The following is a 56,921-nucleotide window of genomic DNA, read 5'->3' as shown; positions in this document are numbered from 1 at the left end:
AAATCCGGCTTGGCCCACTATACCACCTTTTTACTGCGGAGGGTTCGCTCGCTACGCTCGCGAACCGCTCCTTGCAAAAATCTGGACCAAAAACACCTGCTCGCGGGCCGTTGGTCCGCTCGCAGTGAAACGCGCTCGCTTCGCTCGCGCGTATGCTCGAAACGGGTACTGATTTCTGAATCCATTATTGTCCGTCTAGCATTCGCTTTCAGGACCGGAACCGCGTCAATGCCTCACGCCCGTAGCAGGTAGCCGCCCGAGGGCCGGGAACGTCCCGATCCCCAGATAGTGGCGACGCTCGCGTTTGGTTCTCTCTTAGGAGTGTGTCTAGGGCCACTTCTTCAAAATACACCGCAGGGAATATTTGAAGTAGTGGCAAGCATTCAGTAAATTGACTCTCCTCGAAGTTCAGAGAAATTCACCTGTTCTTTCCCTAAATCAGACGACGCTGTTACTGTGGCCTCCACCGCATCTTTAAACCATGCAGGAGCGTCAGGAGAGATCCGTATCTCGTTTATCAACTCACTGGTATTGATATCTATATTGAAACCTGTTGTATCCCTTTCTCTAAGAGCATAATAAAATCCCTCCTCGTGACCATTTGATATCATGAGTGGGATTTTTCGGTTGACCCCATCTAATTCTATATTGTATTTCAGATCTTCATACTCACGTTCACTCAACAGAGTCGGATCAATGATCAACAGACGAAATTCTGGTTCATGGCGAAAACTGTTACGTTTTAACAAGAATGGCTCCGCAGGAGTTGATGCCGAGTCCGGGATTTGCTTGCTGAATTCTTCGAGCTTTCTTTCTTGTTTTCGACCCGTACTATCGAAGTCCAAATATGTAACTTCACCCATCAAAATCCGCTTGCTAGTCTGTTCTAAAGCAGATATCAGATCACCAATCGTTGATTTAATCACAATAGACTTGTCTGTATTGCTGTATATCTCCCACATACCCGCCGATTCATGTCCATTAACGTGCCAGCAATTTAAGAAAACATCTTGGCGGATCTGCTTAGTTGTTTCAGCATGGATCTCTTCCATCGTTTCCGGAGAGTCGTAATCCTCTATATATGCTTGTTTCCGGGCTTTAGCTACAATCTCTGGTAGTGTTCCTTCGAAGGGGTCGTCAAAGAGATCGCCCCTATGAAAATGTAGCTTCCCTTGGCTTAATATCCACATTAATTTAGAATAGTCCACATATCTCCAGACTGTTCGCTTCTCCCTCGGCACCAACCCCTCAAATTTTCCAGAGTATCCCATGTGTTCTAGTTTCCATTGATAGAGATAGTGATTGTGGATAATTCAGACAGAAAAGATCTGGTTATGTTACAAGCCTCGGACGCATATCCGGGCCGTTAACGTAGCGGCATTTATGAGTACGGGTCGCGAGATCCGCCTGATCGAAGAAGACAGCGGCGCGTGGTCGGCGATTGACGAAGAGACCGGCGTCGCGAGCTGTGGGGTGACGCGTCAGGCTGCGCTGACAAATCTCGACGAGGCAGTCTCCCTGCACAAGGGCGAAATCGGTGACCCCGTCACCGACGAAGACCTCCATGAGTGGGGATCGATCCCGAAACGGTTCCAGACGAGCCACGTGAACCCGACGCTCCCTGGTTCGACGGATGAGTCAGCCCCGGTTCACAGGCGACGAAGTGGCATCGGTATTGATCGAGATGTGTTACTATCCCGTCGATCGAACGGGAAGCACCTCAAACTCCGCTACCAGCATCCCGAAACGGGTGCGATCAGGGAGGGGGTGACGCAGTTTTTGATCACCGAAATCGCTCCGATTGACCGCCTTGCTCGCTCACGGTTGCACCGCTCGCCCTATGGAAGTCGCGAGGCGTCCCCGCTTGCGCTCGGCGGAAGCTCCACGGGACCAGTTCCACTTTCACTCCGCTGCAGGATTCGATCCTTTAGACTCCCATCCGTCAGTCCCGGGTGGATATGCCCGATGACGAGGCCGTCGCGACCGTCAACATCGAAGATCGGACCGACAGGTGGCGCTTCAGGTGCCCGAACGGGCACACGACGTGGGAGCCGACGAACCACCACTTCTGGTGTCGAACCTGCGCGCGAATGGACAGCACCGACGGAGTGTTCGACCAGTTGCGAGACGTGCGCGACGATCGCCTGATCGCCCGCGAACGCGTGAACCTCCACGATCGCGTCGGTCCCTACGACAAGGATCTCGACCGGAGGGGGGAGGTGTGACACTGCAGACGCTGTCTGTCACGTGTCGGGTCTGTCGGACGGATCGAACGGTGACGATCGACGACGCCTCGCCCGGTCCCCACCCTGTCCGGCATCACTGCCGGGTCTGCAACAGGGATCGACTGCACGTCGTTGATTGCCAGCAGCGAGACGACGCGCTCACCGTCGGGGAGGGATCGGCGTGACCTGTCCGGACTGCGGGAGCGAGCGCGTCCACCCCTTCGAGGGCTGTCCGTTCTGTCCCGATTGTGGCTGGAGCGAGTGCGCTGGCCGTCGAGCGTGAGCGAACGCGGGCAGACGGTCACTTCGAAACGCACGAATACTCGACGCAAGTAGCAACGCTCGATGACGACCGGCGAGACACACGCGCTCGAACGTGTTGAACCCGTGATTCTCATCGCAATCGGTGGGTTCGCGGGCGCGATTTTGCGGTACGCGCTCGCCGCCAGATTGCCCGACGCCGTCCTCGGGACGTTGGCAGCCAACGCTCTGGGTAGTTTCGCGCTCGGGATCGTCCTTTACGAGGCGCGCCTCGCCGATGTGCTGTCGACGGAGACTCGATTGATCGTCGGAACTGGCTTTCTCTCCTCGTTTACCACCTACAGTACCTTCGCCGTCCAGACAGCCTCGCTCTCGCCGGCCTGGGCAGTCGGGAACGTCCTCGCGAACTACGCGCTCGGGGTCGCCGGCATCCTCGCCGGACGGGCCGTCACCAGGGGGATGATCGCGTGAATCCCGCCGTCCTGGTTGGTATCGGCGGAACGTTCGGGGCGCTGGCCCGCCACGCGGTCGGGCAGCGACTCGAACGCGAGCATGCCGATACTTTCGCGGTCAACGTCCTCGGGAGTCTCCTTCTCGGGGCCATCGTCGCCGCGCCGGTCGGCGATCCGATCGCGCTGGCCCTGGGGACCGGGTTCTGTGGCGCGTTCACGACCTTCTCGACGTTCGCCTTCGAGACTGTCCGGCTCTACGAGACGGGTCGGCGCCGTCGGGCGCTCACCAACGCGACGGGACACCTCGTCGGCGCGTTGCTTGCTGTCGGTCTCGGGACGGTGGTTGTTTCCTTCGTGATCGCTTGACTCTGCGGGCTGTCGCCAGCCTCCGGTCGCCTGTCTCCACGGGACGCTGACTCCCCCCGTGTCGTCCCCTTCGCCGGGTTCACGTACCTTCCGCTCTTTCGTTCGACCATGGACCCGACGGAACTCCGCGCAGCCATGCCTGTCACGGACGAGGTGGCCTATCTCAACACCGGCGCGAGCAGTCCCGCCCCGCGGCCGGTCGTCGAGGCGGTGACTGACTGGCTGGAGCATCACAACTTCGAAGCACCAGTTTCCGAGGGGATGTACCCCCACTCCTGGGACACCTATGAAGCCGTCCGCGAAACGGTCTCTGGCTTTCTCTCCGTCCCGCCGGAGACGATCGCACTCACGGGGAGCACGGTCGACGGGATCAACCTGATCGCTGCTTCGATCGATTGGGAACCGGGGGACGTGATCGTCCGGACGGATCTCGAACACTCGGCAGGTGTCTTGCCCTTCGAGCGTATGGCCGACCTGCACGGCGTCGAGGTACGCACGCTTGAGACGACCGACGGTCGAGTGGACCTCGACGAACTCCGCTCGGCGATTGCGGACGCCCGTCTGCTCGTGATGAGTTCCGTCACCTGGAGTCATGGCACCCGCCTGCCGGTCGAGGAGGCGGTCGAGATCGCCCACGACGCGGGCGCGCAGGTCCTCGTTGACGCCGTGCAGTCCCCGGGCCAGCGCCCCGTCGACCTCGACGCGTGGGATGCGGACTTCGTCGCCGGGTCGGGCCACAAGTGGTTACTTGGCCCCATGGGCGCGGGCTTTCTCTACGTCGATGCCGACGCCATCGACACGCTCACGCCGCGACAGATCGGCTACCGAAGCGTCGAGGATCCGTCAGCGTCGGCCTATCAGTATAAATCTGGCTCCCCGCGATTCGAACTCGGGACGACCTCGCCAACTCCCCACGTCGGCCTGGCCGCGGCGATCGACTTGTTGGAGGCGATCGGGATGGAGACTGTCCAGGGCAGGATCGAACGGTTGACCGACCGTCTGAAAGACGGATTGGAGGACCGACTCATCAGCCCGCAGGCCTACGAGTCGGGATTGGTCACCTTCGACGCCGACGATCCCGAGGCGACGGTCGAACGCCTCGCGGAGGCAGGCGTGGTCGTTCGATCGCTTCCGTATCCCGACGCCGTTCGCGCGTCCGTCCACGTGTTCAACACCGAGGACGACGTCGATCGGTTGCTCGACGCATTGGAAACGTGAGGGCCACGTCCGCCGTCACTCACTCGTCGCCGACCGGTCGCCGCCGGAGTTCGTCGATCTGCCCTCGCAGGCGATCGAGTTCTGACTCCAGCTCTTCCCGGCGGTCGATCAGGTTGCTCAGCTCTTCGGTGTTGACCGAGAAGTCGTCGTCCATTGCGGCTTCCAGGGCGTCGGTCGTCGACCGGACGAACTGCGTGGCGACGCCCAGCACTTCTTCAGGTGACTCACATCCTTCGTAGAGGTCGACGTTGCCCGAGGTGACGGTGTAGCGGATGAGTGGGAGGGCCTCCTCGGCGTGGTAGCTCGTCGTCGTCTCCAGGCCGGTGACGGGATTGCGGCGGTCGCGGGCCTGCTCGTTGCGGACGACGCTGAAGGGCTCTGCCAATGCGGGATAGGTGTCGGCTAGGTCGCGCAGCCGGTCGGCGGCAGTCACGTCAAGCTGTGACTCGACGTCGCCGAAGAACTGTGCCGACCCGGTCAGGCTCAACGCGACAGTAAAGAAGACACTCCGGTTCTCTTCGGCGAGTCCCCGGACACGCTCACGGACGCCCTCGTGATTTCCCTCCAGCGCCTGGCGCTCGAGATCGTCCAGCAGGGCGCGCACGCCCGTCTCCCGCTCGAGGTACTCCTCGACGAGCATCCCCGGCAACTCCCCGGCATCATCCGGCTGGTCCATGTCCCTCGTTTCGGTCCCCGGCACTAAACCCTTCCCGGCTACACCCTGTCTTCCTCGCCCCGGGACGTCGATCTGTGCCCTCTCGGACGACGGTCCGAACGAAGGCGACGGCACCGGGTGCCAGCGGGAACCGTGTCGTCGCCTTCTCCCGGCGCATTCGCGACCAGATATTTCCACACAGCCTCTGGCCCGGGCATACATAATCATTCATCATAAGGAATATTAGTGGTTACGGCCCGTCGAAAGGCAATTGATGGGATAGATCGAACGCGGACGTATGATCGAGTGTCCCTACTGTGGGGCCGATTCGGACGAGGGAGCACGCTTCTGTGATCGGTGTGGGGAGCGGCTGTCGGTGGACGACGAGTCTCGGGAGGGCTTTTTCCGCCGGACATCGGTCCAGTACCTTCAGGGGGTCCGTCACGGCGCGCGTCCGCTCGACCCGTCGAGTGCCTACCACGAGGCTCTCCGTGCCGACCTGGGTGCCGCCGTTGCCGACCTCTCGTATCTCGCCGAGATCGAGGCGCTCGACCTCTCGGAACTGATAGACCTCGACGACGAGGACCTCGGCGCCCTGGATCGTGATCTTTCTCCAGATACCGATCTCCCGGAGGCCGACCAGCGCGCACTCGGACTCGTCGTCCTGGTCGGCCTGCTCGAGGACTCTTTCGAGGGACCGACGCTCGACGAACTACGTGCGCTGGGGGTCGACCAGGCGGAGTAGTTTACCGGAAGTCGGGTACCTTCGGGATGTTCGCTGTCAGTCCGCTGTGCCACGGAGGGCCACGTTTTTGCCGCTCGCAACCGTTTCGGGCCTATGGGACTGTTCGAGAACCTCGGCCGGAAGGTCGAGTCCTTCAAGCAGGACGCCACCGAGAACGCCTCGGCGCCGACTCATCGCTGTGGCGACTGCGACGCCGAGTTCTACACAGCCTACGAAACCTGTCCCGACTGCGGGGGCGAGGACGTTCACGCGATCGAGTGACCGAGCGATCGGGTCCGGGTTCAAAAGGGAAGACGGGACAAACCCCGATATGATTGCGATTGCCGGGGCGAAAGGTGGGTGTGGGAAGACGACTGTGACGCTTGGCCTGGCGAAGGCCCTCGCCGACAGTGGCAGACCGACCATCGCGGTCGACGCAGACAGACAACTCCCGGACTTGCACACGACGGCCGATGTCGATCGCGAACCGACGATCGCCGCTCTGGACGGGCAGACAGACGTAGCTTCGGTGGCCAAGGGCGTACCGGGCGTCCCAGGCGTCGGCGTTATCACCGCACAGCGATCCGGCGAGACGGTCGATCAGGCGGCGGTGCTGGAACGGCTCGACTACGAGACCGCCGACGTGCTGGTCGACTGTCCGTCGGGTGTGGGCCCAGATGTCGTCGAGCCGCTTGCCGCGGCCGATCACGCGGTAGTCGTCACGACCGGTACCGAACGAAGCCTCGAGGCGGCCCGCACGACGATCGACGCCGCCGACCGACTCGATATCTCGATCGCCGGGGTCGTATTCAATCGGTGTGAGACGGTGCCGGACGAGCTGGCGGCCGAACTCGACGCCGAGACGTTGGGGGCGGTTCCGGACCGCGACTCGCCGCTCGTCGACGACGCGATCGAGGCCTTTCAGGAGGTGGCAAAGGACTTGAGAGGCGTCACTGGATCGGCCACGGCAGACACGGGTGTTCCCCAGCGTCCCGACCGTCTCCCGACCGGGGTCGTTGGTCTCGATCGACTCCTCGGTGGTGGGGTTCCCTGCGGTGGCGTCGTGGCTCTGGAGGCCCCGCCGGCCAGCCAGGCCGAGTTGCTCCTCTATAACTTGACGGCCACGCGCGGGACACTCTACCTCACCAGCGAACGGTCCGAGGCTACCGTCCGGAACGCTCTGGCGTCGTCCCCCGTCGAGGTCGGCAACCCCACGATCCGCGAACTCGATAGCGACGCGCCACTGGGAACAGCGACGGAACTGATCGAGAACCTGCCCGAGGGCGCGAACCTCGTCGTCGACGCTGTCGACCCGCTGGAGACAATCGGTCGTCGGGACTACGTGGACTTTCTCAACGTGCTTGCGGAACGAGTTGCGGACACGGCGGGACTCGCCGTGTTGCACTGTCTCGAGACACCATCAGCGACCGACGGACGGGGTGTCACCGAACAGTTCGCGGACGTCGTCGTCGAGTTTTGCCCTGAACGGGACGGCGTCGATCCGGGCCTCGAACTTCGCAAGTTCCGGTCCGAACGCAGTCCCGACCGGTACGAATCCCTCTCACTCAGCGAAGCTGTCCCGATCGAACGGCCGACCTCCGACTCACCGACCCGAACGCAAGAGGGTGACTGACTGCCCACGGAGTGACGGACTGTCTTCAGGCACCGTCGCGTCTTCGACGGGTCCGCCGCTCGCAGGCCTTGAGTCGCGCTGCGAGCCATTCGATCCGCTCGACAGCGTCTGACTCCGCCTCGCTCTCCCGGATGGGTAGCCACTCGGCCTGTGCCGTTCTGACGGCCGGGTCCGCCCGGATCACCGTCGCCGGCGCACCGAATTCCGTTTCGATCTCTGTGACGAGGCCGGAGAAGTCCCCTTCCGGGGCCCGATTGATCGCCAGACAGGCGATCGGCGTTCCGAGTTTGCGGGCCAGGTCTCGGGTCTTCATCGCGTCGCGGATGGCCGACTTGCCCGGCGTCGTGACGAGCACTGCGACGTCTGCCCCGTCGAGAACGACGCCGACGTCCCGGGCCAGGCCGGCCGGGCAGTCGACCACGACGCGGCCGTACTGCCGCTTGAGCGTCTCGAGCGCCGCCGAGAGATCTGAGAGATCACTGGCTCGTGCGCCGGCGAGCGTCCGCCCCGAGGGCAACAACGCGACCGACGACACCTCCTCGACGGCGTCGACGGCCGTCGCTCGACCGGCGAGTACGTCGTGGAGGTCCGGATTACGACCCTGTGGCAGGTCCGCCGTCGCGAGGTCTGCGTCGACGACGACGGCCTCGAGTTCCCGGCCCAAGTTCCAAGCCATCGTCGACTTCCCGACGCCGCCTTTCCCCCCAGTAACGGCGACGATCATGGATCGCTGGCGACGATCGCCGAGGGCGGCGATGAACGCTCCAACTCCTCGAGGATGGAGTCCTCCTCGTCCGTCCATTCGTCCGCCCGTTCTTCCGAGACGATCTCGACGGGCTCTTCACTCGGTTCGGCTGGTGTGGCAAAGCCCACACCGCGTGTCGACTCCGTGGGAACGACCCCGTTCCATCGCGACCCTGACCACTCGGTGACGGCGAGCGGTCCGGATCGAGGTGCCCAGACCGGCCCGTCAAGCGTACTCCCGATTTCGACACGCTGGGGGGTGCTCCGGTCGTTCGTCACGGTCGCACGGACGCGAGTCACTCCTCTCTGTCGGGTCCAATCCACATCGAGACGGATCATATCCTGATTACCTCTTTCTCGTGTTCAAACCGCTACAGTTCTGGCCTCGCTGATGTTCAGACGTTCCGCAAAGGCCGACGGAAGTCCGACGAGGAAGACGATGTCGTCGCTCTGGAGCGTGACGCGATCGTCCGGCAGTACCAGAACCTCGTCGTCGCGTTCGATCGCGAGTGCGCTCCCCGGGAGCCAGCCGACGAACTCCCCGAGGAGGTCGTCGTCATCGGCCACCGAAACGGCGATCGTGGTCTCCTCGACATCACGGAGCAACGAGGTGAGCCGGTAGTGATCTGACGGGGTTTCCGACGGCGTCACCAGCCGGTATCGTGTGGTAGGGTCGAATCTGGCTGCATCGTCACGGTCGACGACGACGGTTGCTCGCTCCTCACTACTGGCTCGGAGACGTCCTCGGGCCACGAGTCTCGTTGCGTCCGGGCCTGTTTCCCAGATCTCTACTGCATCGCCCGGCGACGCGTCTCCGGCTGGATCGGCCCGTATCCCGACAGCCACGGTATCCGGTGGCAGGGTCGGTCCCAGGCTGGAACGGCGCCTTCCAACGGAAAGCGACGCGACGGCACCGTCATCGAACGTTACGGACGCGTGATCGACGTCGTAGTCCGCAACGATTCGCGTTTCGAGGCGATCGATCAGTTCGTCTTCGGAGAGTCGACTCGGGAGTCTGAACTGTGCTCCCGCGAGTGCGCGTTTCGTCTTGTTGCTCGCGGGGCTGTATCCCTCGGTGTCCGAAACACTATCCGATACTGTGACTACGGTGAGTACTCGCGCCGATCGCAACAGTCTCGCCACGTCCCGCTCGGCCACCAGGCGCTCGATACCGTAGACCACACACGCGATCCGGTCACCGAGCGGTCTCCCAACGGCCCCGACGACGCCTCCGAGACTTAGTCCGGCGACCCCGTAGATCGCGCTTCCATGGTGTTCGTACGGTAGTGATCCGACCAACGATCCACGCAGCACTATCTCGACGAACATCCAGGCTGCGACTGTCGACACACCGAGGAAGGCGCCCGACCCCGGCGGGAGTGGTCGGGTGGTTCGACGACGATAGAGGACCGTCCACCCCGTGGCGACGACCGCTGCCGCGAGACCGAGTCCGACGAGCTGGACGGACGCATCTCTGAGTAACCCGACGGTCCCGAGTTGAAGCAGTGGTATCGTCATGTCTCGACCACCGTCCCGCCGCTCGCAGTGGCATCTACGAGCTCCGTGAGTCCAGTCTCGTCACCGACGAGGACCACCTGCCACCCGGAGGCGAGATCCTCGGGCGACGGGTCGATCGTCCACTCTCCACTCGATCGCTTCGACGGCGAACGGGCGGCAAAGATATCGACTCTCGTCTGTGCGTTCTCGATTCTGTCTATGACATCGTCGTCGAGGGACGTCACACGAACCGCTTTCCCCGCCCGATCGAACAGCGAAATTGCCCGGAAATCCGGTCGCATATCACGGGAACGAACGGCTACTGTCACCCGATCCGCTTCGAGTACGGCGTCGATGTCATCTGTCGGAACGGCGACGGTCACGCGAGAACGCCCGCCTGCTTGTTCTGTTCCGTCACCGGCCACTGTTCCTGCTTTCCGGGGGATTCCGGTCTCGCCGCTCGAAATGCGGCGACCATCTCCGTCAGCCTTCGCCCGGACATCGATCGGATCTGTACTGAGAACGAACCCGTCGATCGTTCCCTTCTCCGTTTCGACGACGATCTCATCTCCCGGTTCGACCCCGTCGGGGACTGTCGTCTGGACCGACACGGCTCGCTGCCCCGCCGGCACTGTCCGTGCGATTCCAGATGCCGGTGGCGCCCCGGCGACGGTCGCGGTCCCCCGCGGGTTCACGGTCACCTCGGCCGCTTCCAGGTCGTGTTTTAGGAGAAGCTGTCGTTCGATCCGCCTTTCCAGCTCCGAGAGCGGTAGATCGGCGGGTAGACGCCATCGCTCCGCCGCGATCTCGCTCTGGAGATCACCGGGTAGTTCGGGATAGCCGGGGACGGTCCGGATCGCTCCCTGCGGCCGGATCGTGACCTGTCCCGAGGCGTCGATGGCGTCGACGGCCACGTCGGCCAGTGAGCGGCCCCGTTCGATCGGTTCTGATCCGTCACGTCGCAGGGTCGACCCGACGCGTCTCCCCTGTTCGAAGCCGAATACCGTCAGCAATACGACGACGCTCCCTCCGGTCACCATCCGCGGCACGTGCTTGAGTTGTACTGCGACCCCACCGATCGATGTCGCCACGACTCCTGCGATCAGTAGCGATGCAACCGCGAGGGTTCCACGGATGAATCGATACTCGGCGAGCGACGGCACGATCCCACCGGCTATCCCGGCAGCCACTGCCGGCACGACGCCGACGATTCCCCCCAGGGAAACCCCCAGAATCACTTCGACGTACACTGAGTCCATATACGTGGCACCTCACTGGAACGAAACCGCACCGAATCCCGTCCGATCGCCACCCAAGAACCGGAAGTGCATCGCTATCCGCTCCTTCGAGACGGATCGATCCCGCGCTCCCATCCCGAGGAATTCTTTCCCTTTCCTCGCTTCGCTCGTTGGGCCACTCCATCCTGTCATGGACCGTCTGATAGTCAAATCGGGATTCGACTGTCGATCGACGTATCCTTCGTCCGGGTGATCGATCTCGAAGGTGACTGTTGCTATCTGTTCGCCAACCGACCAATCGATCCCGATGTCGTCTCCTGTATTGCCGAACTCGAAGCGGACCTTCCCCTCCTCGTCGGCCGTTCGCTCCGGCGTCGAATCGAGTCGGACCGATTCGCTCGTTGGAACCACCGTCGCCCCTTCGACAGGGTCGCCGTTCTGTTCGCTGACGACGGTGACGACTACTGTCCCATCGTCGTCGAGGACCGAGTCGTCGAACTCGGTCGTTACCTCTTCGTTCACGCCGAGAGGATTCGTCGTTGCCAGCGAGACGTATACTGCGGTCCATCCCATCGTCACGAGTAGTACTAGCGTGATCGCCTGTGGGAGCGACGGCGTCCACAGCCCCCGGTCGTCGGTCCCGGACGACGTGATCCGTTCGAGTGTTTTCCGCGACACACCGACGTTCGTCCCGTCATCCTACTTAAAGTCCGAGTGACCTGTCGGCCGACTGTATTCGTGCATCGGGGTCACAGTCGTCGTCCGAGCAGCACGCCACCCCCGATAGCCACGACTATGACACCGCCGACCAGCGGGACCGGCAGTCCTCCCAACCCGCTGTCGTCGCGTGTAGCCGGGCCGCTGTTGTCGGTCTGGTCGCCATCACCGGCCTGATTCGAGTCACCATCTCCGTTCCGCTTACCGCTGTCGTCAGCTATTGACTCGGTGCTCGGCTGTGGCGAAACCTCGACCGAACCGGTGTCGATGCCGTCGATCGAGAGGGCGTACGTGCCTGCACTCTCTGGTGTCCACTCGAAGGTGTGGGTTTCGTTCGAATCGCCATCGACGGTCACGTTCTCGGTAGCCACTGCTTCGCCGTCGACGAGCAAGTCGGCGTGGTGATACGTTGTGTTCTTGTCGACGTTGCGGAACGTCCCCGTGACGGTGACGGTCTCGCCGGCCATCACGTCAGGTGAGTTAGTATGCGCGTCGATAGCGGAGATTCCTTCAGCAGCGATGACGATGATATCTGTCGAACCGGTTTCGCCGGCTGCGCTGGCGGAGATGGTTGCCTGTCCGGGACTCTCGGCGACGATTGTATTGTCGCCCGTGACGGTCGCGATGTCTGGATTCTCGCTTTGGGCGGTAACAGTGCTGGTCAATCCGACCATATCTGGGCTTACTCGTGAGGCACTGATCGTGGCTGTTGTATTGTTGCCCGCCGAGATTATCTGTCGGCTTATGTCGACGTGCACGGCTTGGACCTCCCACTGAAGGATCGGGTAGTCGTCCGTCAGCACCCACGTCTCCTCGAGGTCCAGCTCTGGCATTTCCGTCGCTGCCTGAGCACCCGTCATGTCGGCCGTCCGCAAGGCCGTCCCGGCCGCCGGCCCGTCGCCGACGCCGGCGGGTTGTCCGGTGGCCGCCTGGTCCCAGTAGACGCCGGTCAAAGTGGCGGTGTTCCTGGCCGCGAGTCCGCCGGCGTACCGCACCCCGTCGTTTTCCACGGTGGTGATGGCCCCGGCAGCGTAGCCTGCACGTGTCGTCCCGGTGTTGTACCCGACAAGTCCGCCGGCGGTGGCGCTCTCGATGGACCCGAGCGCGTAGCTGTTGGCGACTAGGCCGTCGTTCCGGCCGGCGACGCCGCCGATCAACTGCCCGGGCGACTGGATGTCGACGTCGGCCCACGACTCAAGGAGTTCCCCGTCGGCGGTCTGGCGACCTACGAGGCCGCCGACCGTCGAAGCGCTTCCGCCGACGTTCCCGCGCGTCTCGATTTGCATCTCCCCGGTCGCCGACACGCGGCGAACCGTGCCGTCGTTCGTCCCGACGACGGTGCCGGATTGGCCCTGGGCGTGGACGGACACGTCCGCAAAGTGGACGTTCCGGATCGTCCCCTTCAACCGGCTGAAGACGCCTATACCGTCCGAATTGGATCGCGTGATACTCAGCCCGGTGACTACATGTCCCTGGCCGTCGAAGCTCCCCTGGAAGGGGTCTTCGGGTCCGCCGATTGGTTCGAACTCCCCGATGGCCTCGGCTCTGGTGGCGTCGCTCGCGTCGATGTCGGCCCCGAGTATGTAGTGGGAGTCCAGGTCGTCGTCGATCCCTTGGAGGCCCGAGACGTTCGTGATTACGTACGGATCGGCCGCGGTGCCGGTGCCGTCGAGCTGGGCTGGCGGCCCACCGGCTGCACCTGCGCTGCCGGCAGCGCCGCCGAGCGCGACTAGGCCGAGTGCGGCGACGCACACTGCGAGCACGACCAGCTTCGAAGCTCGGTCCTGATTGATTTTCATTGTTTTGCGTAGAGGGGGTAGTTGGACGCTCCTAGCCGGTCCCGGAGGAGAAGCGTCAGGGGCTGCCCGACCGGATGACGGTCATCTTGTCGTTCGCCTGGTCGTCCGTGTACGGCGAGTCCGCTGGCGGAACGACTTCGAAGCGAATCTTGCCGGTCTCCTGGGTCGTGCGCCACCCCGCGGCGACGTCGCCACTGCCGTCACCGACGGTGAATGATATCTTCCCGTCGCTATTCGTGGTGGCGGTGTACGGTTCCGCGATACTAAGCGTGTCACCGCGGACGATCACGTCGGCTTCGGGGATTGGGTCGCCGGTCTTGTCGTCGACCACGGTGATCGTCTTGCTTGAGCCGTCGTCCTGGACGACTGCGTTGTTGAACTCGATGTCCACCTCCTGATCCGCCCCAAAATCGAACGTCCCCAGGATCTGCATCATGATCCCCAAGGCCGCGACGCCGACGACCAGTGCGATGACCAGCCGTATGGGTAGCCCTTCGATGGCACGTTCGTCTTCTTTGAACGATCGATCCGACCCGTTCGGGATTCTCTCGTGAGCATACTCCCATTGGCCTCGTTCTCTGATTTAAAGGTTGACTGCCGCCCCTCTTACTCAGGGACACACTGCAAAAATGAATCCGTTCGCGAAATTCTCTCTTACAGGCGTCGTCCGAGAACGATACCGCCGCCAGCAGCCACAGCGACACCGCCGAGAGCCAGTGGGACTACTGGTAGTCCACCGGAGTCATCGCCATTCGAACTGGATTGTCCTGACGGTGCGTTGTCGCCTGCTTCACCATCACCCGATCCGTCAGCATTCTCTCCAGTATTGTCGTCTGCTGGTTGTTCAGTGGTTGACTTCGGTGAAACGTCGACCGAGCCAGCATCGATTCCGTCAATCGCAAGGTCGTATGTGCCTGCACTCTCGGCCGTCCATTCGAAGGTGTGCTTGCTATCGGCGTTGCCGACTACCGTGACATTCTCTGTGACCACTGCTTCGCCGTTGACGAGTAGGTCGGAATGGAGGTAAGTCGCGTTCTCGTCGACGTTGCGGAACGTTGCTGTGATCGTGACGGTGTCGCCGGCTGTCACATCGGTTGCGTCGACTTCGGCATCAATGGCGGAGATGCCCTCGTTAGCAATGACAGTCACGTCGGTCATTCCGGTATTGCCGGCGAGCGTAGAAGATAGTTCGACTTCACCTGGTTGGTGACCAGTCACGACACCATTGCTGATCGTCGCGATTTCGGGGTTATTGCTCGCGTATTCGGCGACAGTAGTTGCGGTTTCGGTACGATCGCCGATCAGACTAAGTGAGACATTTGCGTCTGTCTCATTTCCGGCGATTACGATCTCATTATCGGTAGAAAGAGAAACTCCCTCAACTTCTCGCTGGAGAATTGGATAACCGTCCGTTGCCGTCCAGGCCTCATCGGAGACAAGTGCGTCCATCGAGGAGTACACGTCCGTCCCAGTCATCTCCTCCGTCGATAGGCCGGTTCCGGCTTCGCCACCCTCACCAACGCCGTTTCGTTGTCCCGTAGCTTCGATATTCCAGTACGAGTCGACGATAAGACCATTGTTCTTTTCAGCAAGTCCTCCTGTAGTGCTTCCGTCCACTCTTCCAGTTGCATACACGCGCTGCATCGAGTTTGCATTCCCTCCTATTATTCCCCCAGCACGATTCTCACCTACAACATCTCCGATTGCATACGAGTTACTTATTTGTCCATTATACCAGCTACGACCAACCAATCCACCAGTATAATATTCTGCACCGGATACATCAACATCTGCCCACGATTCATTGATTTTACCTCCGTTAATCCCAACGAGCCCCCCAGCTAGAGAGTCATCAGTGGTCACACTTCCTGTTGCTGAGGCCGATTCTATCACTCCTTTTTCGCTATTTTGGCTTACAAGGACAGCTGGATCATGACCCTCAATTTTCGCCCTAGATATATGGACATTCTTTACTAATCCTTCTGATTCTGCAAACATGGCCATCCCACTCCATTTTGGTCTACGAATGGTCAGCCCCTCTATGGTGTAGCCACGTCCGTTAAAGACGCCTTTGAAGGCAGGACCTCTCTCAATTGATCCATGACTGAGACCAATCGGTTCGAATCCAGCACCCGCGTTCCAATTTGATGTCTCTGTCGCGTCGATGTCGTTTCCGAGGGCATAATAGGCGTTTATATCTTCACTTATCGCTTGCAACTCTTCCGCATTCGTGATGACGTAGGGATCTTCGGCGGTTCCGGTACCATTCATATTTTGTAGATTATCTGACCCTGCAACTACTGGTGATACAACAAAAGTTGATACACACACTAAGGATAATGATATGAATATAAATATTTTTGTGGACCTTTCAAAAAAGGGTGCTACTTCTATCTTATTGTGGTTGTCTGTATTTATATACATATTTAGATGATATTATACCAAATTGTATTAGTAATCAATATCAACCATTCTATCGATGGTTGTATTCCATTTTCAATTTTGTCTTATGATTGTTGGATCTGGATTTCCTCGATCATCAACATAGTTTCCATCTTGTGGTGGTTTTACCGTCACGGTGAGCTCACCTGAATCCTGGTTCGAACGCCATTGGGGTGTGATCTCATCATCTCCACCGCCAATTGCAATCTGAACCGTGTGATCGTTTTCTCCAGTATGGGCGCTCACTACGCCTTCTGTGCTCAACGTGTCTCCTTTCACCACTACGTAGGAATTTTTCACTGCTTCCCCTTTGCTGTCTACAACACTAATGATTAAATCATCACCATTTTCACTCACTACAGGATTCTCATATTCTACAGTCACTTCTTTATCCGCCCCGAAGTCGAACGTCCCCAGCACTTGCATCATAATGCCGAGTGCGGCGACGCCGACGACCAGTGCGATGACGAGCCGTATCGGTAGGCCCTCGATGGCACGTTCGTCTTCTTTGAACGATCGATCCGACCCGTTCGGGATTGGTGGACCGCGCATACCCCCTTTGGTTGCGTTATCCCACTTAAACGTTGGACCGTTGACTCGTCGGATCGAATCCCAAACGAAATGTATCTTTCAGACTGTCTGTTTCGGCGTGACGTTCGTCATCGGACGCGGTGAGGCAGTGGAGAGGGGACCGACCGCGACGCTCGGGTCTTATCGGGCACTCGACGGCAGCAGAGGCGCGAAACTATATCTCGATCTGGACGGTCCCCATGCCGTCCTGATCGTCGGCAAGCGCGGGTACGGCAAGTCCTACACTCTGGGCGTCCTCGCCGAGGACCTCGCCCGCGCGAACGCCGTCGCGCCCGTGATCGTCGACCCGATGGGCGTCTTCGACACTATCGGCGATGGCAGCAACGACGATCCCGTCCCGACGACGGTGTTCGATCAGCCATGCGTGGTCGCGACGTCGCTAGACCCGCGATCGTGGTGTGAACTCTTGTCGCTGTCGCCCGAGAGCGGTGCCGGCGGGCTCGTTTGGCAGGCCGCCAGCGAGACCGATACGCTCGACGGCATGCGTGAGCACGTGGCCGGCACCGACGCCCCACAGACTGACAAGCGCGCCGCGAGCAACCACCTCAATCTGGCCGAATCCTGGGATGTCTTCGACCCCGACGGCCTCGATTCGGCGGCACTCGCCAGCCCGGAGATCACCGTCGTCGACGTCTCGGGGATGGATACGGCGCCGATGAACGCGGTCGTGCGTGGCGTCGGCGAGGCGCTCTATCGTGCGCGGATCGATCGCACGGTCGAACGACTCCCCTGGCTGCTGATCGACGAGGCCCACGCGTTCTTCGACGGGGTCGCCCGGCCAGCAGTAGAACGGCTTCTTACGCGCGGGCGCGCACCCGGGATTAGTCGTCGTCCTTGCCACCCAGCGCCCTGCGATCGTCCCAGAGGTGGCAGTCTCCCAGTCGGATATCTTGATCACCCACCGACTCACTTCCGAACAGGACCTCCAAGCACTGGAGGCCGCCCAGCCGACCTACATGCAGGAGTCTCTCGAAGAGCAACTGCCGACCGAAACCGGCGAAGTCGTCGTCATTGATGACGCCACCGAGACTGTCCACGCCGCACAGATACGGCAGCGTGACACCCCACATGGCGGGGACTCTCCCCGAGCCAGTGAGATGGGTTCCGGGAATGACGGGTGAGTTTAAATAGGGGAACGGGGCGAAATACGGCGTGACCGATATCGAACGGATCGAACAACGACTATCGGCAGTCGAGCGGACGGTAACGGGTGAGATCGACATCGACGCCGAGCGACTGCAGGCGGTCCTGGCGCTATCCGGGGACGTCGAGGACATCGAGGACCGTCTCGAAGCGCTCGAAAAGCGGATCGCGACGATCGAAGCCGATGTCCAGTCCATCGGGGGATACTATTCGGAAGTCGAGTCGGTCAACGAGGAGGTCGAACGACACGCGCTGTCCGCGGTCGCGGCCGTCGATCGACTTGAGGATCGCGTTGCTGACTTGGAGGGGTCAGTCAGCGATCTCGACCCGGCTACTGAACGGATACAGCGGGCTGTCGAGCAGTCCGTCGCTGCCGCCGACGCCACTGACGAGGGCGAAGTTCCCGCGAAAAACGGGAATGGAACGGACGCTACGGGAACGGGACACGACGACAATGGGACGAACGCGGCCACAACGGGGAACAGTGAGTCCTTTCCCGGCCAGTTTCGATCGGCTTCCCACAGCTCTGACGACCGTTCCAGCGAGGCCGCGGGGGGAAGCGATGGCGACGACGCTCCGGACGGGACTGGGGACGGGACAGACACGACTTCGTCGGATCGGACGCCCTCCCAACAGCGGGTCGACGAAATACTGGCCAGCACGGAATCCGGCGACAGCGATGAAAACCATGAAGGTGAGGGCGTACTGGAGCGTCTTCGCCAGCACGTCCCGTGATCCGGTACGTCGTGGCGATCGTTCTGACGGTCGCCATTCTGGGAGTGAGCTTTGCGGGGCTGGAAACCGCCAGTACAGCCGCCAGCGAACGGGAAGTGTGGGCAAGCATCACAGACTTGGAGGACGCCGCAGTCTCTTTGATCAGCAACGACGAACTGCCACCCGAAGGCCATCCAGGTGCACAACGGCTGGTCACTGTCGAGATGCCAGCGGACTCACTCACGACGAAGCCGATCAGCCATTTCGAGTTGCGCCGAGTGACGGGCGAGCGGCTTTCGGTCGTGGCCTTTCGGATCGAGGGTGGCCCGATGCATACCGAGACGATCGACGTGCCGATACGGAACGCGACCGGCGGCGATCTGGTCGAACTCTCGGGTACAGCGGATCGACGCCTCCGGCTGACGCTTACCAGAGATGCCCGGCGACGCCCCGTCGTTACGGTGGTTCGCTTCGACGAGATCGATGCTCCGTGAGGGCGTCCGTTTATCTACCATACCGGGACCAGATGGGGCATGTCGAAGGAGGCGACGGATACGTCACTCTCGGATGCGGTACTCTCACTGACTCCCCAGTCCGTCCTGGACCGACTCCCGTCGCGAAACGAGGGCGGGGGCTGTCGTTGTGAGACGTCGTTCGACGAGACGACACTCAGGGTCGACGCGGACGGCTGTGACGGAGACCTCAGGACGGAACCCGAGTGTCGACGGACGGTCATCGCCGAGCTAGAGGATAGAGATGCAACGAACATTCGCGTCCGGTCGCACGGTCTCGCGTACCGGTACAGCGACGCGGGGGTGTCCCTCTTGTCGGCGGCTGGCCGCTTTCTCGAACTGCTGGGTGATCGTCACGAGCGACTGGCCGAGACGGCAGCGACGGATCCTCTCGCTGCAGTGGACGATCTCAGTGAGCGGGTCGGCCCTGTTGTAGACGTAGCTGTCGAGTCCGGCCTACTGACGGCCGCCGAGGACCTCGAATCCTACGAGGAGTGTCTGCTTCCCTCGGTTGGGATGACGATCTCGTATTATTTCCTCGATCAGTCTGTCGGTGGCGGTCCTCATCTCACGGACGTTCGAACGCTGGAGACCGGAAGCGACGTGCGGATCTACGAGCGCGAGACCGGCATTCCGCTGTACCTCCTCGGTTCGATCGACGTTTCGTTGTCTCGCCAGGAACGGGAGATTCTCCTCGATGCCTACGAAGCGATCGCCGAGGGGGTCGTCGAAGGTGAGCGTGCAGCGTCGCGTGCTATCGAACATGTTTCAGACGAAGCTGTCGACCCGCGACTGTCTGGCATCCTCCGGAAACACACGCACGGCTACGGCGTCCTCGAGGATTTCTTCTCGGATCCGCGCGTCAGCGACGTCTACGTCACTGCGCCGGTCTCGTCGAACCCGCTCCGGGTCGTCGTCGACGGCGAGACCATGGAGACGAACATTCATCTCTCGGCCGAGGGGGCGCGTGCGCTCGCCTCGCGCGTCCGTCGGACGAGCGGACGGGCATTCTCGCGGGCGAACCCGACCGTGGACGCGACTGCCGATCTGCAGAACGGGACCGGGATCCGGATCGCCGGCGTGACCGACCCGGTGTCCGCTGGCGTCGCGTTCGCGTTCCGCGAGCGGGCCGACGACCGGTTCACGCTCCCCGCGCTCGTCGCGAACGGCACGATGACGGCCACTGTCGCCGGCTTCCTCTCGATTGCGATCGAACGCAACGGCGCGACGCTGATCGCCGGCACGCGTGGCGCGGGAAAGACGACCTTGCTCGGCACCTTGCTTTACGAACTCGCGCCGGCAACGCGAACGGTCGCCATCGAGGACACGCCGGAATTGCCTCTCGATCCCCTCCAGAGCGTCGGGCGAGATGTCCAGGCACTCAGGACCGGCAGCGGAGAGGGCCCGGAGATCACCGCTGCGGAAGCGTTGCGGACTGCTCTTCGACTCGGTGATGGTGCGCTCGTCGTCGGAGAGATCCGCGGCGAGGAGGCGCGCGTCCTCTACGAGGCGATGCGCGTGGGGGCGAACGCCAACGCCGTCCTCGGGACGATCCACGGAGACGGTGCCGAAGACATCTACGAACGGGTCGTCTCCGATCTGGGCGTCGAACCATCGTCGTTTGCCGTTACGGATCTCGTTGTCACGGTCCAGGCCTACGACACGCCCGAAGGCCGCAAGCGGCGCGTTTCACGCATCGAGGAAGTTATGAACGACGGCGAGGACGTGTGGTTCGCCCCACTCTTCGAGATCGACGAGGACAAAGCCCGACCGTCAGGGCGTATCGACCGCGGGGAGAGTCGATTTGTCGACGATATTACGGGGCCGGGCGAAGAGTACGCGGATATCAGGCAGGCGATCTCCGAGCGGGCGGACCAACTCGAATCGCTGGCTGGGGATGGCCGGACGAATCCTCGCGAGGTCGCGACGGCGTACGCCCGTCAGCGGAGTTGAGTACTGATGGTTCTGGTCGGCTCACTCCGGACGATTGCGCGATTGTATCCCGACGAGGTCGAGGTCGGTCAGCAACTGCAGGAGTCACTCTCCTTTCTCGATACCGAACTCGCCCCGGAGACCGTCGTTCGCGGCGGATACGGCGCGGGCCTCTTGAGCTTGCTGTTCGTTGTGCCGTTGCTCGCTACTGGACTCGGATTCCCGGTGGCGCTGTTTCTCACTGTCGCGATCGCGGTCCTTCTCATCCACTCGATACACAGCGTTCCGAACCTGCTGGCTGCGTTCCGACGGACCGAGGCCCTCGGATCGGTGCCGAACCTGATCGGCCGGGCGGTGCTTCGCATGCAGATCCAGCCGGCGACCGAGAGTGCAGTTCGGTTCGCTGCGGAGACCGGCTATGGTCCCTTATCGGAGAACCTCTCGGCACACATCGATCGGTCGATGGGGACGCCACGGACCGGCATCATCTCGTTTGCCGAGGAGTGGGCGGAGTGGTTCCCGGCCGTCCGTCGCTCGGCGCATTTGCTCGTGATGGCACAGGATGCCCCGGAAGCCGAGCGCCGCCGGACGCTCGACCGGACGCTGATGTCCATCCTCGATGGAACGCGAAACCAGATGGCTGACTTCACCGCAAGCATACGCGGCCCGACGACGGCACTCTACGCGTTCGGGGTCATGATCCCGTTGGCGCTGGTCGCACTCGTCCCCGCCGCGACGCTCGTGGGCTATCCGGTCCCGATCTTATTTTTCATCGTCACGTACAACGTGGTGTTGCCGATCGTGTTGATCGCCGCAAGTCTTTGGCTACTCGTCCGTCGCCCCGTCGCCTTTCCGCCACCGAAAGTGACGCGCGAACACCCGGACGTGCCGGACCGCCTCTGGATCCGTCTCTTCTGGGCGCCGATCGTCGGGGCACCGGCGTTCGTCCTCACGCTTCTGTGGGGGCCGTCTCATCTCGCTGTACTCGCTGGCGTTGGATTCGGTCTGGGTGGGGTATTGATCGCGCTGTTTCGGCCGATCATCCTCGTTCGAAACCACGTCCGTGCCGTCGAGGAACACCTCGTCGACGCGCTGTACCTCGTTGGACGGCAAGTATCGGAAGGCGAAGCCGTCGAGTCCGTGATCCAGCAGGCAGGTGATCGAGTTCCCGAGGAGACCGGTGCGGTTTTCGAGAGCGCAGCCGGCTTACAGCGCCGACTCCACGTCGGCGTCGAAGAGGCGTTCATGGGCGAGTACGGTGCCTTACGCGATATCCCGAGCCCGCGGGCCCACAGTACCGCTGGCTTGCTCGCGATCGCGTCCCGCGAGGGGAAGCCGGCCGGTCGGGCCATCGTGTCCATGGCTGATCACCTCGAAGAACTGCAGGACGTCGACGACGAGGCCAAACGGCAACTCGCGAACGTCACCGGGACGCTCGATCACACGGCTTCGTATTTCGGCCCACTGGTCGCCGGGGCCACTGTCGGCCTGGCCGACATCATCGTCAGTCAGGATGTCGATCTATCCGAAACCCAGGCCGCTGCGTCGACGTTACCGAGCGATCAACTCGGTATCGTCGTCGGCGTGTTCGTTATCACGCTCTGTTTCATTCTCGTGCCACTGTCGGTCATGCTTCGGCACGGGCTTGATCGAGCGTTGCTCGGGTATCGCGTCGGCCGGTCCCTGCTTTCGGCGATCCCACTGTACGTGATTACGATTGTCCTCGTCTCGATGATCAATACCTCATAAAGCGTCCTCGGCCAGTTGTTTCTGAAGCCTGATTTCTGTGGCGGAGCGGTTGCACTGCCGGTCTCGACGAGAGAATCTTGCACGAATCGTCAGAGGGCTGTCGCTGTCGGCGGCGGCGGCTGCCGCTGACGCCGACAGCGTCGCCACTCACACTGCAAACCAACTCGGACAGGAGTTACCGGGTAAACCGATCGTCAAGTGGCCGGTTCGCGGGGACGGCCCGACGCACCGCGAGGGCCGTCCACGCGGCCCGTCGAACCATATGTACGAACTCCTTGTACGGCCACCACCAGAGGCGACGCCCGCCTCGGCGGGGCGTCGCCAGTTGGAGTGTCCATCCTCAGCAAGCAGACGTTCTAACTAACCGGCTTTGTGAGGTACTGATGAGCCGTTGAGGAAGAATGCCGTCCCTTCGATCGTCGGCTACCTGTTAGCGTGTCTTGATTTAAGTACGATGCCGAGACCAATGGGGGACATGGATCTAGAGGCGCCAGCGGATGCGTGGTACGTCTGGGCCGGCGCGTCGATCATGACGGTCGCGCTGGCCGGCGTTGCCCTCTCGATGCCGACACAGCCACCGCCGGACGCCCAGCAGGTGGCGAACACCATCGACAGCGTGGCCGGGACCGAACTCGGGGGGACGGCGGCGTACGACCACGACGCGGAGATGGTTCGTATCGATCCACAGGGCGTTTCGATGCGCAACGACGGGGGCACGCAACACGCCTCGATTTCGTTCGGACGGATCGCACCCGTCTACAACGATTCGGATCTCGAAGAGGTACTGTACGGCGTCCATCCGACCGACCACTACACCGGCAACGCCAGCGAATCCTGGCGTGCGTTTCACGAGGACGTTCAGGAGGCTCAGACGCTGGCCGAGAGTCCAGTGTGGCGACCTACCGACGGGACGCTACGCGTTCGGACGATCGTCTACGAACATCCCGATCTGTCTGTCAGTCAAACTGAACGAGCGATTCTCGTCGATGCCTGACACCAACTGCCGCGCCCAGACCGAACCGCTTGCAGCACTGGTAGCGGTCGCTGCCATTGCTATTGGCATCAGCATCTACGGGGCATACGTCGCCGACGTCCTTCCGGGAACGAGCGAGGACGCCGTCGAGGAACCGACGATCCAACGCGTCTGGTCGGAGATCGCCGAGGACGGTGTGTATCCATCGACGGACAATCCGTGGAACGACGTCGGCGGGGACGACCGCTACGATACGGTTGCCAGTCCGCTGGGCGGTCTCGATGCGGAGGCGCTCCCGAGAGGAACGACGGTGTACATCGCGGTCAGCACTGCCGATGACTCCGGTCGTGACGTGACACTGGCCGAGACAGTCTACGACGAGAGCGCAACGCAGTTGTCACCGGGACCGGACGAGCCACCCCAGCATGGCCGTGCGATCACGCGACCAGTGCCGGTCGAGGTCAAGCCGGGCGACGTCAGGGCGGGAACGCTCCGGGTGGTCGTATGGTGAGCAACCGGTTCCGAGCAGTCAGTACGGTCGCTGACGTTTCCCTCGCGCTCGTTATTATCAGTGCTGCCGTTGTGATGATGGGGGTTTTCCTGCAGGCTGATCCCGGGACTCACGAGCCGATGACGGCCGATCGCTCCGCGGAAACAGTCGCCGGGATGACGGTGACGGCGCGCTACAACGTCAGTGGGGTCACGGAACACAGCACCACGATTACGCCAGCCGATACTGAAATCGAGTGGCCAACCGATTCCACTGCGTTCGCTCGGAGTCGCCACGACACGATGGCGGATTTACTCGCGGAAGCTGCCATCGCAAACGCCACGTACGGTGGGAAGCAGCCGACTGTCACTGATGGCCCCTTCGAAGAGGCCATCGACGGCCGATTCAGGACCCGAATCGGTGGCGCGGACACAAACGTCCACGTGACGGCTATCTGGCGGCCGTACCGCGGATCGTCTATCGAGGGCATCGCCACTGCTGGGCCGAGCCCACCGGTCGATGCGGACATCAGTAGCGTCACGATGACGGTTCCAAGCGGCATCACGTTGCAAAACGACGTTTCGACGCTGCACAGTCGGGGCGAAGACAGGGCCGAGCAACTCGCCCGCCGGATCGTTGCCTCCCAGTTTCCACGGGAGGAGATGGTACACAGCCTGGAGAGTCAGGGAATGGCCCGCGATATAGCGGTCTATCGCTACTATGGGTTTTTGGACGCGGTCGGTACTGCGGCCGACCACGATCACACGGACGATCGTGATTCCCTTTCACGATACGCCGCAGATCCGGCTGAACTGAACGAAAAGATCGCCATCGACGCCAGCGATTCACTGGCCGATCAGATGGCCGACGAACAGCGCAACTTCGCGACCGACGAGCGCTTCGCGGGGTGGCTCACGATCGAGGACGTCGAAATCGTCGTCAGGACCTGGCATGCATGAAACGGAATAGATCGAGTGTGTCGATCGCATCGGACAACCGTGCGCGGATCCCCTTTGCCGTGGTCGGCGTACTCCTGTTACTTTCGAGCGTTGCGGTCGTGACCGTCTTACAGAGCCGGGCGGACCCCCAGCGCGATATCGATCCGTCCGTGGCACTGGATCGAAGCGAGGCGGTGACACAATCAGCGATCAAAGCCGCCGCCCTCGATGCGACCGATCGGGTCGCCGCCTCTCCGGTTACGGAGCCTGCAACTGAGGGCGACTTCGCAGAATTACTGGGCGATGCGGACACCAGTAGCGATGCGTTGTTTCGGAATTACGCGGCGCTGATGGTCTACAAATCCATCCATTCACGAATCAACGGAACGACACACGCGATACGAAACGACACGACTGCGACGGTTTCGCTGCCGTTGATCGACGACAGGGCTGATGCCGCCGATGCGATGGACCGCGTCACCTTCGAGGCAGGATACGAAACGAGCGATCGCGAACGTGGCACGGTCCGTCTGACAATTTCGGACGTGACATACACCATTCGGGAGGACGGGGATCACGTGGCGACACGATCGACGGACGTCTCCGTGGTCGTTGCCACGCCGATTTTCCAGATACACGAGCGCGTCCAGACCTATCAGGATCGCCTGGAGATGGATATGACCGATGGTTCCGGATTCGAAGGCATCGGGCGTGAGTTCGCCGCCCGGACCTACCCGGTCGTCATCGCGAAGGCGATGTTCAATTACGCACAGGGCAATCCGAAGAATGCGCCGATACAGCAAATCGTTCCCGAGAAACAGACCGAACTGTTGTTCAATCACGCCAACTACGCAGTCCAGTCGAAGACGTTCAAAACTCGGGACCCCCGCTGGGATCGCCCGACCAAGAGCAACACGCTGTGCTGGCTCGCCTGGGAGGCCGACCAAAATTACGACGGCAGCGCCGACAACTTCTCCGTCCTCCCGACGCCTGAGAACGCTTCGCTCCCGGAGTCCGGGAATGGAAACCCCGAAGATTACGAATACTTCTGTCGGAGGTCGGAATTTCTCTTCGGCGACGCCACCGGGACGCCCGGGGAGGTCCCCTCGCTGTGGGACATCATCTCGGGGGAACTCGGCGAGCAAGACGTGATGCGAGAGACGGAGAACGCCAGTTACGCGCTGTTCGCCGAACAGGCGTACGTCGATCTCCACCCCGTGGTCGACAATGTGGACGTGGACGTGACTGACGTCAGTGAGGACGACCGCGACGAAATCGAGAGAGTAACGAACGATCCAGCGGCGGATGGCCGGACGAACGGAACGCTCGACGACGTGATCGACGCCATCTACCGCATGGGAGTGGACGTCGAGACGAGTGGGACTGATGCGCCGTTCGACGTCGATCACAGGTGTGGCGGCGACTGGAGTTTCGGCGGCGTCGTGTCGACGGAATACACTGATCGAGGGGAAGACGCGGCCGTCACCGAACAGTGGCGGGATCGGGACGACCCCTCGGATACCGATCCGGACCTGTTCGAGATCCACCTCGAAGATACCGTCAGCAAAAAGGATACTTATACGTGTCTGAAAAGCGTTCCCAGAGGTCCACCAATCTCCGACACCAGGACGAGTTCCGACACTGCCACGCACGAACTCGACGTCTCGATCCGGGGTGAGTTCGATCCCGATGCGACCGTTACTATTGGCGGAGATTCCGACTTCACTGCGCATTCGGGGGACGTCGAGAACCTCTTTGTTGGCGACAACGGCGTCGATGGGGACGCACCGAGGAACTTCGATCTGGCTCCCGAGAGCGCGCTCGTCGAGGCGTTCGACGTGACCGAATTGAGCGACGATCCCGAACGCGATCTGGAATCGCTACTCGACGGAACCGCCCACAGAAGTACGTCCGACACCTGGGCAACGCTCGGGAGTCCCAGCGATGCCGACGGGGTATCTCTCGGGCCCGATTCGGTGACCAGTACACCGTCGGAGGCTCGAATGGACTTCGCCAAAGCAGCGCTCGAAACGGTCAAGGATCGGGTTTTGGACGAAGGACCACGCGAGTACCAACGGTCGGAATTCCTCACGGGGAATCCCTTCCGGGACATGGAAGCACATCTCGCGGCCCAACACGCGGACATCGTCTACGATGACGACGACCCGTTCACCGGGATGCCCAATTTCCTTCGGACCGAGATTCGCCATCGATATCATCAGGCAGCCGTCGAGTACACCGACGACGCATCCGAGGAGTTCGACGACGTCCACAGCGATTTGACCGACAAAATCGATGGAGACAATGCTCTCGACGAGGGTGTAGAGCTCGCACAAGACGCCGTCAATCGCGACCCGCCCTCCTATGCGGGGTCCATGGAGTCGTCTGATCTCCTCGGGTCGGTCAGCTTCGAGGTCAGAGGCTCACCGACGTATCTGGAATTCGACGCAGTGAATCGGTCCGAAGTCCCTGCCGTTCGACCGGCCGGTAACGTCGCGCGGAATCTAACGGGTGCTGAAGATGTCGAACACGTCGCTGCAAGCGGGTGTACGAACAATCGCATCGGGTACTTCGGGCTCCCCGTCCTACCGTGGCCGAGCGGCTGGGTCGTCACGACGAGTTCGTGGGGCGTCGACGTCAAGGGCGAGTACGCCCGCTTTGAGGTGACGGCTAACGTCAGTGACCCCGCCCGTGTGTCGTCGCTGACCTACGTCCGTGAAGACAAGACCGTCTCGACGACCCTCGGCAACGAAACGGCCACACTTGGTTCCGTCGACCCGATAACCATCGATACGTACGCCGAGTTCCCCATGATCGTCCCGTCCGGGAAAGCCGGGACTGGCGATCCGGCTGTTTTCGAAGCGGTCAACGTCGACGAACCAACGGCGGAGTGGGATTACGTCGGCCCCGGGTACGACCCGACGGGCGGTGAAACCGACTCCGAGGACAGCTGTTGAACCCCGCGTACGCCACAAGAACCGAGCGAACAGACAGCGATTCTCGGGTACGTTCCTCCACTTGAGCTTGTCCCGTCGCCGTCGGTCGTTTGTCCTCCGGATGCCATCCGGATATGGAATTCATTATAGAAGTATAACATACTACAGGATCGTCGTCAAAAATGACGGTCGGGGAATACTGATCGTGGCTGGAGTGTTGGGGGGAAACTCGTTGACCCAACCCGGTGTTGTGACCGCAGCGTGTTGCAGTGTGCGTACGACGCGCTCAATAGAACGCTGGGGCTGCCGGTCGGACCGATCAATCCCGCGGAGTACATCCCGTGGTTCACTACGAAACTCGATTTCGGCAGTTGGGTCGAACGACTCGCCCGCAAGTACGCGACGTAACTCGCCGAGTCGGGAACGATTAGCGGCAAGAAACCAAGTGGTGTTGCCGGCGCCTGCCCGTACAAGGCTGCTTGCGATCTCGGCGTCGATCTCACGCAAGCACGCGCCGCCGATGTCGCGGACGACGCTTCGATCGACACGCAAACGTCTCACAATAACCGCTCGACCGGTCTCGGACGACTACCCGTACATCTGTTTCCTGAGGCCAATTCGCGGTTCTCTGGGTGTCTGTTACCGGGTGACTGATTGCACTACCGATACCGCGTCGGTTTGGCACCTAATTCCTGTGGGCTGGGCCGATATGATGTGCGAGTACTATCTACTCGTTGTCCAAGCACTCCTCAAAGGGTCGGCATTTCGAACGCTTTCGATGCGTGCCGCCAATGGCAGTCGTTTGATCTGTCCAGAGGGATCATCAGCGTGCAGGGTCTCGATCCCGGCCAAATGTGCAACAAGATCAACGATTGACGCAGTCATAGAATACGCACAATGATGCTGCAGATTTGGCTATTCTAAAAAAGTACCTCACTATTTCATACCCAGGGGTGGTGGGTATTTCTGGGTCGGCGAAGCCGACCCTGGTACGCCACTATCGTCGATAGTGGTCGCTTCAAATCCTTCCCAATCGGGCGATTTCGGGCCCGTTCCGTGCGGGATCGAACTTGACTCCGCACGTAAATCGGATCCGATCTACTGCCCGACCCCTTTGTGACCTAGATCGCCACGATGGCAATCTGTCTCAGTTCGGTGATCTTCTGCTGGTTGTTCCAGCCCATCTCAAATATGGACAGACGCGGTATACGGACATTTGAGCATAGGTTGGGACGCAATCGGAAATTTTGCACCCTGGCATGTAGACTGGCCCGCGTGTCGGTTTGGACTGAATCTGTTCGTCATTTTCGACGGTGCTTCCGATTTTCGTGCCACATTAGTCATGTAACATGCGGGTCGTGCTGACATCAAGTTCGCTCGACTTCCAGTGTCTCGTTACCATCTAAACTCGATCGAGGAATGGTGGAAACAGTTACTGCCACTCTTTGGAATCTGTCCTACGCATTCGTAGACGAGCCCAGAGCGTAGATGGAGTCCACGACAATACCAGTATGTGTTCCCAATGGCGATTAATTATCTCTATTGGATATTATATAGTAAGTTTCCAATAACATTTTCCATACGGTATTCTATAATTAATAATCGGTATGTTTTAGTGTAGTGGAGTGACACTTCTTACTGCAATGTCTCGGCACGACAATACCGACACAACTGACAGTGGCATTGTGAACGAAGCACGACGTCGGTTCCTCAAGATGGCTGGCGGGGGAGCAGCCCTCGGAACTGCTGGGGCTGTTACCAACATCGACGTCTTGGGTGCACTCACAAACAATGGGGAGAGTGTCATGCAACTCGAAGTAGAAGATCTTGAAGGCCAATTACCGATAGAGGATCAGTATCTCCGGATCGCCGTCCTTGCAACAGCGAAAGCAGCACAACTTCAACAGAATTACTTTGGAGAGATCGGTGAAGCCAAAGAGAAAGATTCCCAGAACCTCCTCACGACGGTCGATACAAAAGCGGAGACACTCATCCGTAAGACGATCAAAGAAGAACTCGGCGATAACTTCAAAGATTTTGGACACGTCTTCTACGGCGAAGAACAGGGTGGGACCCTCGAAGGCGATTTCGTCTGGATCATCGATCCGCTCGATGGCACGACGAACTTCGCCAAAGGGATTCCTCACTTTGGCGTAAATATTGCATTAACGAAAAACGGCGAATTGCATGCTGGAGTGATGTATTACTCGCTCCGCGACGAAGTGTACGTGGCCGTCAAAGGTGAAGGTGCCTACAAGTTCAGGAGCGATGGTTACGACCTCGTTGCCGAGGATTCCGAGCCGACCGAGCTATCGGTCACCGATACCGATACGTTCGAGGAGTCGTTCAACGGTGTCGGGTTCTATCTCAAAGAGACTGCCAACGACTTTGACTACATGGGTGTCTGGCGGTACCTGTTCGCAAATACGCAGGGGACCCGCTTACTCGGTGCTGCCGCTCCCGATCTCGCGTTCGTCGGGGAGGGCGTGTTCGATACGGTCTCGGTGAAGGATCTCAAACCCGTGGATGTCGCTCCCGAGGTACTCATCGTCCGCGAGGCGGGCGGCAAGGTGACTGACTTCGAGGGGAACGAAGATCTCGATAGCCTCTTAGAGGGCAGTGTCATCGCCACAAATGGCACTCTTCACGAGGACTTTTTCGAACTGCTCGACGAATCCGGACAGAGTTGGCTGACTCGACCGATCGAGAGTATCCAAATAGAGCTCGGGAATTAGCCCTGAATGCTTGATAGGTATGTGTGATACGTAACAATGTCTTGGATTCCCACTATCGACCGTCGGACTCTCCTCAAGGGGACGACAGGTGCGGTGCTCGGATCGCTCGCGACGGCGAAAGGTGGCGCCTGGGGAGATGATTCGACGACTGATCTCATCGCTCATCGAGGATTCGCAGGCGTCCATCCCGAAAACACTGTCTGCGCGGTAGCAAAGGCTGCTAGAGGGGGTAGGAGCAACAACGCGGCCAAACGCGGTGCCGACATGATCGAGATCGACGTGATCCCTTGTGGTGGTCGACCGTACGAAGGTGATGACTTCGAGGTGGTCGTTTTCCACGACGACCGCCTTGCATCTCGGGATGGAGGTGAGCGCGGCCTTACCGAAACCCCTTGCAGGCACGCACACCGAACACGGAACGCGGCATGATGAAACGCGCCACTCGTGGATTGAGATCGGAGAAGCGCCCGGAGCGGGATTTGAACCCGCGTCACGACCGTGACAGGGTCGTATGATGGGCCACTACACCATCCGGGCTCGACGCACTCATTCGTACCCCGGTCGAAGTATTAAGACTTTCCAAACGGATCCGGGATGTCGGCCTCTCCCGTGGTTAGGTCTGTCGTGCTTGGTTCCCTGTCCGCACCGGCGCCGACCGATTTCGTTTGTCCGTTATGACGCGTCTCCAGTCCGGCCCTGTCAGTCGCCGACCGATATGCAAGCACCCTGACCAGAACACCTTTATCTTTGGTCTGTCTACACCGTGATACTGTTCGCCCGTACGTCGATAGCCATTGCCGGCGGTTTTGATAAGCGTTAAATGCGTCCCTCTGATAGTCATCTGTAGTATATCGTGATAGCCACCTTCTCCAGCCCGGCAAACCCACGCAAACACACATGGTAGACGTAAGTCAACACGAATTCGTTCCGGAACACACCGTCCTCGACGAAGCCGAACTCGAGGACGTGCTCGCGGAGTACGACATCAAACGGACGGACTTGCCGAAGATCAAACGCGCCGATCCGGCGTTGCCCGACGACGCCGAGGTCGGCGATGTGATCAAGATCGTCCGAGATTCACGAACAACCGACACCGCAGTGGTGTATCGACTCGTCGTCACATAACATGGATACGGAAGACCGACGCACGATTTCGCGCGAATACTTCTCGAGGGATCGACTCGCCGAACATCACTTCCGGTCGTTCAACGCGTTCCTCGACCGGGGCATGCAGGAGGTCGTCGACGAGAAGGCGACCATCGACACCGACATCGGTGACAAGGAGGGCGAAGAGCCGGTCTGGGTCGAACTCGGTGACGTCCGGATCGTCACGCCTCGCGTCCGTGAGGCCGACGGCAGCGAGGAGCTGCTGTATCCCCAGGAGGCCCGCCTCCGGAACATCACCTACGCCGCGCCCGTCTTCATGGAGATGGCCATCGTCAAGGGCGGCGAGGAAGAAGAAGAGCGGGTCGTCGATCAGACCGAGACCAAAGTCGGCCGCATGCCGATCATGGTCGGCTCGAACAAGTGTAACATCGCCGGCTTCACCGACGAGGAACTCATCGACATCGGTGAGGACCCCGCCGACCCCGGTGGTTACTTCATCGTCAACGGTTCCGAGCGTGTCCTCATGACCAGCGAGGACCTCGCGCCGAACAAGATCCTCGCGGAGTACGATTCGAAGTACGGCGACGAGATCCAGGTCGCAAAGACGTTCTCCCAGCGCCGGGGCTACCGGGCCTTGGTGCTGACCGAACGCACCCGCGACGGCCTGCTCGAGGTCTCGTTCCCGAGCGTCTCGGGATCGGTCAACTTCGTCACGCTCGTGCGCGCGCTCGGCTTGGAGAGCGACGAGGAGATCGTCCACCGCGTCAGCGACGATCCCGAGATCGTGAAGTTCATGCTGGAGAACTTAGAGGCCGCCGAGGTCCAGTCCCAGGAGGGGGCCATCGAGGCGCTGGGCAAGCGCGTCGCCTCCGGCCAGGGCAAGAACTACCAGCTCAAGCGTGCGAACTACGTGATCGATCGGTACCTCCTGCCCCATCTCCACGAGGATGGAATCGACGAGGAGGAGGTCCGGATCAACAAGGCCTACTATCTCTGTCGGATGGCCGAGGCGTGTTTCGAACTCGCCTTGGACCGACGGGAGTCAGACGACAAGGACCACTACGCGAACAAGCGCTTGAAAGTCTCCGGAGACTTGATGCGAGATCTCTTCCGGACGGCGCTGAACAAGCTGGCACGCGACGTCAAATACCAACTCGAACGCGCCAACATGCGCAACCGCCAGCTCTCGGTTTCGACGGTCGTCCGCTCGGACGTGCTGACCGAGCGCCTCGAACACCCGCTGGCGACCGGCAACTGGGTCGGGGGTCGCTCCGGTGTCTCACAGCTCGTCGACCGGACCGACTACATGGGTGTACTGAGTCACCTGCGACGCCTGCGGTCGCCACTCAGTCGTTCTCAGCCCCACTTCGAGGCGCGTGACCTCCACGCCACCCAGTGGGGGCGGATCTGTCCCTCCGAGACGCCGGAGGGACCGAACTGTGGCCTGGTGAAGAACTTCGCGCAGGCGATGGAACTCTCCCAGCACGTCGAGGACGAACGCGATCTGAAACACACGCTCGCCGATATGGGGGTACAGGGCATCCCCGCGATCGAGACCAGCGCACAAACGCCCGCGGACGATTAACATGAGTCAGGGACGCGAAGCCAAAGTCTACGTCAACGGAAGTCTCGTCGGGACCCATCCCGAACCGGAACAGCTCGCCGATCAGGTCCGTGAGGCCCGCCGTCGTGGCGAGGTCAGCGAGATGGTCAACGTCTCGGTGAAGGACCGCACCGACGAGGTCATAATCAACGCCGACGCCGGGCGGGCGCGTCGCCCGCTGTTGGTCGTTCGGGACGGTGAATCGCTCGTCTCCGACGAGGAGATCGAGGCCGTCAAAGACGGCGAGCTTGCTTTCGAGGACCTCGTCGATCGGGGCTACGTCGAGTTTATCGACGCCGAGGAGGAAGAGGACATCTACGTCGCCGTCGACGACGAAGAACTCACCGAAGAGCATACCCACCTCGAAGTCGACCCGCAGCTCATCTTCGGCATCGGCGCGGGGATGATCCCCTACCCCGAGCACAATGCCAGTCCGCGCATTACGATGGGATCGGGGATGATCAAGCAGAGTCTGGGGCTGCCCAGCGCCAACTACCGAGTGCGGCCGGACACGCGACAGCACCTACTGCACTACCCGCAGCTGTCGATGGTCAAGACCCAGACCACCGAACAGATCGGCTACGACGACCGGCCGGCGGCACAGAACTTCACGGTCGCGGTCATGTCCTACGAGGGGTTCAACATCGAGGACGCTCTCGTCATGAACGAGGGGTCAGTCGAGCGTGCCCTCGCGCGTTCGCACTTCTTCCGGACCTACGAGGGCGAGGAACGCCGGTATCCGGGCGGTCAGGAGGACCGCTTCGAGATCCCGGACGACGAGGTCCGGGGTGCTCGCGGCGAAGACGCCTACACCCATCTCGACGAGGACGGCCTCGTCAACCCCGAGACACGGGTCGGAGAGAACGCCGTCCTGCTCGGAAAGACGAGCCCGCCGCGGTTCCTCGAGGAACCGGACGACATGGGCGGACTCAGCCCCCAGAAGCGCCGTGAGACGAGTGTCACGATGCGCTCGGGTGAGAGCGGCGTCGTCGACACCGTCACGCTGATGGAGGGCGAGGATGGTTCGAAGCTCTCGAAGGTCAAAGTCCGTGACGAGCGGATCCCCGAACTCGGGGACAAGTTCGCTTCACGACACGGCCAGAAGGGTGTCGTCGGCCACATCGCCCCCCAGGAGGACATGCCTTTCACCGAGGAAGGCGTCGTGCCAGACCTCATTCTCAATCCCCACGCGCTGCCCTCGCGGATGACAGTCGGGCACATTCTGGAGATGATCGGCGGGAAGGTCGGGGCCTTGGAGGGACGCCGCGTCGACGGGACCGCCTTCACCGGCGAGGACGAGGAGGAACTCCGGGACTCCTTGGAGGAACACGGCTTCAAGTCCTCGGGCAAGGAGGTCATGTACTCGGGGATCACGGGCGAGAAGATCGAGGCGGAGATCTTCGTCGGGACCATCTTCTACCAGAAGCTCTACCACATGGTCTCGAACAAGATCCACGCCCGCTCGCGCGGGCCAGTCCAGGTGCTCACTCGCCAGCCGACCGAAGGGCGCGCCCGCGAGGGTGGCCTCCGGATCGGCGAGATGGAACGGGACGTCTTCATCGGCCACGGCGCCGCACTTACCCTCAAAGAGCGCCTGCTCGATGAGTCCGACCAGGAGTGGATCAACGTTTGCGGGCAGTGTGGCATGACCGCCGTCGAGAACGTCGATCAACGCCGCGTCTACTGTCCGAACTGCGAGGAGGAGACCGACGTTCACGAAGTCGAGATGAGCTACGCGTTCAAACTCCTCTTAGACGAGATGAAGGCCCTGGGCATCGCGCCCCGGATCGAACTGGAGGACGCAGTCTGACATGAGCACAGGACAATCACCCAAGGCGATCGGGAAGATCAGCTTCGGACTGATGGACCCCGAGGAGTACCGGGAGATGAGCGCGACGAAGGTCATCACAGCCGACACCTACGACGACGACGGCTTCCCCATCGACATGGGGCTGATGGACCCTCGTCTGGGCGTCATCGATCCGGGCCTGGAGTGCAAGACGTGTGGGAAACACTCCGGGGCCTGTAACGGCCACTTCGGCCACATCGAACTCGCCGCGCCCGTGATCCACGTCGGATTCTCGAAGCTCATCCGGCGGCTACTACGGGGGACCTGTCGGGAGTGTTCGCGGCTGACGGCCGTCGACGCCTCGAAGTTCACCGACGGCGAGGGGAACGTCGACCTGGATGCCGCCGAGGCCGCTGCCGAGGAGAAGAAACGCGAGTTCAGCCAGCAACTCCGGCGCACGCGTGAACTCGGCGACGACTTAGACGACGTGTTGAAGTCGGCCATTCGCCAGGCTCGTTCGGCGAGTCGATGCCCTTACTGTGGGGCCAAGCAGTTCGACATCAAACACGAGAAGCCGACGACCTACTACGAGATCATCGAGGTTCCCCACCCCGAGATCGAAGAGCGCCTCAGCATGGCGATGGACCCGCCGGAGGGGGCACCCGTCACGCCGGACGAACTCGAGGAGGCCATCGACGGTGCCTTCGACGCCGCCCGCATTCGCGAGTTGCTTTCGGGGACGTATCGCCCTGACCGAAACGACATTTCGGCGCTCCAGAAGATCGGCAAGGCCCTCAACCGGTTCAACGACTTAGAGGAACATCTCGGCGAGCAACTGGACATCGAGAGTTCCAGCTCGTACCTGCTCGACGAGGACATGGACAAGCTGATGCCGAGCGATATCCGGGACTGGTTCGAGGAGATCCCGGACGAGGACATCGAATCTATCGGGATCAACCCCGAGCGCTCCCGGCCGGAGTGGATGATCCTCACCGTGCTGCCGGTGCCGCCGGTGACGGCCCGTCCCTCGATCACGCTGGATAACGGCCAGCGCTCAGAGGACGACCTCACCCACAAACTGGTCGATATCATCCGGATCAACCAGCGGTTCATGGAGAACCGCGAGGCCGGCGCGCCCCAGCTAATCATCGAAGACCTCTGGGAGCTGCTGCAGTACCACGTTACGACGTTCATGGACAACGAGATCAGCGGAACGCCGCCGGCACGCCATCGTTCGGGGCGACCGCTGAAGACCCTCTCCCAACGCCTGAAGGGCAAAGAAGGGCGCTTCCGTGGCTCGCTGTCCGGGAAACGTGTGAACTTCTCGGCACGGACAGTCATCTCGCCGGACCCGACCCTTTCGCTCAACGAGGTCGGGGTTCCCGACCGGGTCGCCAGTGAGATGACCCAGACGATGAACGTCAACGAGCGCAACCTCGCGGAGGCCCGCCAGTACGTCGCCAACGGGCCGGAGGACCACCCGGGCGCCAACTACGTCCGCCGACCGGACGGCCGCCGGCTGAAGGTCACCGAGAAGAACTGCGAGGAACTCGCCGAGAAGGTCGAACCCGGCTGGGAGGTCGCCCGTCACCTCGTCGACGGCGACATCATCATCTTCAACCGCCAGCCGAGTCTCCACCGGATGTCCATCATGGCCCACGAGGTCGTGGTGATGCCCTACAAGACCTTCCGGCTGAACACCGTCGTCTGTCCGCCCTACAACGCGGACTTCGACGGCGACGAGATGAACATGCACGCCCTCCAGAACGAGGAGGCCCGTGCCGAAGCTCGCGTACTGATGCGCGTCCAAGAGCAGATGCTCAGCCCACGGTTCGGCGAGAACATCGTCGGTGCGATCCAGGACCACGTCACCGCGATGTACCTTCTGACCCACCAGAACCCGACGTTCAACGAAACGCAGGCGCTTGACCTGTTGCGGGCGACCAGTGTCGATACGCTGCCCGAGCCCGACGGAACGGAGGACGGACAAGACTACTGGACGGGCCGGAGTATCTTCTCGGAACTGCTGCCGGACGATATGGACCTCGAGTTCACCAGCGAGGCCGGTGACGATGTCGTCATCGAGGACGGCCAGCTCGTCGAGGGGACGATCGACGACAGCGCGGTCGGCGCCTTCGGTGGGGATATCGTCGATACGATCGCGAAGGTATACGATAAGACTCGGGCACGGATCTTCATCAACGAAGTTTCGACGCTCGCAGTCCGGACGATCATGCACTTCGGGTTCTCGATCGGCATCGACGACGAGTCGATTCCACCGGCCGCCGTCGAGCAGGTCGAGGAGGCCATCGACAACGCCTACGAGCGCGTCGAGGAACTCATCGACACCTACGAGCGCGGCGACCTGGAGAGTCTGCCGGGCCGGACGGTTGATGAGACCTTAGAGATGAAGATCATGCAGACCCTCGGCCAGGCCCGTGACAGTGCGGGTGACATCGCCGAGGACCACTTCGCTGAGGACAACCCAGCAGTCGTGATGGCTGACTCCGGCGCGCGGGGGTCGATGCTCAACCTGACCCAGATGGCCGGCTGTGTCGGTCAGCAGGCTGTCCGGGGCGAGCGGATCAACCGCGGCTACGAGGACCGGACCCTCAGTCACTTCCAGCCCGACGACCTCTCGGCGGAGGCCCACGGGTTCGTCGAGCACTCCTATCGCGAGGGACTGGATCCAAAGGAGTTCTTCTTCCACGCGATGGGTGGCCGCGAGGGCCTGGTCGACACGGCCGTCCGGACCTCAAAGTCCGGCTATCTCCAGCGGCGGCTGATCAACGCCCTCTCGGAACTGGAAACTCAGTACGACGGGACTGTCCGGGACACGGGCGACGACATCGTCCAGTTCGAGTTCGGCGAAGACGGTACCTCGCCGGTAGATGTCTCTTCGAGCAACGATCACGACATCGACGTCGAGGCGATCGCCGACCGCATCGTCGACGCCGAATTTGACGACGACGAGGAGAAAGCCGAGTTCCTCGGTCGGGAGGCCCGGCCGACGAACATCTCCGAACACGCCGACGAGCGCTGGCTCGCGGAGGGTGACGACTGATGTCCGAATCCGTTGTATACGATCCGACGAACCGCTACGAGACCGTCGACACAGACGTCGCTGCTGTCGTCGAAGATACCGACCTCCCCCGGCGGCTGAAGACTCGCGTCTACGAGACGATCGAGGATCGCGACGGCGTCACCGTCGAGCAGGCCGACGAGATCGCCACTGCGGTCGAATCGCGCTATCTCGACACACGCGTCGATCCCCTCGATCCGGTCGGGACGGTTTCGGCGCAGTCGATCGGGGAACCCGGAACGCAGATGACGATGAACACGTTCCACTACGCGGGTGTCGCCGAGATCGACGTGACACAGGGGCTGCCGCGGCTCATCGAACTGGTCGACGCCCGCAAGGAGCCCGACACGCCGATGATGACCGTCCACCTGGAGGACGAGTATGCTACCGAGCGCGAGCGCGCCCACGAGGTCGTCTGGAAGATCGAGGCGACGCGGATCCTCGCGCTGGGTGACGTCTCGACGAATGTCGCGGACATGCTCGTCCAGGTCGATCTCAATCCCGAGACGCTGCGAGAGCGCTGGCCGACCGCAGACAGCGTCGAGAGCGTCGCCGAGGAGATTGCGGGGATCATCGAAACCCAGCTGGGCGTCGAGACCCAGCGCAAGGAAACGGTCATCCAGTTCGGTCCCGAGGAGCCGTCCTACCGGGACCTTCTCCAGCTGGTCGAGGAGCTTCGAGAGATCGTCTTCAAGGGTATCGAGGACATCTCGCGGGTCGTCATCCGCAAGGAGGAACTCGAAGAGGGCGAGGAATTTGTCCTCTACACGGAGGGGTCGGCCTTCGGCGACGTGCTCGGCATCGAGGGCGTCGACGCCTCTCGGACGACCTGTAACAACATTCACGAGATCTACAGCAACCTCGGCGTCGAAGCCGCCCGCGAGGCCATCATCGACGAGACGATGAATACCCTCGAAGAGCAGGGCCTGGACGACGTGAACATCCGCCACCTGATGCTCGTCGCGGACATCATGACCAACCGCGGAGTCATCGAATCCATCGGCCGGCACGGCATCTCCGGCAGCAAGGACTCCGTGCTGGCGCGGGCGGCCTTCGAGGTCACCGTTTCCCACCTGCTCGACGCCGCGATCCACGGTGAGATCGACGACCTCAACGGCGTCACCGAGAACGTCATCGTCGGCAAGCCGATCAAACTGGGCACCGGCGACGTCGATCTCCGGATGGGATCCAACACCGGCGGTACGGCCGACTGACGCATGACGATCTCGCTGTCGGACGAGGCACGCCGGGCGATCGCACTCGCCGAGGACGTCGCCGACGTCACTGTCACGGACTGCGTCCTCGACGACGAGCACGACCGCGTCGCCTTCGTCGTCGCAGCTGGCGATATCGGGAAAGCGATCGGAACGGACGGACAGACGGTCGAACGGATCGAGGACCGGTTCGGTCGTGACGTCACGCTCGTCGAGGACGCGCCGACGCCAGAGGGGTTCGTCGCTAACGCTCTGGCCCCCGCGGCGGTCCACGAGGTCACGATCGAAGACCGCGAGGACGGACTGATCGCCGTCGCGGACGTCGACGAGCGTGATATTGGGGCTGCGATCGGTACTGACGGGCGACGCATCGAACTCGCACGCGAACTCGCCGCCCGGCACTTCGAGCTTGCGGACGTCGAAGTCGTCGAGGCGTAACCGGGCCGCTCACCGACTCGGGCCGTCTATCGGCTCGACGATACACTTCTGACAGCACAAACAGGTTGGTTGCCATCTCTCCGTGATGACGGCGCTTACCGCCCAGTCGATCGTTCGAAACCGATGCACGCTTTGTTGGGCGACCCCATCGACAGGTACGATCGATGACTGATGAGTTTGCAGACCGGCCCCTGTCCGAGCACCAGCGCGTCTTCGAGAAGATCTGGTCTCAAAACCCGGATCGCCAGAACTGGAGTTCCTCCTCGTGGTGGTTTTTCCTGTTGTTCCCCGAGGGTGAGGCGGGGTACGGGCCACGACAGCTCATGTTCTCGATCGCTGCCGGCGTGGGCGATCAGTGTCGCGTCAACGGTCTTCCGGCACAGGGAATGGATCTGGACCGACCCATTGGCGGGGGTATCGACCGGTTCAATGCCACGACGGTCGGGTGGGCCGGCGACGACGACCAGGTTCACGATCATCTCGTCAAGCAACCAGCCGAGGCCGTTCTCTCTCAGGAGGACCAGCGACTCGAAGCCTGGGTAGACGACGAAGAGGGGACCCGGCGCGGCAGCGAGATCGCTGCCCTTTCGGATCGTCCCGTCGGGCTAGAAGCGCAAGTCGTCGGCCAGGACGTCGAAGCGACCTTCGAGGCGTGGGGCGAACTCGATTCGAAGATGACTGCCCCGCATCACTCACTGAATATCGATACACCGTTGGGTGGCGTCGAGGTCGTCGCCATGCGTCAGATGGATTTCGAGGGGCGATTCGACCTCCCCGACGGCGAAGAGACCCTCTCCGGGTCGTGTTACTTTCAGCGCGTGTGTTTCGACATGCCGCTGTTCCCCTGGAAGTGGATCTGGGCGATCTTTCCGGACGGGACGTCGTTTTCGGTGATGGTTCCATTCGTCGGCCCACAACTGCTCCGGCGGGGCTACAAGTTCTTCTCCTCGAACCGGCTCGAACGGTTGACGATCCCGCTCAGACAGTCCGGATTCTGGCACTGGGGAGACGGCAGCGGTCACGTCGAATTCGATCGAGTCACTGTCGAACCACTGCTCCACGGAGGCGAGCACCCGGACTTCGACGTTCGCGTCGAGAACGACGACGGCGATTACGTGCGTTTCGTGGCCAGAACCTACGGCCACGCGCGCAACTGGCTCGAGCGCGACCGACTCGGTGGTCGGGTTACGTCTCACTGGAGCTACAACGAATTCATGTTCCGTCTGTCCGGTCTCTCCGGCCGCGTCGACGGGACACATCTCGACGAAGCGTCGTTGGGTCCCGGATTCGGAACCCTGGAATACAGCACCGGTCTGGGGTTGTGAACTAACGGCGCGCCAGCCATGGGCCCCCCGAAGACGGTGTGCTCAGATGATCAGTCCGGGCTGCCGCCGTCGGCCGCGGCCGTGTCACCTGGCGTTCTGGAGTCTGAGTGTGATTCCGCTGCGTCGAGCTGGAACTGCTCGACGGCGTCGCGTAATCCGGTCGAACGATCTGACAGTCCCTGGATCAGTTCGGCCACTTCCGTGATCGAGGCCGTCTGTTCCTCGGCTGCCGCCGAGACCGATTCGGCTTCCCTGGCAGTCTCCTCGCTGATCGATCCGACCTCGTCCATCATCGCGACGACCTGTTCGGTGGAGTTGGCCTGGTCGTCAGTCGCGTCGTTGATCGACTGGATGCCGGTGTTTGCCTCCTCGACCTGTTCGACGAGTTGATCGAGCAGTTGGACCGTATCCTCGACCGCTTCTATTCCATCCGTGACACTGTCGCCGACTTCACGCATATCCGAGACGGCGTCTTCAGTTGTCGTCTGGATCTCCTGGATGCGACGGTCGATGTCCTGGGTCGCCTCGCCGGTTTCGGCAGCGAGACTCTTGATCTCGTCGGCAACGACGGCGAACCCTTCACCTGCCTCGCCCGCACGGGCGGCCTCGATCGAGGCATTCAGCGCGAGCATGTTCGTCTGCTCGGCAATCTCGTCGATCAACTCGACGATCTCGCCGATCTCGGTCATGGCGGCTTCGAGTTCTTCGACCTCGTCGATCGTGGCGTCTGCCTTGGTTTCGACTGCGTCCATCTCTTCGAGGGCATCCGAGCCATATTCCCGTCCCGTCTCGCCCAGTTCGGCGGCTTGCTGGGACTGGGTGGCGACTTCCTCGGCCGACGAAGCGACCTCCTCGATCGTCGCCGAGAGGTTCGTTAGCTCCTCGGACGCCTGTTGGATCGTCTGATCTTGCCGATCGGAACCGTCCGCGATCTCCTGGACGGACCCGCTCACATCCTCGCTGACGCGGCGGACTTCCTGGGCACTGGTGGCGACCTCACGAGCGGACGTATCCACATCCTCGGCGAAGGACCGAACTTCCTGGAGGGTTGCCTGTAGCTCTTCGAGCATCTCGTTTGCCGCCGCTGCGATCGCCCTCATCGCCTCGTCGTCGGCGTCTTCGTCAAGGCGTTGGGTTAGATCCCCATCGGCTGCCTCAGCCATCACGGTCGAGAATTCGTTGGCTTGCTGCTGGAGCGAATCGGACAAGGCTTGGGCCTCTTGTTTGGAGGCCTGGGCCTGTTCACGGGCGGCCTCGATTTCCTCGATCGACTCCTGGAGATCCGTTCGCATCGTTTTCAGGGACTCCCCGAGTTCGCCTGGCACATCGGATTCGAGAGATGTATCGTCGAAATCCTGTCGAGCAAGCGCGTCCGCCTGGGACGCAACGGTACCGAGGTACTCGTTGATCTCCCTGAATGAGTCACGAACCTGCCCTATTTCGTCGATCCGGCCTTCGTCTTCGATTGCGACGTTCAGGTTACCATTTGCGATCTCCGAGGCCGCGTCGCTGACCGCAGTAATGCGTGGAATGATATCCCGGCTGACGAACAATGCAAGTCCCCCAAGTCCCGTCACTGCCGCCAGAATCAGGACGATCAGATCGGTCTGGACCGTCTGTTTGAGTGCGTAGGCGTTCTCTTTTGGCACCTGCTTTACGACAACCCAGTCCATGCCTGCGACCGGGGCGTACGCGACAACGTTTTCTCCGTGCTGGAAGACGCCGTTCGTTCCGTTGAGGTCCTGATGTATCTCCGTTATATTTGTATCTCCGTCGGAATATGGCTCCAGCGCTTTGCTCTCGTTCGACGGAAACAGTACGGTCCCGGACGCTGAGACGATCTGTGTCGTTTCTCCGTCGATAGTGTTTCGAAACCCATCACTTCTCTCATCTATATCGTACTCCATGATAATCGCGTGTCCGTACGATGAGGTCGCACTCGTAAACCCGATGAGTGACCTGTTCCCAACGGTATAAATCTCGTGACGCCCGGCGGTATCCCGGGTTAGCCCTTCCAGCCCCGCCCCTTGAATACCCGATTTCCAGGTGATGTTTCGTGATTCCAGCGTTGTGTTTTTCAATTCGTTTTCAGTACTTTCGAGGATCGTGCCGTCTTGTGTATCGATGAAATGAATGGCAACCAGATCGTCCCGAAGCATCACCTCGATCTCTATTGCGTTTTTGACCTTCTGCAAATTTGGGTCGCTTGCCGCGATCGCTGGGTCATTTGAGAGGGCTAGTGCCTGGCTCTCTTTCCCGCTCATCCACTTATTGATGTTTTCTGCCGTTAGATCCGCCGAAGCAGCCAGTTGCTCGTTGCGATTCTCCGTCAACTCCGTCGCGACGGTCATCTGGGTGTAGATACCCAGCAGTAACACGATAGCGCTAAATACGACGACGACCGCGAGAAATTTCCGGATGTACTGTTTCCTGATCCCGTCCGGTAACCACTGTTCTATAGTTTTCTTCTCCGACACAGACTCTTTGCCGTTCCGGTCCGGAAGCCACTCATCTAACTTACTCATTACCGCAATATTGCCGAGTCTTTGTGTAAGCGTTGCTCTGTTAGTATCAAATGAGATAATGTGGCCTCGTGCAGGCAGATTTTGCACCGGTAGCATACTGACGGTCCGGGCGGACAGCGTACCCCCGATGGATCACTGGGGTCGAAAAGAAGATGCTTAAGTACCTTCACGGGGTATTCCCGGTCACTATGGCAAACGGCAAGTACGCCGCTCGTAAACTCAAGAAGGACCGCCAGCAACACCGGTGGTCCGACTCGAAGTACGCCCGACGGGAGCGCGGGCTCGGGGCCAAGTCCGATCCCCTCGAGGGCGCTCCTCAGGGTCGGGGCATCGTCTTAGAGAAGGTCGGCATCGAGGCCAAACAGCCAAACTCGGCGATCCGAAAGTGTGTCCGGGTTCAGCTGATCAAGAACGGCAAACAGGTCACGGCGTTCTGTCCCGGCGACGGCGCCATCTCGTTCATCGACGAGCACGACGAAGTGACCATCGCGGGCATCGGTGGCGCGAAGGGTCGCGCGATGGGCGACCTCTCCGGGGTCAACTATAAAGTCGAGAAGGTAAACGGCGTCTCGATGATCGAACTCGTCCGCGGCAACGCCGAGAAACCGGTGCGATAACCATGAGTGCCGAGACTGAATCCGAGGCCGACGGTGACGCCGAGGAGACGACGGGCGCGAAACTCTTCGGTCGCTGGTCGACCGACGACATCGAGTTCCGGGACCCCTCGACCGAACGGTACGTGACGATCACGCCCATCGCCCACACGATGGGTCGCCACGCCCGAAAGCAGTTCCAGAAGTCCGAAATCTCCATCGTCGAACGGTTGATCAACCGCCTCATGCAGACCGACGAGAACACGGGCAAGAAACAACAGACCACCCGGATGGTCCGGGAGGCCTTCGAGATCGTCCACAAGCGCACCGACGAGAACCCGATCCAGATCCTCGTCCGTGCAATCGAGAACAGTGCCCCTCGTGAGGAGACCGTCCGGCTCAAGTACGGCGGGATCTCCGTCCCCAAGGCCGTCGACATTTCCCCGCAGCGCCGCGTCGATCAGGCGCTGAAGTTCCTCGCGGAAGGCGTCTACAACGACTCCTTCAAGACGCCGACCGACGCCGAGGAGGCCCTCGCTGGGCAACTGATCGGCGCCGCCAACAACGACGTCTCTACCTACGCCGTCAACCAGAAAGAAGAGAAAGAACGCGTCGCGGCCGCCGCCCGGTAACGTCTGTCTCGCTGTTTTTTCGTTGTCTCGTTTCCCTTTCCATTCAGGCAGCCCTATCAGTTAGAGCCTGGCGCACACCCGCCGCTATGGAGTTCGATACCGATCCGCGAAAAACGTTGAGGGCTTACTTCGCGCGGTTGCGATCGCTTCTGTTGCTCGGACGAGTGTGTTCGGCACCCTTTCCGCGGACGTTGAGGCCGCGGTTGCGCTTGCCCGCGCTCGTCAGACCGCGAAGCGCCCGTTCGGCGTGGGCGTCGTCACAGATCCAGTTGAGGTCGTCGTCGTTCTCAATCGCGGGGTGGTTCGGATCCACAAGGATCACTTCGAACCACTTCTGGCTGCCGTCTTCGCCGACCCAGTAGGAGTTGAGGACGCGCAGGTTGGTGTACTTCTTGGTGACGCGTTCCTCGGCCACCCGTTGGAGGTTCTTCCGGCGGGTGATCCGGGTCACGCCCTGTCGCTTCGAGCGGCGTCCAGCCTTGTGTCGCTGTTTGCGTGCGCTGCCCTTGCGGACGCTTGCGCGTGCAACGACGATTCCTTGTTTGGCTTTATAGCCCAGTGACCGGGCGCGGTCGAGGCGGGTCGGTCGCTCAATGCGCTCGATTGCGCCCTGTTCGCGCCACTCCTGCATGCGCTGCCACTGGAGTTCGGCGAGTTTGCCGTCGTCCGGGTCCTTCCAAGCGTCTCGAATGTGTGAGTAGAAGCTTCGTGCCATGGTTTCACCGCGGGCGTTGAGTGGTTCAGCCGCCGAGCGGCCACATTCCGACCTGCGTATGCAGGTGCCCGCTGGTTGCCCGCCGACCAGCGAGTTAGTGGATCTATTCCGTTCGTCCTCTTAAGGAATTCGAACTCGTGGCGGACAGCCGTTCTCGGTCACCCAACGTCTCTCCGACAACGATACCACAACGAGCCGATGGACAAGCGTTGCTCCTCGACGGGCACACGGACGTTCAGCCACTGGCGTCAGCGATACTCCCTATGCGGCGCGTGCGATGGCGCGGTCGTTCGTGTCTCGGTGTTCTCGTCTGTGGGTGGTTGACTGAAACCCTTCGGGCATCCTCAGAATGCCATCATCGAGATACGCCGTCGAGGATCTCGATCGGTGCGACGGTGTATTCTGCTGTAGATGCACACGGTCTATTTCGATGAACGTGGGCAGGCAGAATACGACGGACGGCTCCGGGAGAGACCACGTAGCCGCTCAGTACGGCGGTGGTCGTGATGCTACCGACGTCGACGGAGATAAAGTGGTACATGCGAAGTCGACGCGGTTCGGTTGCTGGTTTCGACCGTCGTCTAATTTCTGACCGACGAGCGTGGCCGGCTCACGATGGTGTCACGTCGCCCTTTCAATTCTCTATAGCATTCTATGGTTTATTGGCTCGGCACGTGGCGGGTTCTCTTCGTCGAAATATGCTCCAGAGCCAAAACCGAGGGATTCAACTTTCAGATCGCGTCGATCGATTCGAAGTGGCCGTCCGCGATGGCTGTGGCGACAGCTGTTTTGTCTACGTCTTCGACAGCGTTTGGGTACTTCCGCTGGAAGTACCCGAGGACGTTTTCGACGTCGCGCCCGAGCAGTTCCCGCGCGTTCTCGTGTTCGGTTTCGACCGCCTGGGGCCAGTCGAAGACTGTCACGCCGTCTTCGGCGACAAAGACATTGTACTCACTCATGTCCGCGTGGACGTATCCCGCCTCGTAGGCGTTCTGTACTTCCTGAAGGATCAGATCGAGGACAGGCCGCACCTGCTGGGATTCGAGTTTCGTCTGGGAGAGTTCGACGCCGTCCATGCGTTCCATGACGATCGCGTGACGGTTGTGATCGACTGGCCTCGGGACACGAACTCCGGGGTATAGTGCTTCGAGGACGGCGTACTCGCGTTCGGCTGCCTTTCGGGCCGTATACAGCCAGGAGACGTGATCGCGGTCGGCTGTGTACTCGCGTTCGCGCATCACTTCTCGGAAATTTGTATAGCCCTCTCGGTGATATTTCAGTGCAAGTGGTTTGTACGAACGGACTTCGTAGACGTCGCTTTCTTTCCCAACTCCCAGACTCGATCCGACTTCCTCGATGGTGTCACGTTCGGCGAAGGTGTGCAAGGCAAGCGCGTCGTATCCCTCGAAGGTCAGCCGAAAGCCCTCGTACTGGATCGTCTTGCGCTCGATGAGTTCCCGATCCTCGCAGCGGTCTAGCCGATAATCGACGTCTTCAGCTGTCAGTCGGGAGTATTCCGGGAGTTCTTCCCGGTCGACCCACTCCGAGAAGCGCATTCCCTGTTCGATCCCCGATAAGAGGTGGAAGTCTTCGGCCTCCAACTCGGCGAGCACCGGCGCGACGTTCGAAACCATCGTGACCAAGTTGGGGGCTTGCGGTCAAAAGCCCGGCGCGTCGGGATGCGATCGCGCAATTAAATCGTATGTCGATATATAGAACTTGTCCATTCGCATCCGGGTTGTCGCTGTCGAAGCGACTTTGCCGTCGCCGGCCGAGGTGTGGGTATGAAAATCGGTGCGCACACGTCGATCGCGGGCGGCGTCTCCAACGCAGTCGACGAACAGCTCGAATACGACGGCAACTGCGGACAGATCTTTTCCCATTCGCCGCAGGTCTGGCAAGATCCATCCTTTGAGGACAGGGAGGTCGAGGCGTTCCGCGAGCGATCAACCGATGCTGGCGTCGGGCCGTGGGTGATCCATTCATCGTATCTGGTGAACCTCTGTACACCCAAAGACGATCTCCGGGAGAAGTCGATCGACTCCATGCAACGGGAGGTCGAGGCGGCCGACCGTCTCGGTGTCGAGTACGTGAACGTCCACCTCGGCGCGCATACGGGTGCAGGCGTCGAACAGGGGCTGGACAACGCCGCGAGCGCGCTGGACGAACTCGACGTGCCCGAGGGGGTGACTGTCCTCGTCGAATCGGATGCCGGAAGCGGGACGAAACTCGGCGGCGAGTTCGATCATCTGGCCGGTGTCCTGGCTCGCAGCGAACAGGATATCGGGATCTGTCTGGACACGGCCCATCTCTTCGCTGCTGGCTACGATCTCTCGACGCCGGACGCTGTCGAGGAAACCGTCGACGAATTTGCAGCGCAGGTCGGACTGGACGTTTTGGAGTGTCTGCACCTCAACGACTCGAAACACGCGTGCGGGACGAACAAGGACGAGCACGCACACCTCGGCGAGGGCAAGATCGGGGAGGATGGCATCGCCGCCCTGTTGAATCATCCCGGCCTCCGTGACCTGCCGTTCGTCCTCGAGACGCCCACCGAAGACGGTCGCGGGTTCGCCTGGAACGTCGAGCGGGCTCGGGAACTGCGTTCGGCCTGACGTGATCGGCGATCTGTCCGGCTGTCGGATCGACCTGCTTTTCCCTGGAACCTCCCTCCCTATGCGTATGCGTCGGTTCGACGCCGAGTATCTCACGCACACGCGCCGCGGTATGTGGGATGAGTCCCGTCAGGCGCTGTCGGCTCTCGAACTGTCGGGACGTGATCGGGTACTGGACGTCGGTTCTGGCACTGGCGAACTCACCCGCGTGCTCCGTGAGGAGACCCACGGGGACGTTGTGGGCTGTGACGCCGATCCCACACTCCTCGAACACGCCGATCCGCCGGTTGTGGCGGGCGACGCCTACCGACTCCCGTTCGACGACGATACCTTCGAGCTGGCGGTCTGTCAGGCGCTGTTGATCAACCTCTCCGAGCCGGATACGGTCATCGAGGAGTTCGCCCGCGTCGCCAGCGACGCCGTAGCAGTGATCGAACCGGACAACGGTAGCGTCACGGTACAGTCGACGGTCGACGCGGAGTCGGCGCTGGCCCGGAAGGCACGCCGTCATTACCTCGACGGCGTCGAGACGGACGCCACTCTCGGGTCATCACTCCGACCGCTACTGGAGGCAGTGGGTCTGACGTCGGTCGACGTCTCCCGGTACGATCACAAGCGGACGGTCACTCAGCCGTACTCGTCGGCGGATCTGGAGGCGGCGCGTCGGAAAGCCAGTGGCCGAGGGCTGGCGTCCGATCGCGTGACGATGCTCGCTGGCGGGCTCTCGGCGGCGGACTACGACAAACTCCGGACCGACTGGCGTGAGATGGGACGGACGGTCGTCGAGCAGATGCAAAATGGCACCTACGAACGCACCGAGACGGTCCCGTTCTACGTCGCGATCGGACGGACGTGATCTATCAGAGCACGTCGCCCCGGACGGTGGTCCCTTCCTGGCGGTCGCGGCGTGCTTTCAGGGTCTCGGCTGCCGCGCTGGCTTCGGTCTCGCCGGCACCAAGTTGTTCCAGTGCACCCGCGAGCGTCGGGAAGACGTACTCACCTGCCCGGAGTTTCTCGAAGGCTTCCGGCGAGCGGCGGCCATCGAGCCACAGGCAGACGCCGCGGGGATCGAGGACGTGTTCGTAGGTCTCCCGCGCGAGCGCCCCCTCCAGGCGGCGCGTGACGTTATCCTCGAAGGAGGCGTTACAGACCTCGAGGTGGATGGGCTCTCCCTCCTCGAGGAGATGTTCGGCGAGACACTTCTCGGGTGCGACGTGCCCACTGGGATTCGCCGCGACGGATTCGGGGCGTTCGCGGACCCACTCAGTTCGGACCGTCTCGCCGATCCCCTCGACGCCCAGATCCTCGTTCAGTGACGTCGCCTCTTCGTCCGCCTGGCCGAACAGGAGCTCCTTCGTGAGGTAGACGTCCAGACGCTCGACAGGGTCCAGTCCGAGGGCGAGGTCGCCATAGACCCATATCTCCCGGACGGGTACCGGCATCGTCTCGCGATCGACGGCTTCGACGAGAGCCTCGAGTCGATCGACTGCCGCCTCGCGATCGAGTTCGCTCATCGCCGTCGATTGACGGCCGACGGGCAAAACGGTTGTCTGTCCGGCAGGATTGGGGCCAACGGCCATGTCGGGAGCGAAATCCCTACCCGTTTCAGTCGGCTACCGAACGTCGATGGATTGTGACCGGTGCGGTGAGCCGGCGGTGATGCACGCGGCCTACTCCGGGGCACATCTCTGTGGGACGCACTTTCGACGGTCCGTCGAGAAACGCGTCCGGCGGCGCATCCGGGAGGACGGTCTCGTCCCCGACGACGCCACGCCCGAGGAGCCGGTGACCTGGTTGATCGGTCTTTCCGGTGGGAAAGACAGCGTCGTCCTCGCACAGATCCTCGCGGAGACCTTCGCCGAGGATCCCCGGATCGAACTGCTCGCGCTCTCGATTCACGAGGGGATCGAGGGCTACCGTGACGAAAGCCTGGTAGCGGCCGAGGAACTGACCGACGATCTCGACATTCGTCACGAGACGGTCAGCTACGCCGAGGAGTTCGGTGTCCGGATGGACGAGGTCGTCGAAGACGATCCTGAGAGCATGGCTGCGTGTGCCTACTGTGGCGTGTTCCGCCGTGATCTGCTCTCGGATTACGCCGCGGAATACGACGCCGACCTGTTGCTGACGGGCCACAACCTCGACGACGAGGCCGAGACCGCGATGATGAACTTTCTGGAAGGAGATGTCGACCAGATGGCCAAACACTTCGACGCCAGCCTCGGTCCACTCGACGAGCGGACGCTGACCGATCGTCACGTCCCGCGCGCCAAGCCGCTTCGGGACGTTCCTGAGAAAGAGGTGGCGCTGTACGCCCGGTTACGTGATCTGCCGGCCCACATCACCGAGTGCCCCCACGCGTCGGAGTCCTTCCGGGGGAAGATCCAGTCGCTGCTGTACGAACTGGAGGACGCCCATCCGGGGACGCGTCATTCGATCATGGCCGGCTACGAGCAACTGGCCCGCCAGGCGTCTCGGAGTGTCGACCGCGACCGATCGTATACGTCCTGTGATACTTGTGGCGCGCCAACGACTGGCGGCCACTGTCGAAAGTGCCAGTTACTAGACGTGCTGGAGGCTTGACGACGAAAAAACGGAACGCCGTTCAGTTTGTCCGCACGACGTCGAGTCCGTTGTTTTTCTCGACGGCGTTTCGACCGCCGTCGGTTTCGCCGAAGCTCCGCCCGCCGGAACTCGAATTGCCGTCGAAGTCGGCGTCCACGTTACTTGCAGCATCGAACGCTCCGTCGTCGACGTCCACGTCCTCGATGGCCTGTCGGGACTTGTTGGCCTGTTTCTGGGTCGTCGGACCCAGAACCTGGGCCGACTGGACGCCAGTCATAATCGCCATCACGCGAACCTTCCCCTTGTACTCTTCCTCGATGCGGGCACCCCAGATGACGTTGGCATTAGCCTCCAGGCGGTCGGTGATGTTGCTCGCGATGCCCTCGGCCTCGTCCAACGTCAGGTCGGGGCCGCCGGTGATGTGGACCAGTCCACCGCTGGCGCCGCGGTAGTCGACGTCCAGCAGTGGGTGGTTCATCGCGTCGCTGACGACCTCTTGGGTCTTGTTCTTGTCTTGAGTTTCGCCGACGAGCATCACTGCAACGCCGCCCTGGTTCATGATCGCGGACATGTCCGCGTAGTCCAGGTTGATAAGCGACGGTTGAGTGATTGTCTCGGAGATCCCCTTGACCGTCTCGGCGATGATCTGGTCCATCACCGAGAAAGCCTTGCCGATCGGCAGGTTGGGGACGTAATCCAGCAGGCGGTTGTTGTCCAGGACGATGATCGAGTCGGCCTCGTTGCGCAGATTTTCCAGCCCTTCCTCGGCCTTGACTGTTCGCGCACGCTCGACGTTGAACGGTGTCGAGACCATGCCGACGACGATCGCACCCTGCTCTTTGGCGATCTTCGAGACGACGGGCGCCGCGCCAGTACCAGTCCCGCCACCCATGCCGGCCGTGACGAACACGAGGTCGGCGTCGCCGAGTACCTCTTTGATCGTCCCCTGAGCCATCTCGGTTGCGCGCTCGCCCATCGAGGGGTCGCCGCCCGCGCCGAGCCCGTTGGTGAGAGACTTGCCGACGAGGATCTTGGTGTCGGCCTCGATCATCTTGAGGTGTTGTTTGTCTGTGTTCAGCGCGATCGTATCGGCACCCTCGACGCCGATGTTGTACAGCCGATTGACGGTGTTGTTACCGGCACCGCCACAGCCGACGATCACGATACGCGGGTCGCCGAAATCCTCGCCGTCCGCGTCGACATCCCGACTCTCCTGTTCCTCGTGTTCGAGGGCCGAGTTGACTATGTCCTGCATGGTCTACACCTTCGCCCAGGTTCGCCGCTTGTGTTTCTCCGAGGGGCGCTCCTTGCCCGTGTCCTGCTCGGCGAGCATTTCCCGGACGGCCGACCGGATCGCCTCGCTCCGGTTAGGGTATTCCCCCGTTTCGACCATCTGTTCGACCTCCTCGATCTGCTGCTTCGGAATCCGTAGTGTCACACGCTCCATGTTTTGTCGTTCCCCTTTGGGTAAGACGGACGCGGCGGGTCGCCCGCTCGTCTTACACCACATAACCGCCAGACTGCGGACGGTTGCACCCGGTGCGCCACGGTGTAAGACGATCCCGTCTTACGCATTACCGTACCACAGAGTGAGGGGTTATAAAGGTTTCCCCTAGTGTAAGACACACCCCCGAGGAATAGCGTAAATGCCACGTAGAGGTGCGTTTACGCGATGATTACTGATCGAGTACGTCGGCGGCTGCCGTCCGACGGCCACAGCTCGGGCAGAACGCCCAGTCCGAGCGGAGCTCGTCGCCACACTCACAGAAGACTCGGTGGGAGGCTTTCTCCCCGCAGTTGGGGCAGTAGACGTGCTCCGCGGAGACAGTCTCGCCACACTTCGCGCAGGTCCGATCCTCGCTGACGTCCCCTTTCTCGGGGGTGGCGGTTCGTTCCTCGGCTCCGGTCTCGGTCCGCTGCTCCGGCGTCACAACTGCGTCTGCGAGCGAGAGCGTGATGTTGACGTCTTGTGTCCCGGACCGTCCGACAGTTCCGAGCCGGTCTGCGAGGACGGCGTCGACACGCTCCTCGATGAGGTCGTCGAGACTTTCCTCGGCCGAGGTAGGCCCAGGCGCGGACACCGAGGCAGACTCTCCCTCCGTGGGAGACGGTCCACTCGGCTCCTTGAGGAAGGCCCGCAACGCCTCGCGCATGACCTCGCTCTTCGAGGCGTCGAAGGCCTCGAGTTGGGCAACGAGGTCGTCGTCGGCGCGGAACGTGATTTTGCTCATACGGCCTGTCATACGGGTTGACTGGCGTCCTACTTCAATCTTCGTGAATGTCTGACGTGTGTCTGTCGCATCAGAAACGAACGGCTGGCGGCGTCGGGATCTCGCCGTGAATGATAACCGTTAAGTCCGAGACCGGACCTACGTGAAAATGCGTCCGCCCTTAGCTCAGACTGGTAGAGCAGTCGACTGTAGATCGACTTGCCCCCCGTTCAAATCGGGGAGGGCGGACTTGGTTTCCTGCCGAAGTACGACAGACAGCTAATCGCCTGTTTACTCGGGTTTCAGGCACTAACGCGCCACTTTCGAGTTTCGGGAAATCGGCCCGATTTGGTGAGTTGAACGGGTTTCAAGTTGCGGGTCCGCGCCGTCTCCCGAATTTCGTAGCTGAAACCCGGGGGTGGTGGACGTGAGCCGATCCGGGTCGGGGTCGGCCGACACCGACGCCGAGACTGAGATGGCGGTCCGGAACCGCTCTCAGTACGCGGACACGTTGCATCGGCCGGACCCGGACTCTGATGAACCTGAACCGGCGTGTCCAGTCTGCTACGACGACAGAGCAGACTATACGCTGGTTCCTGTCGATGCCTACCGACCGCATTACGACCTGTGCGGGTATCCGCAGTGCTTCGGGGGTGAGGAACATTGACGGGCGCGCAGACGACGCTGTCCCACTACGAGGAAGACCTGTCCGCCCTCACGTCGGCCGAGCAAGACGCCTACGAGGCCGTCGAGATCGAGGGCTACGGCGTTCGTGAGTACGCACGGAAGACCGGCCGGAAACCCGGGACGGTCGGGAACCTCCTGAGTCGAGCGCGTCGAAAAATCGGAGGTGGGGAACGTGCAGGTGCCTGAGTTCATCCCCGCCTCCGACCTGTACGATGTCCAGCGGGGCGAGCGGATCCCTCAAACCTGGCCTAAAGGCGAAGGGGGTGAGCCGTCGTGAAGACGGTCACGCTCGCGTGTCACGAGTTCGACGCGAATCTTCTTTATTCTGACGACGGACTGGCTCCGTTCTTCGCGGCTGACTCCGCGGTGAAGAACGCTGGTGGGTCGAAGAGTGCATCATTCTCTGCCGAGGGCGAACAGTGGCGGGCGCGTCTCTCCTACCAAGAAAGCAACATCGTCCATCCCGGAAATATGACGCCACACGGCACTGAGTGGCGTCTTGAGACGATGCGGGAGTACCGGATCAAAGTGTATCGGGACCCGGCAGAGGACCCGATCGGGCAGCAAGAGTTCGTTGCTCACATCGCGCCACGGTGGCCCGGGATGGAAGGCGAGCGTTCGGACGGCTCGCGGGTCGAGATCCCCGTCCCCGACGGGTTCGGTGAGGGCGTGAACGTTCGTGTCCAGGGTTCGAATATTGCCTTCGAGCGCTATCCTGATTTGGTGGCCCGTGCGGGTGCTGCTCTGGGGATCGCTGGCCGGTACTTCCGTGATCCACACCCGATGACGAACATCCAGGACGCCGAGCGCTACGGCCGGGTACACCGGGACGCGAGCGGACCCATCCACGCGCGGGACGGGCCGATCGCCTCGATGGGCCACCTTCTCGAAGACGACCGCTCGGGGTATCGGAAGGTCGTCCAAAACGATGACGACGAGCACGGGCGGAACCTGCCGGGCTACTACCACACGGTGACGCTTGACGAGCGCCGCGTTCGCGAAGCCTTCCCGGATCACCGGCTGCCGAAAGAGGTGAAGCACTACTACGCTCGCGAAGCAGAAGGGCTCGACGAGGACAACCCACTGGCCCATCCGAAGGTCGGCGCGTCGCTACAGGTGTCCCTGCTCGATGACGACGAAACGGTTCGCTGGTGTGACCTTGACCGCCTACGGAGAGAGTTAGATCAAACCGTCCTGTCGGTGCTTGCTGACGCCGGAATCGACGTTGCACCCAGTGGCGGAGGGAGCGGGCCGTTTGTCGAGGACGCATATTTCACGCCCAAGGTGGACGAGAGCGGGCCGGACCCGATCGGGCTCGACATGACCCGCGTCCGCCAGAGTCAGGAAAGCGTCGTCGTGCGATACCTCGCCGACGGGCTCCGGCCGACCCAGTGGGAGACGCTGGTTACCGACGGCGGGGAGATCGCGCCCGCGGAGATCGCGGACGCCCACGGCCGCCACGTCGAAAGCGTGCGCGACGCGTTGCGCGACATGGAGGACCTTGTGCATCGGGAGTACGCCAAGGTGTCTCTCCGTTCGGAGTACATCGCGGAGTTGGTTCACGACGCCGTAGCCGAAGCTCGGGAGTCTGTCAAGCGGGCGGCAGAGACGACGGCGAAGGCTATCGAAGCCGCCGAGCGCGGGATGGACGAGACAATGAGCGCGTTCATCGCGTGGGCTCATCGCCACGGTATCGACTTCCAAGACGCGCGTGAGGCGCGGCTGAAGCTCCGCTTTGACGATCACACCGACGCGGGGAAAGCGATCCGTGAAGGCTTCCGTCTCTGGAAGAATGCCGGGCTTCCCGAGGAGCGCTACCGACAAGCGCGGGTTCGCTTCCAGGACGGGAGCGTCGGCGATGCCTGGCGGTGGCTCACTCCAGGGTAGCAGGTAGCCGCTCGCGAGCCGGGAGCGTCCCGGTTCGCGGGTAGTGGCAACGCTCGCTATCGACCCTCTTTTCGGGCAGTTATGCAAATCTGGTTGTAGTCTATCAGCTGTATAGTGAAACCTGAGTTGACTTCCTCGAGTGCGCCGGCCGGGAGATCGGGGCGATCGCCGCGAGAGAACACCACCCCAGGGGCTGGGTTCTCTCTTAGGGGTGTGGCTAAGGCCACGTCATCAAAACACACCGCTGGCAGCTACGGCGGTCGAGCCGAAACAGACCCCCTTGCGGGTCGCGCGAAAATTTTGGGGATGACGCCGGAGGCCCACCCCCGGAACCAGTGGCTCAACAGAATCAGCTTTCTCAGCCGCCCATATTATATAGATATATACGTCGTCCCCGGGGGCGTGTGGTGGTGGCGGGATTGTGATTCCAGCGGCGTCACTCGATTTGTTCAAGCGCCTTGTCCACGCCTTCAGACGGACTGGTGAGTGTCACCCAGTGGACCCGCCCACTGAACCGGATCCCCGATATTCAGAATTTCGCGCCTGCGGGCGTATTATATAATATGCTCGCCTTGTGATGATGAACATGAGACGATACGCGTGTTGTATGGTGGTTTTGACGATCCGGTTGTTCAATCGGTCTCACTATTGGTTCTTGAGATAGTGTACCACAGAAAACACCGCTCTGTCTATCCAAGTTTTGTCAGGACTCTCCTGCAAGATACACAGCGCGTATTGTTCACTGAGCGAGTTAGTTACGAACACAGGTTCCAGATTAAAATATTGGATTATACTTTGCGGAAATGTTATTTGATAATAAGAGAGATATCCTTGTATGCGGGATGAATATAAATTCCAACATTATGTCCCCCGAATGCACCTCAAGAAATTCTTCGTCAGCAATTCCAACTCTCAAGTGTGGGTATTTGACAAACCAAATGAGCGGAAATTTCAATCAACACTTGATAATATTGGAGGGGAGAATTTTTTCTACGACCCAGCTGAGTTTGAGGATCCAGAGATTGAATCCCTTCTAACAAAAATTGAGGGGAAAGCGGGTGACCCATATAAGAAGCTATTGAGCGAAGGTAGCTTGTCAACACTCACAAAAAAAAGAAAGGATGCGGATGGGGCTGTTTTTATCAGTACAATTTAATCGCACTCGTGAGAGGCGGAATGCACTTATTGATTCGGGCGAGCAGACAAAAGAGGCACTGAAAGAAAAGGGAATAGCTGAATTCATACCTGAT

Annotated in this window: 54 protein-coding genes, 3 tRNA genes and 3 pseudogenes (2 of these 60 running past the window's edge); 40 read left to right on the top strand and 20 right to left on the bottom strand. The window is 61.2% G+C overall.

Features of this window, described 5'->3' with window-relative positions; genetic code table 11:
- Positions 1-17 (top strand) — tRNA-Ile (locus BN2694_RS15760) (it extends 57 nt beyond the left edge of the window).
- A 366-nt stretch (positions 18-383) separates the two neighbouring features.
- Here BN2694_RS15760 and BN2694_RS15755 read toward each other — a convergent pair.
- A complete protein-coding gene (locus BN2694_RS15755) occupies positions 384-1,271 on the bottom strand; it encodes a hypothetical protein (protein WP_135667344.1) in 888 nt (295 codons plus the stop codon).
- Positions 1,272-1,383: 112 nt separating this feature from the next.
- On the opposite strand from BN2694_RS15755, the pseudogene BN2694_RS18260 reads away from it, so the two are divergent.
- The 6 genes and pseudogenes from BN2694_RS18260 to BN2694_RS15720 form a co-directional block, all read left to right on the top strand.
- Positions 1,384-1,524 (top strand): annotated as a pseudogene (locus BN2694_RS18260) (type II toxin-antitoxin system HicB family antitoxin); the annotation flags it as partial.
- Between the two features lie 434 nt (positions 1,525-1,958).
- Positions 1,959-2,225 (top strand): hypothetical protein, encoded by a 267-nt coding sequence (locus BN2694_RS15740; protein WP_135667342.1) that lies wholly within the window; start codon positions 1,959-1,961, stop codon positions 2,223-2,225.
- The gene (locus BN2694_RS15735; protein ID WP_135667340.1) at positions 2,222-2,410 is read left to right on the top strand and encodes a hypothetical protein; all 189 of its coding nucleotides are present in this window, start codon (positions 2,222-2,224) and stop codon (positions 2,408-2,410) included. Before BN2694_RS15740 ends, BN2694_RS15735 begins: the two co-directional genes overlap by 4 nt.
- A 160-nt stretch (positions 2,411-2,570) precedes the next feature.
- Positions 2,571-2,957, top strand: a complete 387-nt coding sequence (gene crcB / locus BN2694_RS15730) for a fluoride efflux transporter CrcB (protein ID WP_135667338.1) — start codon at positions 2,571-2,573, stop codon at positions 2,955-2,957.
- Positions 2,954-3,304, top strand: coding sequence for a fluoride efflux transporter FluC (locus tag BN2694_RS15725; RefSeq protein WP_135667336.1), 351 nt, complete (start codon positions 2,954-2,956; stop codon positions 3,302-3,304). Before crcB ends, BN2694_RS15725 begins: the two co-directional genes overlap by 4 nt.
- Positions 3,305-3,412: 108 nt before the next feature.
- Complete coding sequence (locus BN2694_RS15720; RefSeq protein ID WP_135667334.1) at positions 3,413-4,522, top strand: aminotransferase class V-fold PLP-dependent enzyme; 1,110 nt, start codon at positions 3,413-3,415, stop codon at positions 4,520-4,522.
- 19 nt (positions 4,523-4,541) lie between these two features.
- Here BN2694_RS15720 and BN2694_RS15715 read toward each other — a convergent pair whose 3' ends face one another.
- Positions 4,542-5,198 carry a hypothetical protein gene (locus tag BN2694_RS15715; protein ID WP_135667332.1) on the bottom strand — a complete coding sequence of 219 codons (657 nt, stop codon included), beginning with the start codon at positions 5,196-5,198 and terminating at the stop codon, positions 4,542-4,544.
- Between the two features lie 277 nt (positions 5,199-5,475).
- Here BN2694_RS15715 and BN2694_RS15710 point away from each other — a divergent pair, with 277 nt between their 5' ends.
- The 3 genes from BN2694_RS15710 to BN2694_RS15705 all read left to right on the top strand — a co-directional run bounded on the left by BN2694_RS15710 (position 5,476) and on the right by BN2694_RS15705 (position 7,534).
- Positions 5,476-5,922: a zinc ribbon domain-containing protein gene (locus BN2694_RS15710; RefSeq protein ID WP_135667330.1), complete on the top strand. Its 447-nt coding sequence runs from the start codon at positions 5,476-5,478 to the stop codon at positions 5,920-5,922.
- A 93-nt stretch (positions 5,923-6,015) separates the two neighbouring features.
- Positions 6,016-6,183 (top strand): hypothetical protein, encoded by a 168-nt coding sequence (locus tag BN2694_RS17270; RefSeq protein WP_167880066.1) that lies wholly within the window; start codon positions 6,016-6,018, stop codon positions 6,181-6,183.
- A gap of 49 nt (positions 6,184-6,232) precedes the next feature.
- Positions 6,233-7,534: a DUF7125 family protein gene (locus tag BN2694_RS15705; RefSeq protein WP_135667328.1), complete on the top strand. Its 1,302-nt coding sequence runs from the start codon at positions 6,233-6,235 to the stop codon at positions 7,532-7,534.
- 25 nt (positions 7,535-7,559) lie between these two features.
- Here the strand turns inward: BN2694_RS15705 and BN2694_RS15700 are convergent, their stop codons facing one another.
- From BN2694_RS15700 to BN2694_RS15660, 9 genes are all read right to left on the bottom strand, one after another.
- Positions 7,560-8,336: a MinD/ParA family ATP-binding protein gene (locus BN2694_RS15700; RefSeq protein ID WP_342210819.1), complete on the bottom strand. Its 777-nt coding sequence runs from the start codon at positions 8,334-8,336 to the stop codon at positions 7,560-7,562.
- Entirely contained in the window at positions 8,255-8,617 is a 363-nt protein-coding gene (locus tag BN2694_RS15695) for a DUF7857 domain-containing protein (protein WP_135667326.1), read from the bottom strand. Before BN2694_RS15695 ends, BN2694_RS15700 begins: the two co-directional genes overlap by 82 nt.
- Before the next feature lie 24 nt (positions 8,618-8,641).
- Positions 8,642-9,796: a hypothetical protein gene (locus BN2694_RS15690; protein ID WP_135667324.1), complete on the bottom strand. Its 1,155-nt coding sequence runs from the start codon at positions 9,794-9,796 to the stop codon at positions 8,642-8,644.
- Positions 9,793-11,034, bottom strand: a complete 1,242-nt coding sequence (locus BN2694_RS15685; RefSeq protein ID WP_135667322.1) for a hypothetical protein — start codon at positions 11,032-11,034, stop codon at positions 9,793-9,795. Before BN2694_RS15685 ends, BN2694_RS15690 begins: the two co-directional genes overlap by 4 nt.
- Before the next feature lie 12 nt (positions 11,035-11,046).
- Entirely contained in the window at positions 11,047-11,691 is a 645-nt protein-coding gene (locus BN2694_RS15680) for a hypothetical protein (protein ID WP_135667320.1), read from the bottom strand.
- Positions 11,692-11,762: 71 nt separating this feature from the next.
- Positions 11,763-13,529: a hypothetical protein gene (locus BN2694_RS15675; protein WP_135667318.1), complete on the bottom strand. Its 1,767-nt coding sequence runs from the start codon at positions 13,527-13,529 to the stop codon at positions 11,763-11,765.
- 55 nt (positions 13,530-13,584) lie between these two features.
- Entirely contained in the window at positions 13,585-13,962 is a 378-nt protein-coding gene (locus tag BN2694_RS15670) for a DUF7382 domain-containing protein (RefSeq protein WP_210409006.1), read from the bottom strand.
- Between the two features lie 221 nt (positions 13,963-14,183).
- Positions 14,184-15,953: a GLUG motif-containing protein gene (locus BN2694_RS15665; protein WP_135667314.1), complete on the bottom strand. Its 1,770-nt coding sequence runs from the start codon at positions 15,951-15,953 to the stop codon at positions 14,184-14,186.
- A 72-nt stretch (positions 15,954-16,025) separates the two neighbouring features.
- Positions 16,026-16,523 carry a DUF7382 domain-containing protein gene (locus tag BN2694_RS15660; protein WP_135667312.1) on the bottom strand — a complete coding sequence of 166 codons (498 nt, stop codon included), beginning with the start codon at positions 16,521-16,523 and terminating at the stop codon, positions 16,026-16,028.
- 97 nt (positions 16,524-16,620) lie between these two features.
- Between BN2694_RS15660 and BN2694_RS15655 the strand changes: the two are divergent.
- From BN2694_RS15655 to BN2694_RS15635, 5 genes and pseudogenes are all read left to right on the top strand, one after another.
- Positions 16,621-17,683, top strand: a pseudogene (locus BN2694_RS15655) (ATP-binding protein).
- Between the two features lie 31 nt (positions 17,684-17,714).
- The gene (locus BN2694_RS15650) at positions 17,715-18,440 is read left to right on the top strand and encodes a DUF7310 family coiled-coil domain-containing protein (RefSeq protein ID WP_135667310.1); all 726 of its coding nucleotides are present in this window, start codon (positions 17,715-17,717) and stop codon (positions 18,438-18,440) included.
- Positions 18,437-18,913: a DUF7311 family protein gene (locus tag BN2694_RS15645; RefSeq protein WP_135667308.1), complete on the top strand. Its 477-nt coding sequence runs from the start codon at positions 18,437-18,439 to the stop codon at positions 18,911-18,913. Before BN2694_RS15650 ends, BN2694_RS15645 begins: the two co-directional genes overlap by 4 nt.
- Positions 18,914-18,952: 39 nt before the next feature.
- On the top strand, positions 18,953-20,884 hold the full coding sequence (locus tag BN2694_RS15640; protein ID WP_135667306.1) for a type II/IV secretion system ATPase subunit: 1,932 nt from the start codon (positions 18,953-18,955) through the stop codon (positions 20,882-20,884).
- Positions 20,885-20,890: 6 nt separating this feature from the next.
- The gene (locus BN2694_RS15635) at positions 20,891-22,612 is read left to right on the top strand and encodes a secretion system protein (protein WP_135667305.1); all 1,722 of its coding nucleotides are present in this window, start codon (positions 20,891-20,893) and stop codon (positions 22,610-22,612) included.
- Positions 22,613-22,787: 175 nt separating this feature from the next.
- Here the strand turns inward: BN2694_RS15635 and BN2694_RS15630 are convergent.
- Positions 22,788-22,937: pseudogene (locus BN2694_RS15630) on the bottom strand (ISH3 family transposase); the annotation flags it as partial.
- A 150-nt stretch (positions 22,938-23,087) separates the two neighbouring features.
- Here BN2694_RS15630 and BN2694_RS15625 point away from each other — a divergent pair.
- From BN2694_RS15625 to BN2694_RS17465, 7 genes are all read left to right on the top strand, one after another.
- On the top strand, positions 23,088-23,606 hold the full coding sequence (locus tag BN2694_RS15625) for a DUF7283 family protein (RefSeq protein ID WP_135667303.1): 519 nt from the start codon (positions 23,088-23,090) through the stop codon (positions 23,604-23,606).
- The gene (locus BN2694_RS15620) at positions 23,599-24,096 is read left to right on the top strand and encodes a DUF7285 family protein (RefSeq protein ID WP_135667301.1); all 498 of its coding nucleotides are present in this window, start codon (positions 23,599-23,601) and stop codon (positions 24,094-24,096) included. Before BN2694_RS15625 ends, BN2694_RS15620 begins: the two co-directional genes overlap by 8 nt.
- Positions 24,093-25,034, top strand: a complete 942-nt coding sequence (locus BN2694_RS15615; protein ID WP_135667299.1) for a DUF7284 family protein — start codon at positions 24,093-24,095, stop codon at positions 25,032-25,034. Before BN2694_RS15620 ends, BN2694_RS15615 begins: the two co-directional genes overlap by 4 nt.
- Positions 25,031-27,970, top strand: a complete 2,940-nt coding sequence (locus tag BN2694_RS15610) for a DUF7286 family protein (RefSeq protein ID WP_135667297.1) — start codon at positions 25,031-25,033, stop codon at positions 27,968-27,970. Before BN2694_RS15615 ends, BN2694_RS15610 begins: the two co-directional genes overlap by 4 nt.
- A gap of 240 nt (positions 27,971-28,210) precedes the next feature.
- Positions 28,211-28,357 (top strand): hypothetical protein, encoded by a 147-nt coding sequence (locus tag BN2694_RS17265; protein WP_167880065.1) that lies wholly within the window; start codon positions 28,211-28,213, stop codon positions 28,355-28,357.
- A gap of 1,235 nt (positions 28,358-29,592) precedes the next feature.
- The gene (locus BN2694_RS15605) at positions 29,593-30,684 is read left to right on the top strand and encodes an inositol monophosphatase family protein (RefSeq protein WP_135667295.1); all 1,092 of its coding nucleotides are present in this window, start codon (positions 29,593-29,595) and stop codon (positions 30,682-30,684) included.
- A gap of 36 nt (positions 30,685-30,720) precedes the next feature.
- Complete coding sequence (locus tag BN2694_RS17465) at positions 30,721-31,113, top strand: glycerophosphodiester phosphodiesterase (protein ID WP_210409005.1); 393 nt, start codon at positions 30,721-30,723, stop codon at positions 31,111-31,113.
- Positions 31,114-31,148: 35 nt separating this feature from the next.
- Here the strand turns inward: BN2694_RS17465 and BN2694_RS15595 are convergent.
- Positions 31,149-31,221 (bottom strand) — tRNA-Asp (locus tag BN2694_RS15595).
- 360 nt (positions 31,222-31,581) lie between these two features.
- On the opposite strand from BN2694_RS15595, the gene BN2694_RS15590 reads away from it, so the two are divergent.
- The 7 genes from BN2694_RS15590 (at position 31,582) to BN2694_RS15560 (ending at position 41,242) form a co-directional block, all read left to right on the top strand.
- Positions 31,582-31,809 (top strand): DNA-directed RNA polymerase subunit H, encoded by a 228-nt coding sequence (locus BN2694_RS15590; RefSeq protein ID WP_135667293.1) that lies wholly within the window; start codon positions 31,582-31,584, stop codon positions 31,807-31,809.
- Position 31,810: 1 nt separating this feature from the next.
- Positions 31,811-33,376: a DNA-directed RNA polymerase subunit B'' gene (locus BN2694_RS15585; RefSeq protein WP_135667291.1), complete on the top strand. Its 1,566-nt coding sequence runs from the start codon at positions 31,811-31,813 to the stop codon at positions 33,374-33,376.
- A gap of 1 nt (position 33,377) precedes the next feature.
- Positions 33,378-35,204 (top strand): DNA-directed RNA polymerase subunit B, encoded by a 1,827-nt coding sequence (gene rpoB / locus BN2694_RS15580; protein ID WP_135667289.1) that lies wholly within the window; start codon positions 33,378-33,380, stop codon positions 35,202-35,204.
- Position 35,205: 1 nt separating this feature from the next.
- Positions 35,206-38,247: a DNA-directed RNA polymerase subunit A' gene (locus tag BN2694_RS15575; RefSeq protein ID WP_135667283.1), complete on the top strand. Its 3,042-nt coding sequence runs from the start codon at positions 35,206-35,208 to the stop codon at positions 38,245-38,247.
- Positions 38,247-39,479: a DNA-directed RNA polymerase subunit A'' gene (gene rpoA2, locus BN2694_RS15570; RefSeq protein WP_135667277.1), complete on the top strand. Its 1,233-nt coding sequence runs from the start codon at positions 38,247-38,249 to the stop codon at positions 39,477-39,479. Before BN2694_RS15575 ends, rpoA2 begins: the two co-directional genes overlap by 1 nt.
- Positions 39,480-39,482: 3 nt before the next feature.
- Positions 39,483-39,917 (top strand): NusA-like transcription termination signal-binding factor, encoded by a 435-nt coding sequence (locus BN2694_RS15565; RefSeq protein WP_135667272.1) that lies wholly within the window; start codon positions 39,483-39,485, stop codon positions 39,915-39,917.
- Between the two features lie 164 nt (positions 39,918-40,081).
- Positions 40,082-41,242 (top strand): hypothetical protein, encoded by a 1,161-nt coding sequence (locus BN2694_RS15560; RefSeq protein WP_135667268.1) that lies wholly within the window; start codon positions 40,082-40,084, stop codon positions 41,240-41,242.
- A gap of 50 nt (positions 41,243-41,292) precedes the next feature.
- On the opposite strand, the gene BN2694_RS15555 is transcribed toward BN2694_RS15560, so the two are convergent.
- Positions 41,293-43,767 carry a methyl-accepting chemotaxis protein gene (locus BN2694_RS15555; protein WP_167880064.1) on the bottom strand — a complete coding sequence of 825 codons (2,475 nt, stop codon included), beginning with the start codon at positions 43,765-43,767 and terminating at the stop codon, positions 41,293-41,295.
- A gap of 188 nt (positions 43,768-43,955) precedes the next feature.
- Here BN2694_RS15555 and BN2694_RS15550 point away from each other — a divergent pair, with 188 nt between their 5' ends.
- Both BN2694_RS15550 and BN2694_RS15545 read left to right on the top strand, forming a co-directional pair.
- Positions 43,956-44,384 (top strand): 30S ribosomal protein S12, encoded by a 429-nt coding sequence (locus BN2694_RS15550; protein ID WP_008523925.1) that lies wholly within the window; start codon positions 43,956-43,958, stop codon positions 44,382-44,384.
- A 2-nt stretch (positions 44,385-44,386) separates the two neighbouring features.
- Positions 44,387-44,992 (top strand): 30S ribosomal protein S7, encoded by a 606-nt coding sequence (locus tag BN2694_RS15545; RefSeq protein WP_135667253.1) that lies wholly within the window; start codon positions 44,387-44,389, stop codon positions 44,990-44,992.
- A gap of 124 nt (positions 44,993-45,116) precedes the next feature.
- Here the strand turns inward: BN2694_RS15545 and BN2694_RS15540 are convergent, their stop codons facing one another.
- Complete coding sequence (locus tag BN2694_RS15540; protein WP_135667245.1) at positions 45,117-45,707, bottom strand: 50S ribosomal protein L15e; 591 nt, start codon at positions 45,705-45,707, stop codon at positions 45,117-45,119.
- A 731-nt stretch (positions 45,708-46,438) separates the two neighbouring features.
- Positions 46,439-47,341: a serine/threonine-protein kinase RIO2 gene (locus BN2694_RS15535; protein WP_135667241.1), complete on the bottom strand. Its 903-nt coding sequence runs from the start codon at positions 47,339-47,341 to the stop codon at positions 46,439-46,441.
- 150 nt (positions 47,342-47,491) lie between these two features.
- Here BN2694_RS15535 and BN2694_RS15530 point away from each other — a divergent pair, with 150 nt between their 5' ends.
- Entirely contained in the window at positions 47,492-48,322 is an 831-nt protein-coding gene (locus BN2694_RS15530) for a deoxyribonuclease IV (RefSeq protein WP_135667239.1), read from the top strand.
- A 67-nt stretch (positions 48,323-48,389) separates the two neighbouring features.
- Complete coding sequence (locus BN2694_RS15525; RefSeq protein WP_135667237.1) at positions 48,390-49,178, top strand: class I SAM-dependent methyltransferase; 789 nt, start codon at positions 48,390-48,392, stop codon at positions 49,176-49,178.
- Between the two features lie 4 nt (positions 49,179-49,182).
- Here BN2694_RS15525 and BN2694_RS15520 read toward each other — a convergent pair whose 3' ends face one another.
- The gene (locus BN2694_RS15520; protein WP_135667235.1) at positions 49,183-49,836 is read right to left on the bottom strand and encodes a DUF7095 family protein; all 654 of its coding nucleotides are present in this window, start codon (positions 49,834-49,836) and stop codon (positions 49,183-49,185) included.
- A gap of 112 nt (positions 49,837-49,948) precedes the next feature.
- On the opposite strand from BN2694_RS15520, the gene ncsA reads away from it, so the two are divergent.
- Complete coding sequence (gene ncsA, locus BN2694_RS15515; protein ID WP_135667232.1) at positions 49,949-50,905, top strand: tRNA 2-thiolation protein NcsA; 957 nt, start codon at positions 49,949-49,951, stop codon at positions 50,903-50,905.
- 22 nt (positions 50,906-50,927) lie between these two features.
- On the opposite strand, the gene ftsZ is transcribed toward ncsA, so the two are convergent.
- From ftsZ to BN2694_RS15500, 3 genes are all read right to left on the bottom strand, one after another.
- Positions 50,928-52,142, bottom strand: coding sequence for a cell division protein FtsZ (gene ftsZ / locus BN2694_RS15510; protein ID WP_135667230.1), 1,215 nt, complete (start codon positions 52,140-52,142; stop codon positions 50,928-50,930).
- Positions 52,143-52,145: 3 nt separating this feature from the next.
- Positions 52,146-52,334 (bottom strand): ribbon-helix-helix domain-containing protein, encoded by a 189-nt coding sequence (locus tag BN2694_RS15505; RefSeq protein WP_135667228.1) that lies wholly within the window; start codon positions 52,332-52,334, stop codon positions 52,146-52,148.
- Positions 52,335-52,563: 229 nt separating this feature from the next.
- Positions 52,564-53,118, bottom strand: coding sequence for a double zinc ribbon domain-containing protein (locus BN2694_RS15500; RefSeq protein ID WP_135667226.1), 555 nt, complete (start codon positions 53,116-53,118; stop codon positions 52,564-52,566).
- Positions 53,119-53,272: 154 nt separating this feature from the next.
- Between BN2694_RS15500 and BN2694_RS15495 the strand changes: the two genes are divergently transcribed.
- The 6 genes from BN2694_RS15495 to BN2694_RS15470 form a co-directional block, all read left to right on the top strand.
- A tRNA-Tyr gene (locus BN2694_RS15495) sits at positions 53,273-53,346 on the top strand.
- Positions 53,347-53,524: 178 nt separating this feature from the next.
- The gene (locus BN2694_RS15490; RefSeq protein WP_244605485.1) at positions 53,525-53,764 is read left to right on the top strand and encodes a hypothetical protein; all 240 of its coding nucleotides are present in this window, start codon (positions 53,525-53,527) and stop codon (positions 53,762-53,764) included.
- Complete coding sequence (locus BN2694_RS15485; RefSeq protein ID WP_135667224.1) at positions 53,761-53,970, top strand: RNA polymerase sigma factor; 210 nt, start codon at positions 53,761-53,763, stop codon at positions 53,968-53,970. Before BN2694_RS15490 ends, BN2694_RS15485 begins: the two co-directional genes overlap by 4 nt.
- Positions 53,971-54,057: 87 nt before the next feature.
- Positions 54,058-55,671 carry a DUF7845 domain-containing protein gene (locus tag BN2694_RS15480; RefSeq protein ID WP_135667222.1) on the top strand — a complete coding sequence of 538 codons (1,614 nt, stop codon included), beginning with the start codon at positions 54,058-54,060 and terminating at the stop codon, positions 55,669-55,671.
- Between the two features lie 835 nt (positions 55,672-56,506).
- On the top strand, positions 56,507-56,827 hold the full coding sequence (locus BN2694_RS15475) for a DUF4238 domain-containing protein (protein ID WP_135667220.1): 321 nt from the start codon (positions 56,507-56,509) through the stop codon (positions 56,825-56,827).
- Positions 56,793-56,921, top strand: the start of a protein-coding gene (locus BN2694_RS15470; RefSeq protein ID WP_135667218.1) for a DUF4238 domain-containing protein. The gene runs 474 nt beyond the window's last position; only the first 129 of its 603 coding nucleotides appear in the window; it begins with the start codon at positions 56,793-56,795; the stop codon falls past the right edge of the window. Before BN2694_RS15475 ends, BN2694_RS15470 begins: the two co-directional genes overlap by 35 nt.

Source organism: Halorhabdus rudnickae (genome assembly GCF_900880625.1).
Taxonomy (GTDB): domain Archaea; phylum Halobacteriota; class Halobacteria; order Halobacteriales; family Haloarculaceae; genus Halorhabdus; species Halorhabdus rudnickae.
This window is presented reverse-complemented; position numbering and strand designations above follow the sequence as displayed.

Bases quoted from the DNA above. Each gene is read 5' to 3' on its own strand.
- BN2694_RS15755 (WP_135667344.1), bottom strand. From the start codon at position 1,271: ATGGGATACTCTGGAAAATTTGAGGGGTTGGTGCCGAGGGAGAAGCGA.
- BN2694_RS15740 (WP_135667342.1), top strand. From the start codon at position 1,959: ATGCCCGATGACGAGGCCGTCGCGACCGTCAACATCGAAGATCGGACC.
- crcB (WP_135667338.1), top strand. From the start codon at position 2,571: ATGACGACCGGCGAGACACACGCGCTCGAACGTGTTGAACCCGTGATT.
- BN2694_RS15720 (WP_135667334.1), top strand. From the start codon at position 3,413: ATGGACCCGACGGAACTCCGCGCAGCCATGCCTGTCACGGACGAGGTG.
- BN2694_RS15715 (WP_135667332.1), bottom strand. From the start codon at position 5,198: ATGGACCAGCCGGATGATGCCGGGGAGTTGCCGGGGATGCTCGTCGAG.
- BN2694_RS15710 (WP_135667330.1), top strand. From the start codon at position 5,476: ATGATCGAGTGTCCCTACTGTGGGGCCGATTCGGACGAGGGAGCACGC.
- BN2694_RS17270 (WP_167880066.1), top strand. From the start codon at position 6,016: ATGGGACTGTTCGAGAACCTCGGCCGGAAGGTCGAGTCCTTCAAGCAG.
- BN2694_RS15705 (WP_135667328.1), top strand. From the start codon at position 6,233: ATGATTGCGATTGCCGGGGCGAAAGGTGGGTGTGGGAAGACGACTGTG.
- BN2694_RS15700 (WP_342210819.1), bottom strand. From the start codon at position 8,336: ATGGACGGACGAGGAGGACTCCATCCTCGAGGAGTTGGAGCGTTCATC.
- BN2694_RS15695 (WP_135667326.1), bottom strand. From the start codon at position 8,617: ATGATCCGTCTCGATGTGGATTGGACCCGACAGAGAGGAGTGACTCGC.
- BN2694_RS15690 (WP_135667324.1), bottom strand. From the start codon at position 9,796: ATGACGATACCACTGCTTCAACTCGGGACCGTCGGGTTACTCAGAGAT.
- BN2694_RS15685 (WP_135667322.1), bottom strand. From the start codon at position 11,034: ATGGACTCAGTGTACGTCGAAGTGATTCTGGGGGTTTCCCTGGGGGGA.
- BN2694_RS15675 (WP_135667318.1), bottom strand. From the start codon at position 13,529: ATGAAAATCAATCAGGACCGAGCTTCGAAGCTGGTCGTGCTCGCAGTG.
- BN2694_RS15670 (WP_210409006.1), bottom strand. From the start codon at position 13,962: ATGCAGATCCTGGGGACGTTCGATTTTGGGGCGGATCAGGAGGTGGAC.
- BN2694_RS15665 (WP_135667314.1), bottom strand. From the start codon at position 15,953: ATGTATATAAATACAGACAACCACAATAAGATAGAAGTAGCACCCTTT.
- BN2694_RS15660 (WP_135667312.1), bottom strand. From the start codon at position 16,523: ATGCGCGGTCCACCAATCCCGAACGGGTCGGATCGATCGTTCAAAGAA.
- BN2694_RS15640 (WP_135667306.1), top strand. From the start codon at position 18,953: ATGTCGAAGGAGGCGACGGATACGTCACTCTCGGATGCGGTACTCTCA.
- BN2694_RS15635 (WP_135667305.1), top strand. From the start codon at position 20,891: ATGGTTCTGGTCGGCTCACTCCGGACGATTGCGCGATTGTATCCCGAC.
- BN2694_RS15625 (WP_135667303.1), top strand. From the start codon at position 23,088: ATGGATCTAGAGGCGCCAGCGGATGCGTGGTACGTCTGGGCCGGCGCG.
- BN2694_RS15620 (WP_135667301.1), top strand. From the start codon at position 23,599: ATGCCTGACACCAACTGCCGCGCCCAGACCGAACCGCTTGCAGCACTG.
- BN2694_RS15610 (WP_135667297.1), top strand. From the start codon at position 25,031: ATGAAACGGAATAGATCGAGTGTGTCGATCGCATCGGACAACCGTGCG.
- BN2694_RS15605 (WP_135667295.1), top strand. From the start codon at position 29,593: ATGTCTCGGCACGACAATACCGACACAACTGACAGTGGCATTGTGAAC.
- BN2694_RS17465 (WP_210409005.1), top strand. From the start codon at position 30,721: ATGTCTTGGATTCCCACTATCGACCGTCGGACTCTCCTCAAGGGGACG.
- BN2694_RS15590 (WP_135667293.1), top strand. From the start codon at position 31,582: ATGGTAGACGTAAGTCAACACGAATTCGTTCCGGAACACACCGTCCTC.
- BN2694_RS15585 (WP_135667291.1), top strand. From the start codon at position 31,811: ATGGATACGGAAGACCGACGCACGATTTCGCGCGAATACTTCTCGAGG.
- rpoB (WP_135667289.1), top strand. From the start codon at position 33,378: ATGAGTCAGGGACGCGAAGCCAAAGTCTACGTCAACGGAAGTCTCGTC.
- BN2694_RS15575 (WP_135667283.1), top strand. From the start codon at position 35,206: ATGAGCACAGGACAATCACCCAAGGCGATCGGGAAGATCAGCTTCGGA.
- rpoA2 (WP_135667277.1), top strand. From the start codon at position 38,247: ATGTCCGAATCCGTTGTATACGATCCGACGAACCGCTACGAGACCGTC.
- BN2694_RS15565 (WP_135667272.1), top strand. From the start codon at position 39,483: ATGACGATCTCGCTGTCGGACGAGGCACGCCGGGCGATCGCACTCGCC.
- BN2694_RS15560 (WP_135667268.1), top strand. From the start codon at position 40,082: ATGACTGATGAGTTTGCAGACCGGCCCCTGTCCGAGCACCAGCGCGTC.
- BN2694_RS15555 (WP_167880064.1), bottom strand. From the start codon at position 43,767: ATGAGTAAGTTAGATGAGTGGCTTCCGGACCGGAACGGCAAAGAGTCT.
- BN2694_RS15550 (WP_008523925.1), top strand. From the start codon at position 43,956: ATGGCAAACGGCAAGTACGCCGCTCGTAAACTCAAGAAGGACCGCCAG.
- BN2694_RS15545 (WP_135667253.1), top strand. From the start codon at position 44,387: ATGAGTGCCGAGACTGAATCCGAGGCCGACGGTGACGCCGAGGAGACG.
- BN2694_RS15540 (WP_135667245.1), bottom strand. From the start codon at position 45,707: ATGGCACGAAGCTTCTACTCACACATTCGAGACGCTTGGAAGGACCCG.
- BN2694_RS15535 (WP_135667241.1), bottom strand. From the start codon at position 47,341: ATGGTTTCGAACGTCGCGCCGGTGCTCGCCGAGTTGGAGGCCGAAGAC.
- BN2694_RS15530 (WP_135667239.1), top strand. From the start codon at position 47,492: ATGAAAATCGGTGCGCACACGTCGATCGCGGGCGGCGTCTCCAACGCA.
- BN2694_RS15525 (WP_135667237.1), top strand. From the start codon at position 48,390: ATGCGTCGGTTCGACGCCGAGTATCTCACGCACACGCGCCGCGGTATG.
- BN2694_RS15520 (WP_135667235.1), bottom strand. From the start codon at position 49,836: ATGAGCGAACTCGATCGCGAGGCGGCAGTCGATCGACTCGAGGCTCTC.
- ncsA (WP_135667232.1), top strand. From the start codon at position 49,949: ATGGATTGTGACCGGTGCGGTGAGCCGGCGGTGATGCACGCGGCCTAC.
- ftsZ (WP_135667230.1), bottom strand. From the start codon at position 52,142: ATGCAGGACATAGTCAACTCGGCCCTCGAACACGAGGAACAGGAGAGT.
- BN2694_RS15505 (WP_135667228.1), bottom strand. From the start codon at position 52,334: ATGGAGCGTGTGACACTACGGATTCCGAAGCAGCAGATCGAGGAGGTC.
- BN2694_RS15500 (WP_135667226.1), bottom strand. From the start codon at position 53,118: ATGAGCAAAATCACGTTCCGCGCCGACGACGACCTCGTTGCCCAACTC.
- BN2694_RS15475 (WP_135667220.1), top strand. From the start codon at position 56,507: ATGCGGGATGAATATAAATTCCAACATTATGTCCCCCGAATGCACCTC.